Source organism: Thalassovita sp. (assembly GCF_034670005.1).
GTDB lineage: Bacteria > Pseudomonadota > Alphaproteobacteria > Rhodobacterales > Rhodobacteraceae > Thalassobius.
Genome location: NZ_JAXMOH010000001.1, coordinates 501,721 through 559,391, shown reverse-complemented (window position 1 = coordinate 559,391; position 57,671 = coordinate 501,721). Strand labels below are relative to the sequence as shown.

At 57.8% G+C, this 57,671-nt stretch carries 51 protein-coding genes and 1 tRNA gene (2 of these 52 only partly in view); 19 read left to right on the top strand and 33 right to left on the bottom strand.

The genetic code is table 11. The features are described 5' to 3' along the window. Positions 1-831: the 3' portion of a glycosyltransferase family 4 protein gene (locus VOI23_RS02870; protein WP_323781238.1), read on the top strand. The gene continues 360 nt to the left of window position 1, outside the view; the window shows 831 of its 1,191 coding nt (coding positions 361-1,191); the start codon falls outside the window, past its left edge; it ends in the stop codon at positions 829-831. A gap of 4 nt (positions 832-835) precedes the next feature. On the opposite strand, the gene VOI23_RS02865 is transcribed toward VOI23_RS02870, so the two are convergent. From VOI23_RS02865 to VOI23_RS02830, 8 genes are all read right to left on the bottom strand, one after another. Then, positions 836-1,513 carry a sugar transferase gene (locus VOI23_RS02865; RefSeq protein WP_416376497.1) on the bottom strand — a complete coding sequence of 226 codons (678 nt, stop codon included), beginning with the start codon at positions 1,511-1,513 and terminating at the stop codon, positions 836-838. Positions 1,514-2,488: 975 nt separating this feature from the next. Beyond that, positions 2,489-3,634, bottom strand: a complete 1,146-nt coding sequence (locus VOI23_RS02860) for an iron-containing alcohol dehydrogenase (protein WP_323781235.1) — start codon at positions 3,632-3,634, stop codon at positions 2,489-2,491. Then, positions 3,631-5,013, bottom strand: a complete 1,383-nt coding sequence (locus VOI23_RS02855; protein ID WP_323781233.1) for an aldehyde dehydrogenase family protein — start codon at positions 5,011-5,013, stop codon at positions 3,631-3,633. Before VOI23_RS02855 ends, VOI23_RS02860 begins: the two co-directional genes overlap by 4 nt. Positions 5,014-5,112: 99 nt before the next feature. After that, on the bottom strand, positions 5,113-6,477 hold the full coding sequence (locus tag VOI23_RS02850; protein ID WP_323781230.1) for a glutamine synthetase family protein: 1,365 nt from the start codon (positions 6,475-6,477) through the stop codon (positions 5,113-5,115). Between the two features lie 83 nt (positions 6,478-6,560). Next, entirely contained in the window at positions 6,561-7,592 is a 1,032-nt protein-coding gene (locus VOI23_RS02845; protein ID WP_323781228.1) for a TRAP transporter substrate-binding protein, read from the bottom strand. Positions 7,593-7,665: 73 nt separating this feature from the next. Then, positions 7,666-8,988, bottom strand: a complete 1,323-nt coding sequence (locus tag VOI23_RS02840; protein WP_323781226.1) for a TRAP transporter large permease — start codon at positions 8,986-8,988, stop codon at positions 7,666-7,668. A gap of 3 nt (positions 8,989-8,991) precedes the next feature. Further along, the gene (locus VOI23_RS02835) at positions 8,992-9,588 is read right to left on the bottom strand and encodes a TRAP transporter small permease subunit (RefSeq protein WP_323781224.1); all 597 of its coding nucleotides are present in this window, start codon (positions 9,586-9,588) and stop codon (positions 8,992-8,994) included. Further along, positions 9,576-10,364, bottom strand: a complete 789-nt coding sequence (locus VOI23_RS02830) for an N-formylglutamate amidohydrolase (RefSeq protein WP_323781221.1) — start codon at positions 10,362-10,364, stop codon at positions 9,576-9,578. The genes VOI23_RS02835 and VOI23_RS02830 overlap by 13 nt, the downstream gene beginning before the upstream one ends. A gap of 130 nt (positions 10,365-10,494) precedes the next feature. Between VOI23_RS02830 and VOI23_RS02825 the strand changes: the two genes are divergently transcribed. Further along, on the top strand, positions 10,495-11,367 hold the full coding sequence (locus tag VOI23_RS02825) for a MurR/RpiR family transcriptional regulator (protein WP_323781218.1): 873 nt from the start codon (positions 10,495-10,497) through the stop codon (positions 11,365-11,367). A 51-nt stretch (positions 11,368-11,418) separates the two neighbouring features. Here VOI23_RS02825 and VOI23_RS02820 read toward each other — a convergent pair whose 3' ends face one another. The 4 genes from VOI23_RS02820 to leuS form a co-directional block, all read right to left on the bottom strand. Further along, complete coding sequence (locus VOI23_RS02820; protein ID WP_323781215.1) at positions 11,419-12,006, bottom strand: glutathione S-transferase family protein; 588 nt, start codon at positions 12,004-12,006, stop codon at positions 11,419-11,421. A 71-nt stretch (positions 12,007-12,077) separates the two neighbouring features. After that, complete coding sequence (gene holA / locus VOI23_RS02815) at positions 12,078-13,103, bottom strand: DNA polymerase III subunit delta (RefSeq protein ID WP_323781213.1); 1,026 nt, start codon at positions 13,101-13,103, stop codon at positions 12,078-12,080. Continuing rightward, positions 13,100-13,558 (bottom strand): LPS assembly lipoprotein LptE, encoded by a 459-nt coding sequence (lptE, locus tag VOI23_RS02810; RefSeq protein ID WP_323781209.1) that lies wholly within the window; start codon positions 13,556-13,558, stop codon positions 13,100-13,102. The genes holA and lptE overlap by 4 nt, the downstream gene beginning before the upstream one ends. A 22-nt stretch (positions 13,559-13,580) precedes the next feature. Further along, entirely contained in the window at positions 13,581-16,241 is a 2,661-nt protein-coding gene (gene leuS, locus VOI23_RS02805) for a leucine--tRNA ligase (RefSeq protein WP_323781206.1), read from the bottom strand. 146 nt (positions 16,242-16,387) lie between these two features. Between leuS and VOI23_RS02800 the strand changes: the two genes are divergently transcribed. Next, positions 16,388-17,647 (top strand): glycosyltransferase family 4 protein, encoded by a 1,260-nt coding sequence (locus tag VOI23_RS02800; RefSeq protein WP_323781202.1) that lies wholly within the window; start codon positions 16,388-16,390, stop codon positions 17,645-17,647. Between the two features lie 91 nt (positions 17,648-17,738). On the opposite strand, the gene VOI23_RS02795 is transcribed toward VOI23_RS02800, so the two are convergent. Next, positions 17,739-18,257 (bottom strand): DUF3576 domain-containing protein, encoded by a 519-nt coding sequence (locus VOI23_RS02795; protein WP_323781198.1) that lies wholly within the window; start codon positions 18,255-18,257, stop codon positions 17,739-17,741. A 289-nt stretch (positions 18,258-18,546) separates the two neighbouring features. On the opposite strand from VOI23_RS02795, the gene VOI23_RS02790 reads away from it, so the two are divergent. Next, complete coding sequence (locus tag VOI23_RS02790; RefSeq protein ID WP_323781195.1) at positions 18,547-19,419, top strand: porin; 873 nt, start codon at positions 18,547-18,549, stop codon at positions 19,417-19,419. A gap of 156 nt (positions 19,420-19,575) precedes the next feature. Here the strand turns inward: VOI23_RS02790 and VOI23_RS02785 are convergent, their stop codons facing one another. After that, positions 19,576-21,336 (bottom strand): tetratricopeptide repeat-containing sulfotransferase family protein, encoded by a 1,761-nt coding sequence (locus VOI23_RS02785; protein ID WP_323781192.1) that lies wholly within the window; start codon positions 21,334-21,336, stop codon positions 19,576-19,578. Between the two features lie 141 nt (positions 21,337-21,477). On the opposite strand from VOI23_RS02785, the gene VOI23_RS02780 reads away from it, so the two are divergent. Next, a complete protein-coding gene (locus tag VOI23_RS02780; RefSeq protein WP_323781188.1) occupies positions 21,478-22,131 on the top strand; it encodes a YggS family pyridoxal phosphate-dependent enzyme in 654 nt (217 codons plus the stop codon). 95 nt (positions 22,132-22,226) lie between these two features. On the opposite strand, the gene VOI23_RS02775 is transcribed toward VOI23_RS02780, so the two are convergent. Genes VOI23_RS02775 through VOI23_RS02765 form a run of 3 tightly spaced genes read right to left on the bottom strand, consistent with a single transcriptional unit; the run spans position 22,227 to position 24,534 of the window. After that, positions 22,227-23,351, bottom strand: coding sequence for a CaiB/BaiF CoA-transferase family protein (locus tag VOI23_RS02775; protein ID WP_323781184.1), 1,125 nt, complete (start codon positions 23,349-23,351; stop codon positions 22,227-22,229). Then, the gene (locus tag VOI23_RS02770) at positions 23,351-24,007 is read right to left on the bottom strand and encodes a DsbA family protein (protein WP_323781181.1); all 657 of its coding nucleotides are present in this window, start codon (positions 24,005-24,007) and stop codon (positions 23,351-23,353) included. The genes VOI23_RS02775 and VOI23_RS02770 overlap by 1 nt, the downstream gene beginning before the upstream one ends. Before the next feature lie 14 nt (positions 24,008-24,021). Further along, complete coding sequence (locus VOI23_RS02765) at positions 24,022-24,534, bottom strand: DUF721 domain-containing protein (protein ID WP_323781178.1); 513 nt, start codon at positions 24,532-24,534, stop codon at positions 24,022-24,024. A gap of 123 nt (positions 24,535-24,657) precedes the next feature. On the opposite strand from VOI23_RS02765, the gene mutY reads away from it, so the two are divergent. Both mutY and VOI23_RS02755 read left to right on the top strand, forming a co-directional pair. Then, positions 24,658-25,692: an A/G-specific adenine glycosylase gene (gene mutY / locus VOI23_RS02760; protein WP_323781175.1), complete on the top strand. Its 1,035-nt coding sequence runs from the start codon at positions 24,658-24,660 to the stop codon at positions 25,690-25,692. Positions 25,693-25,733: 41 nt separating this feature from the next. Next, positions 25,734-26,870: an alkane 1-monooxygenase gene (locus VOI23_RS02755; RefSeq protein WP_323781172.1), complete on the top strand. Its 1,137-nt coding sequence runs from the start codon at positions 25,734-25,736 to the stop codon at positions 26,868-26,870. A 324-nt stretch (positions 26,871-27,194) separates the two neighbouring features. Here VOI23_RS02755 and VOI23_RS02750 read toward each other — a convergent pair whose 3' ends face one another. From VOI23_RS02750 to VOI23_RS02740, 3 genes are all read right to left on the bottom strand, one after another. Further along, positions 27,195-28,298 (bottom strand): site-specific DNA-methyltransferase, encoded by a 1,104-nt coding sequence (locus VOI23_RS02750; protein WP_416376496.1) that lies wholly within the window; start codon positions 28,296-28,298, stop codon positions 27,195-27,197. 105 nt (positions 28,299-28,403) lie between these two features. Continuing rightward, the gene (locus VOI23_RS02745) at positions 28,404-29,021 is read right to left on the bottom strand and encodes a ribonuclease HII (protein ID WP_323781169.1); all 618 of its coding nucleotides are present in this window, start codon (positions 29,019-29,021) and stop codon (positions 28,404-28,406) included. 67 nt (positions 29,022-29,088) lie between these two features. Further along, complete coding sequence (locus tag VOI23_RS02740; protein ID WP_323781166.1) at positions 29,089-29,583, bottom strand: hypothetical protein; 495 nt, start codon at positions 29,581-29,583, stop codon at positions 29,089-29,091. Positions 29,584-29,766: 183 nt separating this feature from the next. On the opposite strand from VOI23_RS02740, the gene VOI23_RS02735 reads away from it, so the two are divergent. Beyond that, a complete protein-coding gene (locus tag VOI23_RS02735; RefSeq protein WP_323781848.1) occupies positions 29,767-30,060 on the top strand; it encodes a hypothetical protein in 294 nt (97 codons plus the stop codon). Continuing rightward, the gene (locus tag VOI23_RS02730) at positions 30,008-30,736 is read left to right on the top strand and encodes a winged helix-turn-helix domain-containing protein (RefSeq protein WP_416376495.1); all 729 of its coding nucleotides are present in this window, start codon (positions 30,008-30,010) and stop codon (positions 30,734-30,736) included. The genes VOI23_RS02735 and VOI23_RS02730 overlap by 53 nt, the downstream gene beginning before the upstream one ends. Here the strand turns inward: VOI23_RS02730 and VOI23_RS02725 are convergent, their stop codons facing one another. Next, positions 30,737-31,762, bottom strand: coding sequence for a LacI family DNA-binding transcriptional regulator (locus VOI23_RS02725; RefSeq protein ID WP_323781161.1), 1,026 nt, complete (start codon positions 31,760-31,762; stop codon positions 30,737-30,739). Between the two features lie 94 nt (positions 31,763-31,856). On the opposite strand from VOI23_RS02725, the gene VOI23_RS02720 reads away from it, so the two are divergent. Then, positions 31,857-31,933 (top strand) — tRNA-Arg (locus tag VOI23_RS02720). A 91-nt stretch (positions 31,934-32,024) separates the two neighbouring features. Here the strand turns inward: VOI23_RS02720 and pncB are convergent. The 3 genes from pncB to pncA form a co-directional block, all read right to left on the bottom strand. After that, on the bottom strand, positions 32,025-33,317 hold the full coding sequence (pncB, locus tag VOI23_RS02715; RefSeq protein WP_323781158.1) for a nicotinate phosphoribosyltransferase: 1,293 nt from the start codon (positions 33,315-33,317) through the stop codon (positions 32,025-32,027). Positions 33,318-33,412: 95 nt separating this feature from the next. After that, entirely contained in the window at positions 33,413-33,745 is a 333-nt protein-coding gene (locus VOI23_RS02710) for a TfoX/Sxy family protein (RefSeq protein WP_323781155.1), read from the bottom strand. Further along, positions 33,745-34,341, bottom strand: coding sequence for a bifunctional nicotinamidase/pyrazinamidase (gene pncA / locus VOI23_RS02705; protein ID WP_323781153.1), 597 nt, complete (start codon positions 34,339-34,341; stop codon positions 33,745-33,747). Before pncA ends, VOI23_RS02710 begins: the two co-directional genes overlap by 1 nt. 131 nt (positions 34,342-34,472) lie before the next feature. Between pncA and VOI23_RS02700 the strand changes: the two genes are divergently transcribed. The 4 genes from VOI23_RS02700 (at position 34,473) to VOI23_RS02685 (ending at position 37,350) form a co-directional block, all read left to right on the top strand. Beyond that, complete coding sequence (locus tag VOI23_RS02700) at positions 34,473-35,708, top strand: Hsp70 family protein (RefSeq protein ID WP_323781150.1); 1,236 nt, start codon at positions 34,473-34,475, stop codon at positions 35,706-35,708. 69 nt (positions 35,709-35,777) lie between these two features. Beyond that, positions 35,778-36,026, top strand: a complete 249-nt coding sequence (locus tag VOI23_RS02695; protein ID WP_323781147.1) for a hypothetical protein — start codon at positions 35,778-35,780, stop codon at positions 36,024-36,026. Beyond that, complete coding sequence (locus tag VOI23_RS02690; RefSeq protein WP_323781143.1) at positions 36,023-36,415, top strand: hypothetical protein; 393 nt, start codon at positions 36,023-36,025, stop codon at positions 36,413-36,415. The genes VOI23_RS02695 and VOI23_RS02690 overlap by 4 nt, the downstream gene beginning before the upstream one ends. A gap of 20 nt (positions 36,416-36,435) precedes the next feature. After that, entirely contained in the window at positions 36,436-37,350 is a 915-nt protein-coding gene (locus VOI23_RS02685; protein ID WP_323781141.1) for a rhodanese-related sulfurtransferase, read from the top strand. 83 nt (positions 37,351-37,433) lie between these two features. Here the strand turns inward: VOI23_RS02685 and VOI23_RS02680 are convergent, their stop codons facing one another. The 7 genes from VOI23_RS02680 to VOI23_RS02650 form a co-directional block, all read right to left on the bottom strand. Further along, positions 37,434-38,645, bottom strand: a complete 1,212-nt coding sequence (locus VOI23_RS02680) for an MFS transporter (protein WP_323781845.1) — start codon at positions 38,643-38,645, stop codon at positions 37,434-37,436. Between the two features lie 101 nt (positions 38,646-38,746). Continuing rightward, positions 38,747-39,166 (bottom strand): alternative ribosome rescue aminoacyl-tRNA hydrolase ArfB, encoded by a 420-nt coding sequence (arfB, locus tag VOI23_RS02675; RefSeq protein WP_323781138.1) that lies wholly within the window; start codon positions 39,164-39,166, stop codon positions 38,747-38,749. Between the two features lie 251 nt (positions 39,167-39,417). After that, on the bottom strand, positions 39,418-40,041 hold the full coding sequence (locus VOI23_RS02670) for a queuosine precursor transporter (RefSeq protein ID WP_323781135.1): 624 nt from the start codon (positions 40,039-40,041) through the stop codon (positions 39,418-39,420). A 65-nt stretch (positions 40,042-40,106) separates the two neighbouring features. Further along, positions 40,107-41,021: an esterase-like activity of phytase family protein gene (locus tag VOI23_RS02665; RefSeq protein WP_323781132.1), complete on the bottom strand. Its 915-nt coding sequence runs from the start codon at positions 41,019-41,021 to the stop codon at positions 40,107-40,109. Next, on the bottom strand, positions 40,994-41,800 hold the full coding sequence (gene mepA, locus VOI23_RS02660) for a penicillin-insensitive murein endopeptidase (RefSeq protein ID WP_323781842.1): 807 nt from the start codon (positions 41,798-41,800) through the stop codon (positions 40,994-40,996). The genes VOI23_RS02665 and mepA overlap by 28 nt, the downstream gene beginning before the upstream one ends. A 107-nt stretch (positions 41,801-41,907) precedes the next feature. Next, positions 41,908-43,251: an MFS transporter gene (locus VOI23_RS02655; protein WP_323781129.1), complete on the bottom strand. Its 1,344-nt coding sequence runs from the start codon at positions 43,249-43,251 to the stop codon at positions 41,908-41,910. Between the two features lie 66 nt (positions 43,252-43,317). Further along, positions 43,318-43,854 carry an acyl-CoA thioesterase gene (locus VOI23_RS02650; protein WP_323781126.1) on the bottom strand — a complete coding sequence of 179 codons (537 nt, stop codon included), beginning with the start codon at positions 43,852-43,854 and terminating at the stop codon, positions 43,318-43,320. A 130-nt stretch (positions 43,855-43,984) separates the two neighbouring features. Between VOI23_RS02650 and VOI23_RS02645 the strand changes: the two genes are divergently transcribed. The 3 genes from VOI23_RS02645 to yaaA all read left to right on the top strand — a co-directional run bounded on the left by VOI23_RS02645 (position 43,985) and on the right by yaaA (position 47,198). Continuing rightward, positions 43,985-44,266: a YggT family protein gene (locus VOI23_RS02645; protein ID WP_323781123.1), complete on the top strand. Its 282-nt coding sequence runs from the start codon at positions 43,985-43,987 to the stop codon at positions 44,264-44,266. An 83-nt stretch (positions 44,267-44,349) separates the two neighbouring features. After that, positions 44,350-46,389 carry a DNA helicase RecQ gene (recQ, locus tag VOI23_RS02640; RefSeq protein ID WP_323781121.1) on the top strand — a complete coding sequence of 680 codons (2,040 nt, stop codon included), beginning with the start codon at positions 44,350-44,352 and terminating at the stop codon, positions 46,387-46,389. 32 nt (positions 46,390-46,421) lie between these two features. Further along, positions 46,422-47,198, top strand: a complete 777-nt coding sequence (yaaA, locus tag VOI23_RS02635; protein WP_323781118.1) for a peroxide stress protein YaaA — start codon at positions 46,422-46,424, stop codon at positions 47,196-47,198. Here the strand turns inward: yaaA and VOI23_RS02630 are convergent. Continuing rightward, positions 47,180-49,387: a response regulator gene (locus tag VOI23_RS02630; protein WP_323781114.1), complete on the bottom strand. Its 2,208-nt coding sequence runs from the start codon at positions 49,385-49,387 to the stop codon at positions 47,180-47,182. The genes yaaA and VOI23_RS02630 overlap by 19 nt on opposite strands. A 157-nt stretch (positions 49,388-49,544) precedes the next feature. Here VOI23_RS02630 and VOI23_RS02625 point away from each other — a divergent pair, with 157 nt between their 5' ends. Both VOI23_RS02625 and pbpC read left to right on the top strand, forming a co-directional pair. Further along, positions 49,545-54,980 carry an alpha-2-macroglobulin family protein gene (locus VOI23_RS02625; protein WP_323781111.1) on the top strand — a complete coding sequence of 1,812 codons (5,436 nt, stop codon included), beginning with the start codon at positions 49,545-49,547 and terminating at the stop codon, positions 54,978-54,980. Beyond that, entirely contained in the window at positions 54,977-57,013 is a 2,037-nt protein-coding gene (gene pbpC, locus VOI23_RS02620; protein WP_323781108.1) for a penicillin-binding protein 1C, read from the top strand. Before VOI23_RS02625 ends, pbpC begins: the two co-directional genes overlap by 4 nt. Positions 57,014-57,094: 81 nt before the next feature. On the opposite strand, the gene VOI23_RS02615 is transcribed toward pbpC, so the two are convergent. Beyond that, on the bottom strand, positions 57,095-57,671 hold the final stretch of the coding sequence (locus tag VOI23_RS02615) for an acetyl-CoA C-acyltransferase family protein (RefSeq protein ID WP_323781106.1). 599 nt of this gene lie beyond the right edge of the window; 577 of the gene's 1,176 nt are visible here — the last part of the coding sequence; the start codon falls outside the window, past its right edge; its stop codon occupies positions 57,095-57,097.

Below are 57,671 nucleotides of genomic sequence, written 5' to 3'. Positions count from 1 at the left end.
ACGGTGTTCACCTCTGACGCGACCCCGTCGGTTTATAAACACTCTGAAATCGGTCAGGCATTCGACAGCTTTTTCAGTCTGTCGCGCAAATTCGACCATTTGATTGTGAAGGCGGAAACACAGGTGTTTCAATCAACGGATCTGCTGCTTTGGCCGTCGAACTGGATAAAGAACGATGCCGAAAAATGGTTCGAGCTGACACCCGGCCACAGTCAGGTCGTGCCTTGGGGCGCTAATTTTCCCGATCCGGGTATCCTGTCTGATGCACCGCAGCTGGTGGCGGGCAATCCGGTCAGAATTCTACTGGTGGGACGGGATTGGTTCGCCAAGGGCGGTCCGATAACTGCCGAAACGGTTCAGTTGTTGCGGGATCAGGGCGTCGATGCCCGGCTGACCGTGGTGGGGTGTACGCCGCCCGAAACCGGATTGGGGGACGCGCTAAGGGTTTATCCGTCCCTGGACAAGTCCAAGCCGGACGAGATGAAGCTGTTTCAGGATCTATATCGGCGGGCGCATTTCATGATGATGCCGTCCTTTGAATCCTATGGATTTGCGTTCTGCGAAGCTTCTGCCTATGGCTTGCCGTCGCTCTGCGCCGATGTAGGGGGCGTTCCTGTGTATGATGGGATTAATGGTTTTGCTTTGCCAACCGATACCGGGCCGGGGGCTTATGCCGAAATTGTGCAAGAATTTTTAGCGGCGCCTGAACGCTATGACGCGCTTAGACAATCGACCCGGCGCGAATATGAAGAACGTCTGAATTGGGACGCATGGGCGGATCGCACCGCCGCGCTGATCGAAGCGGCGGTTGCAGCGCGTAATGCGTCATAGCCGATCAATGACCGGTGGCTGACATTACCACCGAAACGGTTGCCAAAAGGACTTTGATATCGGTCCCGACCGACAGATCGCGGTGATAGGCAGCGTCGAATTGGGCGCGGTCGCGGAAGCTGCTTTCGTTGCGCACTGAGGTCTGCCAATAACCGGTGATACCGGGCAGCATGTCGTAATATTCGGTCCCGGGATAAAGGATGCGCTGTTCGCACATCATCGGACGCGGGCCGACCAGTGACATTTCACCTTTCACCACGTTCCACAGCTGCGGCAGTTCATCCAGAGAAGTCTGGCGGATCAGTTTGCCGAAACGGGTAATCCGGGGATCGTGGCGTAGTTTCTGGTTTGCATCCCATTCGCGGCGGGCATCGGGGTTGTCCGCCAGGTATTGTTTCAGGGCCGCGTCAGCATTGGGGGTCATGCTGCGCAGTTTCCACATCCTGTACACCCGGCCGTTACGGCCTACGCGATTCTGACAGTAAAAAGGTGATTTGCCATCCAGCGCGATGACCGCGGCCAGCAGCACAATCACCACTAGGACCGTGGGAGCCATCAGCAAAACCAAAGTCAGATCAAGAGCGCGCTTTCCCGCAATGCGGTACATACCGGTCGGCTGATGATGAAGCGTCGCCTTGTTCGGAGGCATATTGGTTTTGGCAGCTTGCAGAGCCGTAGTCATATGCATGTTCATATTAACCCCCCCAGGGTTTTCAGCGCAGCAGATGCAAACCAACGCGCATTCGCGCGGCACGCAAATCTTGTGTCCGGTGACGCAAATGCATCTCCGGTCGGTGTTTCCAGTTTGTCTGTCTTGACTGCAGGCAGTTAGGCAGTTCCTGCCCGGCAGCTGTATTCTACTGGTTCAAATACTCTTCTCGCCATTCCAGTGTATCGGTACTCCACCATTCGATTTTGAGCAGAGTTTGGCGAAAATTTTCCCCGTATTTGAACCAATCAATAGGTATGTTTATGCAGATTAAACCGAATTCAGTCAATGAGATCAGGCGGTTTGCAACCTACACGGAGCTCTAGTCGGAATGTACTGGTTGTAGGGATTTCGGACTGTTTTGAAGATTTTTTTGGTTAACAATATCGGTCGAAACGGTCGAAGTTATTGCCTTCCAGAGCCGTAAGATCACGTATCGCGAAATTCGCTCTGACCAAATTTTGACAGTATTGCCAGGCGGACTGTGGATAAAACGAAAACAATCGAGGCTGAGAATTCCCGTTGACTGAATAGGGTAGACAATACCTTGCTCTTTTATCGTGTTTTGGTGTTTTCGAAGTTTCCCACTTCGGGCATGAAATTGACAGGAGATGTCAAAATCCCAAGCTCTCTTTCGACCTCGATCTAGGCGGTTCGATCTATGGACCAGTCGGTTAGGCCAGAAAGGCACATGCCGGATTCGAGCCACATTTTAAAAGATTACAACTTAAAGAGGATGCTTTGCGGGAAACAGTTCCATGAGTTTGGGTGGATTGTCCGAATTAGAGGGTCAAAATGATCATAAGGTGATTCGAAAAACACCCAAAAGAGAGGAATTTGAGGTGGAATCTGGGCGGGTCCCGCCCAGATTCGCTTCTTCCGCCTTGACGGTGGCGGGAACGGGCAGATCAGACGTCGAAAAGGCGGGGCGTACCCCGCCTTTCGATATCAGAGGCATGCCTCGAACAACGCTTGGGTATTTTCGGCGGTCATCTCTACTGGATTACCGCCGGTGGAAGGATCGGCGAGGGCACCTTGGACCAGTGCCGCGATATCCGGATCGGTCACCCCCAGTTCCGTCAGGTTCGCCGGAATGCCAAGAGAGGCGTTCAGTTCGCCAACAAGCGCATAGAAGCCATCAAAGCCACCTTCGATCCCCAGATAGGCTGCGGCCCGCTCGATCCGCTCTTCGATAGCGGCCCGGTTGAAGCGCAGCACTGGCTGCATGACGACCGCATTGGTGGTGCCATGATGGGTGTTGTACATCGCCCCGATTGGGTGGCTTAGCGCATGGATCGCGCCAAGTCCCTTTTGAAACGCCACCGCGCCCATTGCAGCCGCCGCCATCATCTGACCGCGGGCCTCGATGTCAGTGCCGTCCTTATAGGCGCGAGGCAGGTATTCCTTGACCAACCGCAGACCTTCCAGCGCGATACCTTGCGACATCGGATGGAAGTGCGGGCTGCAATAGGCTTCCAGGCAATGGGCGAATGCATCCATCCCAGTGCCCGCGGTAATCGCGGGTGGCATACCTACTGTCAGTTCCGGATCGGATATTACCACCGTTGGCAGAACCTTGGGGTGGAAGATGATTTTTTTGGCATGCGTTTTGGAATTGGTCAAAACGCTGGCGCGTCCGACTTCCGATCCGGTTCCGGCGGTCGTGGGCACTGCGATAATCGGCGCGATGGCATCGGCATCGGCACGGGTCCACCAATCACCTACATCTTCGAAGTCCCAAACGGGTCGGGTCTGACCGGCCATGAAGGCCACCATCTTGCCCAGATCCAAACCCGAGCCGCCGCCAAAAGCGATCACCCCGTCATGACCGCCGTCTCGATAGACTTTCAGGCCCGCCTCAAGGTTGACCTCGGTTGGGTTTGGGTCGACTTCGGAAAAAATCCCCCGTCCCAGACTTGCGGCCTCCATGATATCCAGCGTTGCCGCGCAGATAGGTAGCGGCGCCAGCCCCTTATCGGTCACCAGAAGCGGTTTCGTGATCCCGGCAGCCGCACAGGCTTCGGGCAGTTCCTTGATACGCCCCGCCCCGAAGCGGATGGCGTTGGGATAAGACCAATTTGCAGTCAGCGTCATTGCTGTTTCCTCAGATGATAGGATTTCGGGCGGGTCAGGTTGTGATAGCCAATCACTGACAGGCCTCCGCCACGGCCTGTGTCCTTGCACCCGGTCCAACACAGGCCCGGATCCAGGTAATCGGCACGGTTCATGAAAATGGTGCCGGTTTCGATCTGCTGCCCGATGGCTTCGGCGCGGTTGATATCCGCTGTCCAAAGCGACGCTGTCAGGCCATAATCGCTGTCATTCATCAGCCGGATGGCTTCGGCGTCGTCCTTGACCTTCATGATGCCTACCACCGGGCCAAAGCTTTCTTCGCGCATCACCCGCATGTCGTGGGTCACGTCGATCAGTATCTGCGGCATCAGGTAGGCACCGCCATCCTGGGGAAACAGTTCTGGAGCGATAAGCGGCTTCGCCCCCGCTTCGATCGCTTCGGCGGTCTGGGAGCGCACTTCGTTGGCAAACCGCGTCTGTGCCATCGGGCCCAAAGTAGTTTCCGGGTCCATCGGGTCGCCCAGCTTGTACCCCTCGACGATCTTCACCGCTTTTTCTACGAACGCGTCGAACAGGCTTTCCACCACGTAGATGCGTTCGATCCCGCAACAGCACTGGCCGGAATTGAACATCGCCGCATCAATCAAGGTTTCGACCGCAGCGTCCAGATCGGCGTCTTCCATGACATAGCCCGGATCCTTGCCGCCAAGTTCCAAGCCGACTCCGGTGAATGTCCCAGCTGCGGCCAGTTCAATCGCCCGACCACCGCCGACCGACCCGGTGAAATTGACAAACCCAAAGCTTTTCGCCGCGATCAGGTCGCTGGTTACGTCATGGTTCAGGAACACGTTCTGGAACACGTCCTCGGGGATGCCCGCCGCGTGAAACGCCTGCGCCATCCGTTCCCCCACCAACAACGTCTGGGTAGCGTGTTTCAGCAGCACGGCATTGCCAGCGATCAACGCCGGCGCGACGGTGTTGATCGCGGTCATGAACGGATAATTCCATGGCGCGATAACCAGAACCACCCCATGAGCTTCGCGCGCGATGTAGCGTTTGAACGTGTCGCTGTCTTCCAGCGCAATCGGGGCCAGTGCGTCGCGGGCAATTTGGGCCATGTAATCGGCGCGTTCCTTGAAACCGCCGAATTCGCCACCATAGCGGATCGGCCTGCCCATCTGTCGCGCCAGTTCCGGCACGATGTCGTCATTCAGAGCGCCGACATTCTCGACGCCTTTCATGACCAGCGCGATCCGTTCATCCAAAGGGCGCGCTGCCCAGGCTTTTTGCGCGGTTGTCGCTTTCGCGACTCCCTGTTTGGCCGCCTCGAAGCTCAATACCTCTCGCTCGGCCACCACCGATCCGTCAATCGGCGATATGCAAGTCAGTTTCTGGCTCATGCCAAATACTCCAGGTTCGAAGGGAAATTACTTCCCGTTTCATCTTGGTCAAAAAAAATCCCGCCGGGGACGCGCTGCGACAGCCACGGGGTGTTCCGGTCAGGCGCGTTCGAACCCCCGACGCAATTCATAATCGGTCACTGCGGAATCGAAATCTTCCTGCTCGACCTCTGCCGCACGGGTATAATGGTCGACTACCCAATCCCCCATCGCGGCGCGCAGCAATTTGGAATTCCGCAGGGTCTCGGTGGCATCGCGCAAAGAATGCGGTATTTCGACCACCTCGGCGGTTTCATAGACGTCGCCGGTGATCGGTGGCGCAAGTTCCAGCCCCTCTTCGATCCCGGCCAATCCAGCGGCCAGCAGCGCGGCCATCGCCAGATAGGGGTTCAGATCCGAGCCACCTATGCGGCATTCGATCCGCACCGCTTTACTGCCTTCGCCGCAAAGACGGAACCCGGCGGTGCGGTTGTCTACCGACCAAACGGTTTTTGTGGGGGCAAAACTACCTTTCTGGAACCGTTTGTAGCTGTTCACGTAAGGTGCCAGAAAACAGGTAATGTCGGGCGCGTACTTGATCTGACCGGCGACATAGCTGCGCATCAGATCAGACATGCCGTGCTCGGCCTCGGGATCGAAGAACGCATTCTTTCCATCTTTCCACAGCGATTGATGCACATGGCTGGACGATCCAACCCGGTCGGCTTGCCATTTCGGCAGAAAGCTGGCGGCATGACCCTGCTGCCATGCGATTTCCTTGGTCGCATGTTTGGCAATCGCATGGTGATCGGCGGTGGCCATCGCAGGGCCGTACTTGATATTCAGTTCTTCCTGACCGGCTTCGGCTTCGCCCTTGGTGTTTTCCACGGGAATTCCGGCGGCATAAAGGTGATTGCGCAAGGGGCGCATGATCGCCTCTTCCTTGGTGGTTTGGAAAATATTGTAGTCTTCATTGTAGTCCGAAATCGGCGTCAGATCGCGGAAACCCGATTTGGCGATCTCTTTGAAACTCTTCTCAAACAGGAAAAATTCCAGCTCGGTTGCGGTATAGGGGGTCAACCCCATCGCTTCGGCTCGCGCGATCTGCTTTTTCAGAATGGTGCGCGGTGCGTGTTCGACTTCTGCATGGGAATGGTGATCCAGCAGATCGCACAGCACCATTGCGGTGCCTTCAAGCCACGGCATTGGCCGAATCGTACTCAGATCGGGCTTCATGATGTAATCACCATATCCGGCCTTCCAACTGGTTGCGGCAAAGCCTTCTGGGGTCGCCATTTCCAGATCGGTCGCTAGCAGGTAGTTGCAGCAATGGGTTTCTTCCCAGGCGTCGTTGACGAAATGATGGCCGACGAAGCGCTTGCCCATCAGGCGGCCCTGCATATCAATGGTGCAGGCCAGAACGGTGTCGATGGTGCCGCTTTCCACCGCGTTTTTCAGGTCCTCGAAAGTCATCAGTCCTGGCATGTCATGGCTCCTCTGCCTTGTCTCAGTCGAGCCGCAGCCCCGGCAGAACCGGGGCTACGTGTCTTGTCGGGAAATGGATACCCTTAGCCGTAGCGGTAAGGACGGCCCGCTTTTTCCATATCCGCGTTATACTTCTTGAAGATTTCGACAACCTTCGCCTTGGTTTCGGATTCAGCCGCGATTTCATCCCAGAAGGTGTGTGCCGCAGACTCGACTTGGGCCCATTCTGCATCGGGGATCGAAGTGAGCTGCATCTTGGTGCCATCGACACGCAGATTGGCTTCGCCGCCCCAGTACCACCACTGACGATAATAATGCGACTGTTCCATGCAAGTGGCCAGCAGCAGTTTCAGATCTTCCGGCAGTTCTTCATACCGGCCCATATTGGCAAAGAAATGGCCAATCCAGGCGCCCGAGATGTTGTTGGTCAGGAAGTAGTTGGTCACGTCGGCCCAACCCACGGTGTAGTCTTCGGTGATGCCCGACCATGCGATCCCATCCAGTTCGCCGGTCTGCACGGCAACCTCGATATCTTCCCACGGCAGGGTGACCGGGACGACGCCGAACTGCGACAGGAAGCGGCCAGCGGTGGGGAAGGTAAAGACGCGCTTGCCTTTCAGATCGGCCAGGCTGTTGATCGGGTCCTTGGTGGCGAAATGGCAGGGGTCCCAGGATCCGGCGCTGATATGCTTGACGCCGACCTTGGCGTATTCTTCGCCCCAGATTTCATTCAGCCCGTATTTGTTGAACAACACCGGCACATCGAGGCTGTAGCGCGACGCAAACGGGAAGTATCCACCAAAAACGGTTACTTCGGTGGGTGATGCCATCGAATCGTCATCCGATTGCACTGCGTCAATCGTGCCGCGCTGCATCGCTTGGAACAATTCGCCTGTGGGGACCAGCTGATCGGCGAAGAACAGTTCGATCTGCATCCGGTCGCCGGCGATTTTGTTGAAGGTATCAATGGCAGGTTTCACCACATGTTCGGCCAATGCCGGACCGGCATAGGTCTGCATCCGCCATTTGATGGTCGATTGCGCCAGGGCGGGGGTTGCCAGGGCGGCGGGGGCGGCGGCTGCGGCCCCGGCTAGGAACTTACGTCTGGTGGTCATGTTCTCTCTCCTATTGGTTCAAGTTCGACAGGCTTTGCCTTTGTTATTGGACGCTCCATTTGTCGGAGTTCTGTCAGTTTCCGTAAACATATTCGGGCAGCCACAGCGCGATCTGCGGGAAGACCATGATCAGGATCAGCGCCGCGATCATCACCAGCACAAAGGGTAGGATGGACCCGTAAATATCTCTCAGTGTGATTTCCGGTGGGGCCATTGCCCGCATCAGGAACAGGTTATAGCCGAAGGGCGGTGTCATATAGGCGATCTGGGTGGTGATCGTGTAAAGCACACCATACCAGATCAGATCGAACCCCAGCGCGTTGACCAGTGGCACATAAAGCGGTGCGACGATCACCAGCATCGCGGTATCGTCCAGAAATGTACCCATGACGATGAAGCTTAGCTGCATCAGGATCAGGATCATCCAGGGGCTCAGCCCCAGCCGTTCGGTGAACAGATCCTTGATCGCGTTCACCGCACCCAGACCGTCGAAGACCGCGCCAAATCCCAACGCGGCCAGGATGATCCACATGAACATGCACGAAATTGCAAGTGTCTGGCGCACCGAGACCTCGAACACGTCCTTGGTCATCCGGCGTTTCAGTACAGCGGCCATGAAGGCGGTCATCGCACCGATTGCAGAACTTTCCACCAGGCTGGTCCAGCCGTTTACGAAGGGCACCATCATCGCCGCAAAAATCACCAAAGGCAGAATTCCAGCGCGCAGAAGGCGCATCTTTTCGGAAAACGATACATTGCGTTCTTCAGGCGGCAGGACCGGGCCCAGAGCGGGGTCAATTTTGCAGCGGACATAGATATAGATAATGAACATGGTCGCCATCAGCAGTCCGGGCATGACCCCGGCCAGCCACAGCTGGCCCACCGGTTGCCGTGCGATCATGGCATACAGCACCAGAACAACCGAAGGCGGCACCAGAATGCCCAGACTCGATCCGGCCTGAATCACGCCGGTCACCATTTTCTTGTCATATCCGCGCCGCAGCAGTTCGGGCAACGCAATGGTCGCCCCGATAGCCATGCCAGCAACGCTAAGCCCGTTCATCGCAGAAATCAGCACCATCAACCCGATGGTCCCGATCGCCAGCCCGCCCGAAACCGGTCCCATCCAGACATGGAACATTTTGTACAGATCGTCGGCGATTTTGCTTTCTGACAACACATATCCCATGAAGATGAACATCGGCAGCGTCAGCAGCGGATACCATTTCATCAGTTTCATCGCCGAGGAAAACGGAATATCGGCCCCGCCCGGTCCCCAAAGCAGGATCGCGGCCAAAGCGGCCACGCCGCCGATGGCCCCGAATACGCGCTGGCCGGTAAACAGCATCAGCATCATGGTGGCGAACATGAAGATGGCGATCATCTCATATGACATGCGTCAAATCTCCTGTCCGCGAATGCGGGCGATGTCTTTGAAAAATTCGGAAAGCGCTTGCAGCAGGATCAGGAATATTCCCAGAACCATGATCAGTTTGATCGGCCACAGCACGGGCCGCCATGCGGTGGGGCTGCGTTCGATATAGCCCATCACCTCTTCTGCCCCGGCCGGTCCGCCGGTGAAAAAGGCGGTGATCAGGTCGATGGCGAATTGAAACGGATGGCCGGTGAAATGGCCCAAGGAATAGGTCAGCGAATTGAACGCACCGTAAAGCAGGATGCTGAGGTAAAACACCAATACCATCACGGTGAAGGCATCGAACCAGGCTTTTTTGCGATGCGACCAACCATGATAGAACAGGTCCATTCGCACATTCGATCCCAGCTGGATCGAATAGGGGCCGCCCAGAATGTAGTAGGAAACCATCGCGAATTGCGCCATTTCCAAGGTCCAGAGCGAAGGCAACAGAAAAGTCTTGGAAATCGATGACCACAGCAGGATGCCGACCATGATGAAAATTCCATACATCACGATCCGGCCCAGACGGTAGTTGATCGCATCTACCCAGCGGATATATCCGAGGATCAATCTTGGCATGGTGCCTCGCTTTGTGGGGTGGTGATACCGTAATCGGCCATGGCGTCGGTAATCCAATGCGCCAGCATTCCCGCCATGGCCTGCTGGCTTTCGGAATCGGGGATCAGATCGTTGCGGATTTCCAGCATCACGTTCAGCATGCCGCGTGGGATTGCGTGAGCTTTCAGTGTATGGGTCACACCGTGTTCGGGCCCATAGGGATCATTTCGCCGAACATCCAGTTGCGTATGGTCCGCCACTTTGTTCAGCATGGCATCGGCGAAACGGCTGTCCGCGTCGTTCAAAACGCCGATTTCGACATCGCGCATCCGGTCGAAATATATCGGTGTGAAGCTGTGGATGGTGATCAGAACTTTCGGCACTTGCTGATCAAGCAGAACCCTCATCGCATCGCGAAACGGATCGTGAAACCGAGACACGCGCTCTGCGCGCTGGGCATCGGTTAGGGTCTGGTTTCCGGGGATGTCGTAAATTTCGCTTTTCTCGGGAACCGCATCAGTGGCGTCCGGCGGGCGGTTGCAATCAAACAGCAGCCGGGATGCCGCGCCATGGATCAGCACCGCGTTAAGCGTGGTCGCAAGTGTCTGCGCCACCGGCAAAGCGCCCGGGTCCCAGGCGACGTGGCTTTGACGCACCGTTTCATTCAGGCCCAGCCCGGCGAAGCCGTCGGGAATAGTATTGCAGGCATGTTCACACACGACAACCACTGGCGAGGCCCCTTTCGGGGTCTGAACCTTGACTGCTTCGTTTTCGAAGGTCAGCGCAGCACCGTGCATGAATTTTTCCGTCCCAGTTATTTTGAAAACAATTCTTCATGTTACATCGACCTGTCAATTGGGTTTCTGAAAAAATTTCTTCACGGACTGTCGCTCTGTCGATATAATAAGCAAAAACCGGGGATAGATTTTGAACGATGTGCCCAAAACGATTGCGGAACGCCTGCAATCAGCTTTTGACGACCTGACCCGTGCCGAACGGCAATTGGCGGATTCGTTGCTGACAGGTTACCCGGTTTCCGGTCTTGGGTCGATAACGCAAGTCGCAAAGGCGGCGGGCGTTTCCACTCCGACGGTCGTCCGCATGGTGCAAAAGCTGGGCTTTACCGGCTTTCCGGCTTTCCAGTCTGCCCTGCGGCGCGAACTGGAGGCACGGATTTCTGATCCGATTACCAAGCATGACACTTGGGTGGAAAAGGCGCCCGATGCCCATATTCTGAACCGCTTTACCGATGCGGTGATGGGAAATATCCGGCAAACTCTGACCCAGATCGATCCCGACATGTTCGATCGGGCCTGCGAGATGCTGACGGAACTGGACCATTCGGTGCTGGTTGTGGGGGGAAGGATCACCCGATCACTGGCCGACTACTTTTTCATGCATATGCAGGTGCTGCGGCCCAATGTGACGCATATTCAGTCGATGTCGAATGCCTGGGTGCATTACCTGTTGGATATCAAACCCGGCGATGTCGTGGTGATTTTCGACGTGCGGCGCTATGAAAACGCCACGCTGCGTCTGGCTGAAATGGCACGGGAAAAGGGCGCGCGGATCATTTTGTTCACCGATCAATGGCGGTCGCCGGTACATGAGTTTTCCGACTGCACCTTTTGCGTCAGGATTGCGGTGCCCTCCGCCTGGGACAGCACGGTTACATTGATGCTGATTCTGGAAGCAATGATCGCCGAAGTTCAGGAACATACCTGGGACAGTTCGCGCCAGAGAATGGAGGAACTGGAAGACATGTTCGACCGTACACGGTTTTTCAGGAAGTTCACCTAAGCGTCAGGCCGGAGTCCGAATTTGACCACGAACCCCGGATTGAGAGCCGGATCACGCTTTTCCAGACGCTCGCTGATAAGCGTCGCGTGACCGCATCGCCTTGGCATAAGAGGACAATTTTTCCGGTGCGGCGGGGAATTTTGCCCCGAATGCCCAGTTCAGGCAATTGGTCAGGATGATATCTGCGATGGTCATGGTTTCACCCATCACAAATGGTCCTTCGAACCGGTCAGCCATGTGACCGATATTGCGCTCGTATTCCCATTTCAGGCTATCGATCACCGCGGGGACCCTGCGGTTTTCGGGATGAATGAACTTGTGTCGGGTCGCCATCCATAAAACGCCGTCGATTTCGTCGATGATCTGATGGGTCACCGCATCCTGCCGGGCCCTTTCAAGAGTTCCGGCGGGGAAGGTCATCTGCCCATGTTTATCCGCAAGATAGGTCATGATCGCAGTCGAATCCGTTATCACCTGACCCCCAACGCGCAGCGCGGGGACCTTGCCCGAAGGGTTGCAATCCAAGGCTTCTGGCGAATGCGGTTTGGCGGGGATGTTGGTATAGGGCTGGCCCAGTTCTTCCAGCAGCCACAGTACCCGAAAGGCGCGGCTGGTCGGATGGCCTATCACTTCGTACATTTCATTTCCTCCCTGTTTGGTTCAGCAGACTGCAAAACGGGGCGGCATTCCAGCAGAACGCTTCGTAACACTTATCTTCCAGCCAGCATCGCCAGCCGGATCAACATTCGTTCAACCAGCGCCATGGCCGGTGCGCGTTGCCCGGCCGAACGCAGTTTCAGATCGGTGTCGGTCAGGATCGTAAGCGCGGTTTCCAGCTTGGCCGGACCCCAGCCCTGGGCCTGACGAATCATCCTGTCGCGTCTGGGACCATAGATCGGTGGACGCATCCGGGCGACGCCCTGCGCCGCGCCACCCGGGTCGGCTGCGGCTGCGTAAAGTGTGCGGAAATGGCGGGTGGCGCTGATACAGAGGCTGACAGCGTTGATCCCCTGAGCCTTCAGTTTGTTCAGGATCGGACCAATTTCGCCCGACCGTGCTTCGGCCACGATGTTGAGAATATCGTCGAGCGCGGCATCGGTGGTGGCAGGCGCACATGCGGTGACATCTTCGGAATTGGCCGGGCTGGGATCGTTCAGTTTGTAAAGCGACAGCTTTTCCAGTGTTTGACGGAAATCGCCCGGCGACAATTCGCGCGACAGTGTGGTCAAATCGGTCATTGCCTGCGGGTCGATCTGGGTCAGGCCAGACCGGGCCAGTTCCGCCTCGATCTCTTCGCGCGAGGGCGGGTCGTCATAAAGCCCTACCGCATAGGCGTTGGAATGATTTTCAAACAGCTTACGCAGCTTGGATGTGGCCTTGAGTTGCCCGGCGGTGATGATGACCTGTGCGTCGCCCGCAGTCCAATCCTGCAACGCATTGACCACCGCAGGGGCGATCGCATCGGTTGCGTCTTCGACAAAGGCCACGCGCGGTCCGGGGAAGAAGCTGATCGCCTTGATCGCATCCAGCAACATCGCCGGATCCTTGCGCAGTTCGGCCCCGGGAATACGGCTCAGCCGCATTTCCTCTTCGCCATTCGGACCCAGCAGCGCCTCGATCACCTCTTGTCGTTTCAGCGCCACCCGCATCGCATCGGCGCTGTAAATCAGCAGCCCGGTCCGCGCCGGATCGGGCTTGGTGAAATAGCGATTGGCGTCTCGGCCGGTCAGTTTCATTGGGTCAGGCCTGGCGACGCAGCGATCAATCGGGTGACGATCTGGTCAGCGAGGATTTTTGCCAGCCGTTCATGCGCATCGCGTTCCGCGGCCAGTGTCGCTACGGTGGTGCCGGTCGTGGAATAGCCGGTGAACTGATTGACGCTGCCTTGGGTCATGATCATCTCTGACGCCGTGTCGGTCAGGGCGTAATCGGCATGGCCGACAAGATTGAATCGCGTGGTAATATTGGTCGCTGAAATCGCCATCCGCTCTTCTTGTACATTGAGCGTGTAGCTGAGCGTATAGCGCGTGTCATTCGGGCGCCCCAGCCGGGTTTCAATTTCCCGCACAAGGATTTGTTCGTCGCGGGTCTGCGGGGCCGCAACGGCGATGCTGTTCAGCAGCACATTGCCCGGCCCGCCAGTGCCGTAAACTGGCGCAAAGCCGCAGCCCGTCAGGACCGCGACCGCCATAATCGAAAGGAAGTTTCTTCGGTCAGACAACCACATTCACGATCCGTCCCGGCACCACGATCAGCTTTTTCGGCTGGCCCCCTTCTAGGGCCTTGAGCACAGCTTCGTGTTCCAGAACCAGTTTTTCAACCTCTTCCTTCGGCATATCCTTGGCAACGCTGATTTCCGCCCGCCGTTTGCCGTTGATTTGAATCGGCATGGTGACGGATTCATCGACCATCATTGCCTCATCCGCCACAGGCCAGGGCGCGCTGGCGATCAGTCCCTGGCCGCCGAGGATTTGCCAACATTCTTCGGCCAGATGCGGCGTCATTGGCGACATAAGCTGCGCCAAGGTCTTGGCCGCTTCTTTCTTCGCTGCCGCGCCCGCCTTGGATTTCGCCAGCGTGTTGGTGAAGCCATAGAGTTTTGCGATCGAGGTGTTGAAGCCGAAACTGTCGACGCCGCCGGTCACTTCGTGGATCGCCTTGTGCATCGCCCGCAGCAGCACTTCGTCTTCCTTGGCGTTATCCGCGGCATCGCTGGCCGCGATTTCGGCGCAGATGCGGTACACGCGGGCCAGATGTTTGCTGGCCGCTTCGGCGCCGCTCGCGGTCCATTCCACATCGCGTTCCGGCGGGCTGTCGGACAGCACGAACCAACGCGCGGTATCGGCGCCGTATTGTTCGATGATCTGCACCGGGTCGACCACGTTGTTCTTGGACTTCGACATCTTGGCCGAGGGGATGATTTCGACAACCTCGCTTTCTAGTTTTCGCAGACTATGCACCTGCGCCAAGTCGAAGGGGTCGTTTGCATTCATACCCTGTTCGGAAACCCAAGATTTCAAAACAGCGGCTTTTCGGCCGTCCGGGTCGTTAAACTCAAGAACGTCTTCGGGGTAGTGATAGACCGGACGGCCATCGGCGCCCTTGGTCTGGTAAATCGCGTGGGTCACCATGCCTTGGGTGAACAGCGCGTTGAACGGTTCCTTCGATTTCTCCGGCAAATGCCCGCAGATATTCATCGCCCGCGCGAAGAAACGCGAATAGAGCAGGTGCAGGATCGCGTGTTCGATGCCGCCAATATACTGGTCGACGTTCATCCAGTAGTCGGCCTCGGCCGGATCGGTGGGGGTTTCCGCGCGCGGCGCGGTGAAGCGCGCGTAATACCACGAGCTGTCCACGAACGTGTCCATCGTGTCGGTTTCACGCTGCGCCGCTTGCCCACATTTCGGGCAGGTGCAGTCGCGCCAGGTCGGGTGCCGGTCCAGCGGGTTGCCGGGGATCGAGAAATCGATCGGCTGACCGCCCTCGTCATAGGGCAGTTGGATCGGCAGGTTTTCCTTCTTCTCGGGCACCACGCCGCAGGCATCGCAATGCACCACCGGGATCGGGCAGCCCCAGTAGCGCTGCCGCGACAGGCCCCAGTCGCGCAGGCGGAACTTGGTCACGCCCTGGCCGACGCCCTTGGATTCGCAGAAATCGATGGCGGCGATCACCGCGTCTTCACCGGTCTGGATTGCCTCGCCCGCGAAGCCTTTCACGTAACGCACCTTTTCGCTTTTCAGCGGTACGAAGGCGGCGTTTTCTGGGTAACCGCCTTCGACCGGCTCAAACGTCGGGACGATTGGCAGGTCATATTTAGTGGCGAAGTCGAAATCGCGTTCGTCATGCGCGGGGCAGCCGAAGATCGCGCCGGTGCCGTAATCCATCAGGATGAAGTTGGCGATATAGACCGGCAATTCCCAGCTTTCATCGAACGGATGACGCACGCGCAACCCGGTGTCGAAGCCCAGTTTTTCCGCTTTTTCGATAGCCTCGGCGGTGGTGCCGCCCTTACGCGCTTCGGCGCAGAAGGCCGCGACATCGTCGCGTTCCCGCTCCAGCGTCTTGGCCAACGGGTGATCAGGGGAAATGCCGACGAAAGACGCTCCCATCAGCGTGTCGGGACGGGTGGTGTAAACCTCGACACGGTCGGCGCCATGCGGCCCGTCGATCAGCGAGAACGCGAATTGCAGCCCGCGCGATTTACCGATCCAGTTGGCCTGCATCAGTTTCACCTTGGCGGGCCAATCGTCCAGTCCATCAAGTGCGTCCAGCAGTTCCTCGGAGAAATCGGAGATCTTGAAGAACCACTGGGTCAGTTCGCGCCGCTCGACCTCGGCACCGGATCGCCAGCCTTTGCCGTCGATCACCTGTTCATTGGCCAGAACGGTCATGTCGACCGGGTCCCAGTTGACCACCGCGTTCTTGCGGTAAACCAGGCCCTTTTCGATGAAGTCGATGAACATCGATTGCTGCTGACCGTAATATTCCGGGTCGCAGGTGGCGAACATGCGCGACCAGTCGAGCCCGAAGCCCAGCGGCTTCATCTGCTCGACCATCGTGTCGATGTTGGAATAGGTCCAGTCCTTGGGGTGACCGCCCGACGCCATCGCGGCGTTTTCCGCCGGCATGCCGAAGGCATCGAACCCCATCGGGTGCAGCACGTTATGGCCGGTGGAAATCTTGTAGCGCGCGATCACGTCGCCCATCGTGTAATTGCGCACATGCCCAATATGGATGCGGCCCGACGGATAGGGGAACATCTCCAGCACGTAATATTTCGGCTTATCCGCGCTGCGCACGGCTTTGAAGATTTCAGCCTTTTCCCAGGCCTCTTGCCACTTACCTTCGATGTCGGCGGCAGAATAGCGGGTCATATCGGATTCCTTGGCTTTGAGCATCGCGTCGTCGCAAGTGGTGATATGCGGGCTTTTTCTTGCGGTCCAGTGGGTAAAGGTAAAAATGCCGGTCTTTGCAGCGCGGACAGGCGCGCTATAAAGGAGAAAAGCAAGCAGGCATCCACATGAAAATCCTTTTCATTCACCAAAACTTTCCCGGCCAATACAAACATCTTGCTCCGGCTCTGGCTGCTGCAGGGCATCAATGTGTCGCCCTGACCCTGCGGGTGAAAGAGCCGCAGACATGGCGAGGGGTGCGGCTGCTGCCATATGGGATCAAGCGTAAACAGGGTGCCGGCATTCATCCTTGGGTGCTGGACTTCGACACCAAGGTGATCCGGGCAGAAGCCTGTTTCCACGCCGCCTGTTCCCTGCGGGATCAGGGATTCAGCCCCGATATTATTGTGGGCCATCCCGGTTGGGGCGAAACGATGTTCCTGCGGGATGTCTGGCCCGACGCGCGAATTGGGCTTTATTACGAACTTTATCATCTGTCCGGACCCGAACATGTTGGGTTCGATGCCGAATTCCAGACCAAGGCGTCAGAAACCGAAAAGCTGCGTATTCGGCTGAAAAACCTGAACAATCAGATGCATTACAAGATCGGTGATCTTGGCATCAGCCCGACCGAATTTCAGGCAGGAACCTTCCCGCCCGAATTTAGAGACAAGATCAGTGTGATCCATGACGGAATCGATACGGGCCATGTCGTGCCGAATTCGGAGGCATCGTTGCAGTTGCCAGACGGGTCCACCGTAACGCGAGATGACGAGGTGATCACCTTCGTCAACCGCAACCTGGAACCCTATCGCGGCTATCACGTTTTCATGCGGGCGCTGCCGCGGTTGTTAAAGGAACGACCAAACGCGAAGGTTCTGATCGTGGGTGGGGACGAGGTCAGTTATGGCTCGCGCCCCCCGAAGGGACAGAGCTGGAAACAGATTTTCATCGACGAAGTGCGCGGTCGTATTCCAACACCGAATTGGGACCGGGTGCATTTCCTGGGCCGCATTCCTTATGACAAATTCGTTTCGCTGCTACAGGTCAGTCGGGTGCATGTCTATCTGACCTATCCTTTTGTCCTGAGTTGGTCGCTGTTCGAGGCTATGAGCGCCGAGGCCGCGATCGTGGCCAGCGATACCGCCCCGTTGAAAGAAGCGATCCGGCACGGGGAAAATGGCCGTCTGGTCGATTTTTTCGATGGCGATGCATTGGTCAATGAGGTCTGTCTGCTGATGGAGAATGCCGGGATGCGCGAGGCACTGGGACAGGCGGCGCGTCAGCATGTGGTGGAAAACTACGATCTGCAGTCGGTCTGTCTGCCACGTCAGATGCAATGGATCGACCGGTTGGCACAAATGTCTGCCGGCGTGGTCGGCGATTAGGGTTTGGGATCAAGCAGCACTCGGATACCACCCATCCAATGAAAAAGGCACCGTGCCCGGTGCCTTTGAGATCATTTGAGATCGATTAGAATCACAGATTGCCGTCTTTAATGCGCAGCTGGCGCGCACGAGCCAGAATCGCATCTTCTACGGCGCGCTGGGTATCTGGGCTGACCGGGCGACCACCGCGTGTTTGCAGCGCCACGATAAGCGATCGTGCCTCAAGCGCAGGGTCTTTGACATATACGGTCGCGCGATAGGCCCGGCCACCGCCCGGCGGGGTGCCATATCCCATTACGATCACGCCGGTGAACGGATCGACTGTTTCCACCGGAAGGAAGTTCAGGACTTCCAGCGACGCGTTCCAGATATACCTGTTTACCGAAACCTGAAGATCGGTGTTCTTCTTTCTGAAAATATCCCAGACTGAATTCTTCTTATCGCTTCGTTCGATCGGGTTTCCGACGTCTTCGCGATTCATGTAGCCTTCGACATCGCCAGCAATCAAAGGCTGGCCGGGCGCACGGGGTTGGCCGCGTCCGCCACATGCAGCAACAGCGGTTAGTGCCAGCAAGACAATACACACCTTTGAAATACGCGTAATCGACATGACGTTGCCCCGTCCATTTCTTCGCAACTGTCCTAACGAAGGGGGGGGAAGGGGGCAAGGCTTTAGTGGTCATTGCCGCGCGCCGGACGGGGACTGAATCCCGGAGCGGAACCTCTCCGTTTCATAGGGCATTGGCAAGACTGTGGCAAAGCTGCACCATCTTTGGCCGGTTTGAGGCGGAGCCGCCCGCATCGCTTGCAAACAGACCCCGAAAAGAGCGAGAGAAACTGCATACCCAAACGGATTCCCCGTTTTGGGGCGCTTGATTAAAAAAACCGAGGGAAAAACTATGAAAAAAGTTCTCTTCGCTTCGACTGCTCTGATCGCAACCGCTGGTGTTGCTGCAGCAGACGTTTCGTTTGGCGGCTACGGCCGTTTTGGCGTTCTGTACATCGACGGTGCCACTCCGGAAACCCGTCTGGAATCGCGCTTCCGCATGAACATCGACGCATCGACCGAATCGGACGGTGGCGTTAAGTTCGGCGCTCGCGTTCGTATGCAGGCTGACGATGCAGGCACCGCAGCTGGCGTTGCTGGTCTGAACGCACCGCGTTTCTACCTGACCACCGGTGGTCTGACCGTTGCTGCTGGCAACATCCTGGGTGCACTCGACTCGATGCCCGGCCTGTACGCAGGCTCGATCGGCCTGTCCGGTCTGGGTTACTCGAACGTTGTAACCAACTTCGGTTCGGTTACCTACTCGTCGACCGGCGCAGGTAACAACGGCGTTGAAGTCATCTATTCGTCGGGCGCATTCGGTGCACACCTGTCGTATGGTGACTCGGTCATCGACCGTACTGAAGTCGCAGTGTCCTACAGCATGAACGGCTGGACCGTTGCAGCTGGTTTCCAGGATTCCAACGCAGCATCCTACGCTGAGTGGGTTCTGACCGCCGGCGGTAAAGTTGGCAACGTTGGTCTGGGTCTGGCAGTTGCACAAGACAACAACAGCAACACTTCGGCAACTCTGTCGGCTTCGTTCGCAGTTGGCGCAGCAACCACTGTTTCCGCTTACGTCGCATCTGACGAAGCTCAGGCAACCAAAGAAGCCTACGGCATTGGCGTAAGCCACAGCCTCGGCGGCGGTGTTTCGATTGTTGGCGGTGTTGTCGACACTCACGGCACCACCCGCGCCGATCTGGGCGTTAAGTTCAACTTCTAATCCTAGAAGTCGAACGACCCTATAGAGAGGCAGGCCCTAGCGGTCTGCCTCTTTTCTTTTGTCTGGCTGCAGCTTGAATGCGGGCAGTTACACCGCTTGATGCGGCTGCAACCGCACCGCAATGTCCGAGTGCCTGCAAATGTAAAAAGGTGCGGCTCAGCCTTCGCCGAGTTCGGGCCACAGGGTGGGGTCAAGATTGGCGATCAGCTCTGCAAGGGCCTGTTCGTGTTGCTTCCACTTGGCGAGAGAGTCGCGGTGAACCGGTTGCCGCACCTGATTGGCGCTTGCGGTTCGCACCGCGCCGGCGTTGCGTTCCGGGTGGGCCATGTCCGACACCCAATCAAGCCCACAATGATCCGCAAGGATTTTGCTGGCTTGTTCGATATCGGACACCAGATCAGAATAGCGAAGATCCAGAATGCGATCGGGGAAGACCGACGCCCAGTGGTTCATGTAGCGGCGATAGTCGTTCAGTTCCTGCGCCATCACCTTTTGATTGAAAGTGTAAGCCTGACCGGGATTGGAAAACACCGTATGCCACATCGATAGGGCGACTTCTCGTGGATCGCGGATGAGATGGACGATCCTGGCATTGGGGAGCGCGGAAAGGATAAAGCCGATCCGTTTGTAATTTCCTGGCATCTTATCCACGAAGGCCGTGGTCTCTTCTGGCATTTCAGGAAGGAATGATTGGTAAAACTGCGCCAATTCCTGTGCCGTGGTCAGATCCCATGGCACACCCTTTTCAAGAAATATCCGGCTGCCTCTTTCGATGCCAGGCAGTTCACCGGCGCCGTAAACGGATGGATGGGAAGAAATCACCTGTTCGGTCAGTGTCGTGCCCGAGCGTGGCAGCCCCAATACGAAAATTGGGGTTGGTGAAAAGGGTTCGTTTACCACATGAACAGGCTGGCCTGCCGGGAAATGCCCGCAAATGGCTTCAAATTCGGCGCGGGTTCGTTCCCGATCAAATGGTACTTGAGCGGCAAACGCTTCGTTCCCGATCGCGAACCACTTATCCGTTTCGGCACGATCACCGATTTTTAGTGCCGATTTCGCTTTGGCAAGGCAGATAAAGGCATGTTGAAGCGTGTTCTTCGGGACCTTGCGCAGGGCCGCGTCGATTTTGGGCTGCAACGCCGGTTGCTCGGCAGCCGGGCTTAACGTTGCCAGTTCCAGCAGCGCATCATGCGAATGCGGTTCTATTTCCAGCAGTTTATGGAAGGTCTCAATCGCCTTTTCTGTCTGCCCGCTTTCGTTCAGAAGATTCCCGTAGCGTTGCAGCGACAGGTAATGATTGGGATTGAGCGCAAGCGCCTTTTCCACATAGTCCAGCGCCTTTTCCATTTCATTGGCGCGGGCTTGGATCAGCGCCATATTGGTCAGAGTGTCGGGCGAATTGGGGTCGATATCCAGCGCCTTTTGATACGCGGCCAACGCTTCGTCTTCTCGTCCCAGCGAAAACAGGACCGCACCCAGCAAATTGTGCGCCCGAGCCAGCCTTGGATAATCAGCAAGAAGGTTGTTCAACGTCGATTCCGCAGCCGGATGATCGCCCGAATGCGATTCCGCCACAGCCTTGAAATAGAGAAGGTTATCGCGATCTTTCCGAGAGGTTAGATATTTTTCGATCAGCGTCAGAGCCGCGTCAGACTGACCGACTGATGTCAGGGCCTGAACCAGATTGTTCTGGGCATCGATATTGCCTGGAAACAACTGCAACGCTTTTCGGAAATACGAGATCGCTTCGCGTTGGTTGTTCTGCTGAGTCAAAGCGATACCGCAGACATTGGGGAAGAAGGATTCCTTTGGGAACTTCTTCATTGCCGTCTTGGCGGTTTTGAAGGCTGATTTCGCCCGGCCGGAATCCAGATGGGCCTTGGCTTTATCCGCCAACTGCTTTGCCGCCATGGTCATCGCTGAACCCTCTCTGTCTGCAATTGTCCTTACCATATAAATGGGTGCCAGGGCGCGTTCAATCCGGTACCCGAAAAGGCCAAAGGCGCTTTTCTTTTCTATCGGAGTGGTGTTCTTATCGGCCTGAAAAAGGGGGCCGATATGTCGCTGACTGAAATCCGGGAAAGAGTCGCAAAAGCAGAGAAAGACGCAGGCCGCGAAGCTGGCAGTGTCAAACTGATTGCCGTGTCCAAGGTGCAGCCCAATGAACGCGTAGAGGCGGTGCTGGAGCAGGGCCAGCGGTTGTTCGGCGAAAACAAGGTGCAGGAAGCGGCCGGGAAATGGCCGGATTTCAGGGCGCGGTTCGACGGTGTCGAAGTACATCTGATCGGGCCGCTGCAGACCAATAAGGCGCGTCAGGCGATGGGATTGTTCGAGGCGATCCATTCGCTTGACCGGCCGAAACTGGCCAATGCCCTAGCCCGGTTGACGCAGGAACTGGGGCAGTGCCCGGATCTTTTCATTCAGGTTAATACCGGGGAGGAACCGCAAAAAGCTGGCATCCTGCCAGCCGAGGCTGACGGTTTTATCGCGGATTGCCGTGATCTGGATCTGCCGGTTCACGGATTAATGTGCATTCCGCCGGCGGATGAAGAACCTTCGCTGCATTTTGCGCTACTGGGTAAAATTGCCGAACGTAACGGGCTGGCCGGTTTGTCGATGGGGATGAGCAGCGATTTCGAACGCGCTATCGCATTTGGCGCAACACATGTGCGGGTTGGTTCCGCCATTTTCGGTGAACGCGATTATGGCTAAGCGGCGGTTTCTGTCGGGGAGCCGCGCCTGAAAACGCTGCGACCCCCGACTTGTTGGGTCTGAATTCCATATCGAAATTCAAGCCGGAAAGTAGATCATTCTCCGGTTCCGTCATCTTCTCCCAGTTTCGGCGAAGGCCGGTCGAGCTTCAGTTCGGCATTGGAAAACCGAAACGGGGACCGGATGCCAGGGATACCGTCGAGTTCGATCTGCATCTCGCGGGCCTGCACCTGCGGATCGGCAAAAACGTCCGTCATGTCATTGATCGGACCGGCAGGGATGCCATTATCTTCGCAGCCCGACAAAAGCTCATGCTTGCTGCGTTTGCGGGTTTCGGTCATCAGCAGATCAATCATCCGGGGACGATTGGCCACCCGATCGGCGTTCTTCAGGAATTCTGGCGCTTGCGCCATCCAATCCAATCCCAACAGTTTGCACAGGCGTTGGTACTGAGCGTCGTTTCCCGTGGCGATGATGATATAGCCATCAGAGCAATCGAAAACCTGGTAGGGCGTCAAATTCGGATGGTAGTTTCCGGTCCGGCCCGGAGGCGTGCCGGTGCTGAGATAATTCATTCCCTGATTGGCTGTGACCGCGACCGCGACGTCGAAAAGGGCCATATCGATATGTTGACCTTCGCCGGTGCGTTCGCGCTGATAAAGCGCGGCCAGAATGCCCGCGACGGAATAAACACCGGTAAAGATATCGGTGATTGCTACGCCCGCGCGCTGCGGCTGACCGTCCGGGTCGCCGGTAATCGACATTAGTCCGGACATGCCTTGAATTATGTAGTCGTAGCCAGCCCGATGGGCGTAAGGGCCATCCTGTCCAAATCCGGTGATTGAGCAATAGATCAACCGCGGATTGACCTGTTTCAGGCTATCGTAATCAAGCCCGTATTTCGCCAGTCCACCGAGTTTGAAATTTTCGATCAGGATATCGGCATCTTTGATCAGGTCGCGCACATGCTCCTGACCTTCTAGGGTGCGGAAATCTGCCGTGACCGATTGCTTGCCTCGGTTGCAGGAATGGAAATAGGAGGCGGTCTTGTCTTCATCCCGTTCAATGAACGGCGGCCCCCATTGCCTTGTGTCGTCGCCGTCAGGGCTTTCGACCTTAATAACCTCGGCACCAAGGTCAGACAGGGTTTGACCGGCCCAAGGGCCGGCCAGAATTCGGGCGAGCTCGACAACTTTGAGCCCGGCAAGTGGTGCGGACATTACATCTCCAATTTCTGATCAAGGATCTCTTTCAAATCCTCGTATGTCATATTGGAATATTTTTCGCCATTGATGAACAGGGTCGGTGTTCCGGAAACGTCATCGGCTTCGGCGTTTTGCTGGAACCAGGTGTAAAGCGCTTGTGCCTTGTCACCATCGCTCAGGCAGCTGTTCAACTGATCCTGGGTCAATCCTGCCACCAGTCCGATCTTGCGCAAATTCTGCTCAATGGTTTTCAGGTTGCCGTCGCCGATCCAGTCGTGCTGATCGGCATAGAGCAGATCGGAGATGCCGAAGAACCGGTTCGGATCGCAGCGCGCGATCATCGCGGCCCAAAGGCCGGGGCGGTCGAAATAGACATCGCGGTAGATCAGCTTCACCTTGCCGGTTTCGATATATTCGGCCTTCACTTTCTTCAGCGGGCCATTGTTGAAATTGGCGCAATGCGGGCAGGTGAAGGATGCGTATTCCATCAGGGTCACCGGGGCGTCTTCTGCTCCCATCACCATTTCTCTGATGGCCGAGGTGTCCACATCATCCCCGGCGGCATAAGCGGCCCCGAAATCGGCCAGACCGGACGAACGGGGGGCAAGAGAGAACGCACCGGCGGTGACGGCGGCGGCCCCAATCAGGCCCAGAGCGTATCTGCGGTTCATATCGAACACCTTTCTTAACGTTTTGTCTTGGATAGAACGTTCTGCGCCAGCGCTTCAAGTGCTGTACGCAAAGCTGCGTCTTCTGCCCCGCGGGCAATTTCACTGGCCTGTTGCCGAATGGCAGGGTCAGGTCTGGCCGGGGACGGCTTAGCGGATTGAGCATAACGGAAATCGGCCTGACCTTCGGCAAAACCGACCGGGGCGGTCTGGGTGATGCGGATGCGGGAAATGGCGTTGTAGCCATAAACCCCGTTCACGCGTTCGCGCAGCTGTTCCTTTTGCATCTCAACCATCGGTGCCTGCGCCCCCGTGGTCAGGATCGTCAGTGTCGCGCCAAACCCTTGGCGGCCATATTTTACCTCGACCGGGCGGGCAATCGCGGCAAGATCATCCCCGGCGATTTCGGGCCAATGGGTCAGTAGCCGGGTTACGGCAAAGCCGCGCGTCGCCCCCGCATGCCTGATCTGCTGTTGCAGAAGCGAAGCGGTGCGTTCAAACCCTTTTGTTGTACTGCGTCTAACGGCCATCACTTGAATCCCTGATCCTGACACTATTCTAGTAGGGCCGGTGCAGGACGCCAGCGAATAGAACATGACAGGGCATAAAGTTTGCGTGACGGAGAATTAAGTGCGGCAGATCCAGAGGATCTGTTGACCTGGTATGACGCCAATGCGCGGACCATGCCCTGGCGCGTTGGTCCGCAGGCGCGCCGCGCGGGCCATACACCCGATCCATACCGGGTCTGGCTGTCCGAGGTCATGTTGCAGCAAACCACGGTTGCCGCGGTAAAGGACTATTTCAATCATTTCACGACGCGTTGGCCCACGGTAACAGCCTTGGCGGCGGCAGCGGACGAAGACGTGATGGGGGCTTGGGCGGGGTTGGGATATTATGCCCGCGCCCGCAATCTGTTGAAATGTGCCCGCGTGGTGGTGGCCGACCATGACGGGCAATTTCCCGCCACGCGCGATGGCCTGCTGAATCTGCCGGGGATCGGGCCCTATACCGCTGCGGCGATCGCGGCGATTGCATATGACCAGCCCGAAACCGTGGTCGACGGCAATGTCGAACGTGTCATGGCGCGACTGCATGATCTGCATCTGCCATTGCCCACCGCCAAGCCCGAACTGACTGAATTGGCGCGTCATCTGACACCGCCCCAGCGGCCCGGAGATTACGCCCAGGCGGTGATGGATCTGGGGGCCACGATCTGCACACCGAAATCGCCCAGTTGCGGTATCTGCCCGTGGTGCGACTCCTGTGCCGCCCGCGCGGCTGGAACCGCATCGGAATTACCCAAGAAGCTGCCGAAGAAGCCCAAGCCCACACGGGTGGGGATCGCCTATGTCGGACGGCGCACCGATGGGGCGCTGTTATTACAACGTCGTCCCGACAAGGGATTGTTGGGCGGCATGTTGGGATGGCCCGGATCGGACTGGGTAGAAACCCCGCCGGAAGAAACCCCGCCGATCGCTGCCGATTGGCGTGATCTGGGTGCTGAGGCGCGTCACACTTTTACCCATTTCCATCTGCGGCTTGCGGTTCGGGTGGCAGAAATTCCGTCTGAGGCGCAGCCGGATCAGGGCGAATTCGTGCCTCTGGATCGGTTTCGCCCGTCGGATTTGCCGACGGTGATGCGAAAGGTGTTTGACCTCGCTCGTGCTTCGTTCGAAGATGATTCCTGACGCGAGAAACCTGCCTTTGACCGGGAATGGAGTGTCCGTACATGACCCCCGCCAACAATTTGCGTGCTTTCCGTAATGCCATGCCGTTCTGGCTGTCGTTGAGCCTCATACCGGTCGCTCTGTTCAGTGCGGGAATGGGTGGGATCTGGACCGTCCTGCTGCCGCTCTGGGCGTGGTGGTTGTTCACATTGCTTGACGCGATCTTTGGGCTCAATCTGGAGAATGCCGATCCGGGCACACCGGATGCCGATTTGTTCTGGTATCGTTTGATCACGATGATCTGGTTTCCGATCCAGTTTGTTGTCATCTACGGGATGATTTTCTATGTCACCCGGGCGGATCATCTGGGGGTGGTCGAAAAGCTGGTACTGTTTTTTGGGGTCGGGGTGATTTCGGGGACTGTCGGGATCGTCTACAGCCACGAATTGATGCATCAGAAAAATAGACTGGAACGCTGGCTGGGGGACTTTTTGCTGGCAACCGTTTTGTATTCGCACTTCCGGTCGGAACACTTGCTGGTGCATCACCGTCATGTGGGAACGCCCCGAGATGCGGTGACAGCGCGCTATAACGAAGGGTTTCACCGCTATTTTTTCCGGGTGCTACGGGACTGTCCAAAATCGGCCTGGGCGGCGGAACGGGCGATGCTGGATCGGCGTAAACTGCCGGTACTGCATGGCTCGAACCCGTTCTGGCGCTATGGCGCGTTGCAACTGGCGGCTCTTGTTCTGGCCGTTGTCTTTGGCGGCTGGGAAGGGGTGTTCCTGTTCGTGGTTCAGGCTTTCAGTGCGATTTGGCAACTGGAGCTGACAAATTATGTGGAGCATTACGGGCTGACTCGGAAACATCTGGGCGAAGGCAAATACGAACATGTCAAACCGCATCACAGTTGGAATGCGGCGCATAAGGCGACGAACTGGCTGTTGATCAACCTGCAGCGCCATTCCGATCACCATTACAAACCCGACCGCCGGTTTCCCCTGCTGCAGAATTACGATGCAGCGGAGGCCCCGCAGTTGCCCTATGGCTATCCGCTGATGGCGTTGGTGGCGATGATCCCGCCGCTGTGGCGGCGGCGAATGAATCCGCGGGTACGCGAATGGCGGTGCAAATTCTATCCTGAGATCGAGGATTGGACGCCATACAAAACTGGCACTTTACCTCTGCCGCGGCTTTGACTTCAGGGGTGTCGAACTGTCTGCGCTGACGCGCAGGCAGGATTTGTCACGAATTCGCCTTTGGCAAATTCGCTCCGATTTTTTTGCCTCCGGCGGGAGTATTTGTATCAAGAAGAAGGCTTCTTCCTTTTGCAAAATATCCTTGGGGAACGAGACAGTCCCGGAAACTAATTCAGTCAGTCAATTATTGCGACGAGCGTGGGTTGCGACGACGGGAACAGCCAGCCAATCATCATGAAAAAAGCCCCGCCGAAAGGGCGGGGCAGGAAGGCACTCCGTGTCAGGCCACGGGTGCCGGCGGTAACTGATTGTTTGGGAGTTGGTTCAGTGATCCATTTCCGAGCGGATCTGCTGGCGTAGCAGATCAATGGGCACGTCTTTGCCTTCGCGCTTGATGCTCCAGTACGTCCACCCATTGCAGCTGGGTGCGCCTTCCAGCGCGGCGCCGACTTGATGGATCGAGCCCCGGGTTTCGCCCGCGATCAACGTGCCGTCGGCGCGAACCTTGGCGGTTTTGCCGCGCGGATTGACCAGCGTTTCACCCGGACGCAGCATGCCGCGTTCGACCAATTGTCCGAAGGGAATGCGCGGCTGTGCGCGTTTGCTGACCGAAACCTGCAACGCGTCACGGTCGAACCGTCGTGTCGCCGCGAGCCGCTTTTCTGCGACTTTGCGATAAGCCTCTTCCCGCTCGATACCGATGAAATCGCGGCCCAGCATTTTGGCGACGGCACCGGTTGTGCCGGTGCCGAAAAAGGGGTCCAAAACGACATCGCCGGGATTGGTGGTGCCGACCAGAATCCGATGCAACAGCGATTCCGGTTTCTGGGTCGGATGGGCCTTCTCGCCATTGTCATCCTTCAGCCGTTCCCCGCCATTGCAGATTGGCAGAACCCAGTCTGAACGCATCTGGATGCCTTCGTTCAGCGCTTTCAGCGCCTCGTAGTTGAATGTGTATTTCCCACCTTCGGATTTGCTGGCCCAGATCAGCGTTTCATGCGCGTTGGTGAACCGCTTGCCGCGGAAATTCGGCATCGGGTTAGATTTGCGCCAGACCACATCGTTGAGAATCCAGAAACCCTGATTCTGTAGCTCGGTGCCCATACGGAACACGTTGTGATAGGATCCGATCACCCAGAGCGCCCCATGGGGTTTCAGCACCCGCCGCGCGGCAGCAAGCCAGTCGCGCGTGAACCGGTCATAAGCGGCGAAGGAGGAAAACTGATCCCAATGATCGTCGACCGCGTCGACCTTGGAATTGTCCGGGCGGTGCAAATCGCCCTTCAATTGTAGGTTATATGGCGGATCCGCGAAAATCAGATCGATCGAATTCTCGGGAAGACTGTTCATCATCTCGATACAGTCGCCCGCAAGAATCGCGTTCAGAGGGAGCGCTGTCGCGCCCTTTTTCTTGTTCATCGTTGTCATTCTCTGCCTCAATACCCGGCGCATTTTTGCGCTCTGTGGTTGGGGACAAAGATGAGTCAAACTGGATTCTGGGTCAATTTCTTTTTTGAATCAGAGGGTTACGATTTACTCTTGATACAATATATTGTGTACCGGTTTGAAGGAACGCCTATGATGTGGGGTCACACCCAGATTTTGCAACGCTTCGGTATGCGCTTTGGTCGGATATCCGGCATTTGTTTCCCATCCATATCCGGGGAACTGTTGCGCCAAATCCCACATCACCTGATCGCGCCTTATTTTTGCCGCAATTGAGGCCGCCGCAATCGACAGCGAAAGCGCGTCGCCCTTGACCACGGCGCGCGACGGCAGGGTCAGACCCCTAGGGATCATGTTGCCGTCGATCAGGGTGAAATCTGGCGATGATTCCAGACCCTCAAGCGCGCGGATCATGGCGATATGGCTGGCGCGCAGGATATTGTGCTGGTCGATTTCTTCGACGCTGACATGGGCGACCGAGACATCGGCGTGTTCCAGCAGTTGTTCCAGCAGTGCCTGTCGCCTTTTTGCTGTCAACTTCTTGGAATCATTCAACCCCTCGGGGATGTGGTCAGGGTCCAGCACCACGGCTGCGGCGGTTACCGGTCCAGCGAGAGGGCCGCGCCCGACCTCGTCAACGCCGGCGACGCGCAAGTATCCTTGCGCGTGCGCCGATTGTTCGAATGTGTAATCTGGTTTGTTCATAACCAAGGCAGAAACCCTGATCCTTGGGATATTGCAAGTTGGATTGCCCGGGCGCGGATCATGACTGTCAGTTCCGCCGTGCGCGAAAGCCGCGCTGCTTCAGGCAGCTGGCCAGATAGCCGGGTCGGCGACCATCGCGATCCCAAATCCGTGTGCGGCAGGCATCGGGCAGCCGGTTGGCCTGACTGTAATGCACTTCTAAACAGCGGGCACCAAAGACGCGTTGATGGCCATAGCGGGTATTCGCCCGGATCATGCAGCCACCGGGTAGGGGTGCAATGCTGCGGCCGCGATCCGGCGACCGCCAATCGTCGTGATGACGGCGATCTGTTTCATAGCGTCGATCGGCCTGATGGCGGTACTGATCCCGATTTCGAGGCTGTGGCTGATTCACCGTGGTTTGCTGCCTCGAGTCGTTCAGCGCCGAGCCGATGATGATAAGCGCGGTGGCGCCGGCCAGAAATTGAACCAAATCGCGATCGCTGGCCCGTGCCGGTGCGGCGGTGAACGAAGCGAGCGCCAATGAAGCGGCCAGGATGGAGGCGATGAATTTACGGGACATGGGATTTCCTTTGCGGTTGTGGTTTCGATCCGATCCGGGGCCAGCGCAGCCACGAACCTTGCAAAACTACGATCCGGCTGATCCCGGATGACAGGCAATAACGCAGGCCTGTTATCGGATATCACCGGGCGCAAACCCCTTTGGTTATTGAATAACAGCAGACAAATGCGCATTGTGACAGGCATGAAACAGATCCTCATCACATCACTTATTGCACTGTCCGTCGTGCTGGCATCGCCGGTTTCGGCGCGCGCCGAATGCTATGCCGATTACAAGGCCAAACAGGATGCGCCGCTTAGACTGCACTATGGTGTGGCACAGATATCCGGTAGCTGCAGCAAAGCCAGTGCGCAGTCCGAGTTGAAACCCCGTCTGGCAGGGGAGGGCTGGATTTTGCTGAATGTTCTCTCGGTGTTTGGACCCGATGGTTTGGAAGAAAGGAAGGACAGTGCCGGAGTCTATTTCCTCCGCTTCTGAATTGCGCCGATCCGGATCGCGATTCGTTGTCATGGGTATTTCAGCCATCGTTGGAGTCCTGATGACGGCAGCCATGGTGTTGTATTTCACCCTGCCGGATGCGAATGCGTTCAACGCGCGGGTAGAACGGTTGTTTGTCGAAAACGACGATCTGACCACTGCGGCAGAAATCAAATTGCTGGAAATTCTGGCGCAATCCGGAACCGCCTTTGCAGACACGCTGACCAGTTACCGGATGGTGATTTTCGTGTTGTTGATTTTCGCAACGGCGATGGTGATTGCGGCGCTGGTGTTTCTGGTCATGCTGGTGGCGCTGAACCGGCGCATGATGCAAATTGAACAGGCCGGGATACAGGTGTCTTCGCTGCTGATCAGCCGGGATGAAAATACCGTCTATTTGAATAACATGGGATTCAAGCTGACCAAAGCGGCGATGGAAACCCTGTCGGTTCTGGCCGAGGCCCGGATGGACGAAGACGTTTTGTCGGGTGCCGAGATCGAAGCGGTGGTGTCAGGCCGCGACAGTGCCGATTGCGAAGAAGCCGCAGGTGCCACCCGAATCAAGCGGTTGCGCGACACGCTGGGCAATCAGATGGTCAGTGAGCTTCTGGTCAAGAACATCGCTCGAAAGGGCTATATGCTGGCGGTCGACAAGGATGTAATCCGGATGATCTGATCATCCCTTGATGAGCGTATCGCCATAGCTGATCTTGGGTGTCAGTTCGATCCGGTCGTCGATGTCCAGATCGGGGTTTTCCGTGCGCGCCACAATGATTTCAGCGGCGCGGCGACCGATTTCCAACCGGCAGGCATCCATCGTGGCCAACTTCATCGGCAGGCCCTGCAACAGCTCGACGCCGTTGAACCCGGCCAGCCCGATCTGTGTCGGGATTTCATACCCTTTTTCGATCAGATAAAGTAATCCACCGGCACCGATCATGTCGTTCGAATAATACAGGAAATCCAAGTTCGGAGTGCGTTCCAGCATGGCGGCCGTCATTTCCCGCCCCTTGGCCAGCGCCGAGCCGCCAGAATAGAATTCCTGATCCGCCACTTCGACCCCGCCCTTTGCCAAAGCCTGGGTCAGGCCTTCGAACCGTTTGCGGGCGCGATGGTCCAGCGGCATCTTGGTGCCCATGAAACCGATGCGTTTATAGCCGGCTTTCAGGATTGCCTGACCCATTTCTTTGCCGGCGCGGCGATGGGAAATCCCCACCATAGCATCGATCGGATCGCCATCGGCATCCATGATCTCGACCACGGGAATTCCAGCCGCCCGGAGCATGGCGCGCGATGCGTCTGAATGTTCCAGACCGGCGATGATCACCCCGGACGGGCGCCAAGACAGCATTTCGTAGAGCACCTTTTCTTCCTTTTCAGGAAGGTAGTCGGTGACACCGACAACTGGCTGCAAGTCGGTATCTTCCAGAATCTTACTGATCCCGGTCATCACCTCGGGGAATACCATGTTGGACAGGGAGGGGATGATCACAGCGACCAGATTGACCCGCTGACTGGCCAACGCACCGGCGATCTTGTTGGGCACATATCCCAATTGTTTGGTCGCTTTGAGCACCTTTTCCCGTGTCGCTTCGGACACATCGCTACGATTGCGCAATACCCGGCTGACGGTCATTTCCGAAACGCCCGATACTTCGGATACATCGCGCAGAGTTAATGGGCGGGTGTTCTTGCGGCTCAAATCCGGTGTCCTGAAATTATCGAGGGTATGTGAATGTTAGCGCGATCTGCGGGGCTTGTTCAAGCCATCCCGCCGGGCTAAGACATCCGGGCGTGGCCCCGTGGCTCAACTGGATAGAGCAGCCCCCTCCTAAGGGGCAGGTTGCAGGTTCGAATCCTGCCGGGGTCGCCAGTCAGCCAAGATAGGGCGGAACCCTGAACTGCAGCTGGTGCAGCTACAGCAAAGCGGCATGGCCTGCGAAGAATGCCAGCCGGTCCTGGCTTTACACTTCTATCTTCATGGCTTTTTGCGCTCCGACCTCGAACACCCGTTTGTAGCGCGCGATTTCGTTCGCCGGGCCCATGGCCTTGTTCGGATTATCTGACAGCTTGACCGTGGGACGCCCGTTGGCCGACACCGCTTTGCATACCAGAGAAAACGGTGCCAATGCATCGTCTTGGGTCAGTCCACGGAAATCATTGGTCAGCAACGTGCCCCAGCCGAAAGACGGCCGCACCCGCCCGGCAAATTGGCTGTGCAATTCCGAAATCTTGTCTACATCCAGCCCATCAGAAAAGATCACCATTTTCTGCTTGGGGTCTTCGCCGCGCGATGTCCACCAGTCGATGGCGGTTTCCGCCCCTTTGGCCGGATCACCGCTATCGATGCGAATGCCGGTCCAGCCCGCCAGCCAGTCCGGAGCATGTTGCAGAAACCCTTCGGTGCCGTATGTGTCAGGCAGAATGATGCGCAGATTGCCGTCGTGTTCTTCTTGCCAGTCGGCCAGAACCTGATACGGGGATTGCGCCAGTTCCGCATCGTTGTCGGCCAGCGCGGCATAGACCATCGGCAATTCGTGTGCATTGGTGCCGATTGCTTCCAGATCACGGTTCTTGGCGATCAGACAATTCGAGGTGCCGACGAATTTTTCGCCCAATCCTTCGGTCATCGCCTGTACGCACCAGTCCTGCCACAGGAAGGAATGCCGTCGCCGGGTGCCGAAATCGGCGATGCGAAGCCCGTCTATTTTGCGCAACTTCTTGACCTTTTCCCAAAGCTTGGTCATGGCGCGGGCATAAAGCACCTGCAATTCGAATTTCTTCATTTCATCCAGAACGGCGCGCCCACGCAGTTCCATCAGCACCGCCAGCGCCGGGATTTCCCACAGCATCACCTCGGGCCAATTGCCTTCGAAGGTCAGTTCGTATTGGCCATCGCGTTTTTCCAGATGGTAATCGGGCAGGCGCATGTTTTCGAACCATTCCATGAAATCGGATCGGAACATCTGACGCTTGCCATAAAAAGTGTTGCCGCGCAGCCAAGTGCTTTCACCGCGGGTCAGTGACAGTGATCGGATATGATCGAGTTGCTCACGCAATTCGCCTTCGTCGATCAACTCGGCCAGGCGGATATCCTTGGTTCGGTTAATCAGGCTGAACGTCACCTGGGTGTCGCGCTTGTTGCGGAACACCGACTGGCACATCAGCAGCTTGTAAAAATCCGTATCGATCAGAGACCGGACAATCGGGTCGATCTTCCATTTATGGTTCCAGACACGGGTGGCGATATCTACCATTCCGGGGGCTCCTCACTCGACCGGGTTCGGTTTACGGGACTGACGCGGGTCTTAGCAATCATCTGTCAGCAATACGACGACTATGAAGGCAAAGCCTACACCCCTTGAAGCCGCTTTGGAATTTTCTTTGGATCAGGCAGCGCGTCATAGGTTGCCATGACCAGCGGCAACAGGATGTCGGGATCTTCCAGAAGCTCTTCGTCGATCAGAAAATGCGGTTTCGCGCCAGGATAGGGCGGGGATTGTTCCAGTCCGGCATCCCGGGTGCCCTTGGTGATCTTGAGATAAAGCCGGTCATCGCAGACCAGCCCGATTAACCGGACGCCACAATAAAGTCCGTACTCGCCGAACATTGGCAGGGCGTGTATTGGCCCGGCCTCTGACAGCAGATCGAAAAGGTGGTCGATGGTGGATTGCGCAGTTGCCATCAGACGATCTCCACGCCGGCTGCACCCATGCGTTTGATTGCAGTTTGCAGCGACCCATCAAGATCAATGGCGCGGCAAAGATCCATCCGAACGGTGACTTCGAATCCCAACCTTGCAGCATCCAAGGCTGAAAAACTCACACAGAAATCGGTGGCCAGCCCGACGAGCGTCAGGTTCGAGATCTCACGGTTGCGCAGGTACCCGTCCAGTCCGGTCGGTGTTTCATGATCGTTTTCGAAGAACGCCGAATAGCTGTCTACGGTGCGGTTGTGTCCCTTGCGAATGATAAGGTCGGCCCGGTCGGTATCGAGACCGATATGAAACGCCGCACCATCGCTGCCCTGAATGCAATGGTCGGGCCACAGAACCTGCGGGCCATAGGGCATGTCGATCATACCGAACGGGTCCTGCCCCCGATGCTGCGAGGCAAAGGAAGAGTGATCGGCCGGATGCCAATCCTGGGTCAGGAGAACCGTATCGAAATCGGCCATCAGAGCGTTGATACCGGGCACGATTTCATCGCCGCCCGTAACCGCCAAGGTGCCGCCGGGGCAGAAATCTTTTTGCACATCGATCACGATCAGGGCGTGGGTCATGGCCGGTCTCCTTTGATCAAGGGGTAGGCAGGCGGCCTCCCGCCGTCAAGCAAAGCGGCCATGGTGATTGTAAGCGCCCGCAATTTTCCCTATTCAGGCGCTCTTTTCCGCAACAAACCGCGAGTGGTGGCATGGCTGTTCTGGCGATCGATTTTGGAACCTCGAATACGGCGGCTGGGGTTTGCGTCAACGGCGCACCCTATCTGATCCCCCTGGAGCCGGGCGAAACCACTTTGCCAACGGCAGTTTTTCTGGATTTCGCTGCCCGCAATACGCTTTATGGGCGTCAAGCCGCGCGGGCGATGATGGAAGGGTACGAGGGCCGGTTCATGCGGTCGCTGAAATCCGTTCTGGGCACACCGCTGGCGCGGGAAAAGCGGCAGTTCATGAATGAAAAACTGACGCTGATCGAAGTGATCGCGCGATTTTTACGGGAAATCCGCTGCCGTGCCGAAGCAGCGACATATCAGAGCTATGATCAGGCGCTTTCCGGCCGTCCGGTGCGGTTCCATTCCAGTTCGGAAACACGCGATGCGCAGGCGTTGCTGGATCTGACCGATGCCTATCATCTGGCCGGTTTTAAAGATGTGGCGTTCCTGCCCGAACCCGAAGCGGCGGCGCTGGCTGTCGGGGGCGAAGGCCGAAACCTGATAGTCGATATTGGCGGCGGGACATCGGATTTCACGCTTTGCGACCGGCGGGGTGGCGATACCAAGATCATCGCCAGTCAAGGTGTTCGCATCGGCGGTACAGATTTCGACAAGGCGATCAGTCTGGCACATGCCATGCCTCTGTTGGGCTACGGTGCGCAGATTGGCAATGAAATGGGATCCGGACATCACACCGCGCCCCGGGCGCTGTATCAGGATCTGGCAAGCTGGGAAAAGATCACCTTTGTCTACGGTGCCGCGCTGTTGCGGGATGTGCGCAAATGGGAACGGTTGGCCCATCAGCCCGATTTGTTCGCCCGGCTGGGTGAGGTGTTGGAAATGCATCTGGGCCATGATGTGGCCTATGCGGTCGAGGCCGGCAAGATTGCTGCGAATGGTCCAGATGATGGCTTGATCCGGTTGGATACGGTCGAGCGCGGTTTAGCCGTGCCATTGCCCCGGGATGCAATGCAGGCGGAACTGGCGGTCTATGCCGATGAGATCGCCGAATTTGCGGTGCAAACCGTGGCTGAGGCGGGGTGCGACCTGAGTTCAGTAGACCGGATCGTGTACGTTGGCGGGTCCAGCCTGATGGCGGTGATCCGGGACCGGGTTGAGGGGCAATTCCCCAATGCCGCCCCCGAAACGTCCGAAGTGTTCACCGCTGTTGTCGATGGGTTGGCGCTGGCTTCGGAAACGGCGTTCGAAGCTTTGTAAGTACCGGTCGTTGGATTTAGACTAAGCAATGAGTTGTTTACCTAGGTACCAAGGTGTACAATTTACTTTATGAAGAAAATCGAACGTACACAAACTGGGCTGCGGCTGGAAAAGCGGTTGCTGAAGGTGATGAAGGGGCTGGCCGAACATCTGGATATGAGTGTGGCCGAACTTATTGAGGGCATGACGCTGCATGCATTCGAAGGCAAAGCTCCTTTCAGCGAGGCGACATTGAGCAAAATCGAGAAGCTCAAGCAGGTCTATGACCTTGATCTGACCTCGTCGGACAGCCACACGTTGCGAGAGGATGCGCGATGAGTGATCATTACGACCGGATGCTTGCCGACTTGGATGAGGGCACTTTGACGCCGGATGGATTTACCCATCGTGATCATGTCGGGATCACTGTAGCGGCGTTGCTTCAGGGGGACTTTTACGACGCTCTGGCACGCATATCACGGGGGCTTGCGCGGTTAACCAGTGCGGCGGGTGCACCTGAAAAATTCAACGCCACCTTGACCTTTGCCTTTGTCAGTCTGATCGCAGAGCGCATGACAAAGGAATGCAACAGCCCCGACGCGTTTTTTCTGGACCATCCCGATATTCTCAGCATTGAACCGCTGGCGGGCATCTATCCGTACGAACGACTCAATTCTGCCATCGCGCGGCGTATCCCGTTGTTGCCTGAACCTTGCCAGCAGGCCTAGTTATTCGTAGATCGAGCTTCATGTACATCGTTTGCGCTCTCTATCACTTCACCCGATTCCCCGATCCGGCGGCATTGAAACCCGCCTTGCTGGAGCTTGCCCTCGCGCAGGGCGTAACAGGATCTCTTCTGTTGGCGCAGGAAGGAATCAACGGCACTATCGCCGGATCGCGGCAGGGGATTGATGCGGTTTTAGCCCATATCCGCGCCTTGCCGGGTTGTTCCGATCTGGACAGCAAGGAAAGCATGGCCTCAGAACCGCCTTTCCCGCGCATGAAGGTCAAGCTGAAGCGCGAAATCGTCACGATGGGCCAGCCAGATGTCGACCCTTTGGCGCGGGTGGGCCATTATGTCGAACCGCAGGATTGGAACGATTTGATCCGCAGCCCCGACGTGGCGGTGATCGACACCCGCAACGATTACGAGGTGGCGATTGGCACATTCGAAGGCGCGGTCGATCCGCAAACCGAAAGCTTCCGTGATTTTCCTGCCTGGTGGGAGGAAAACAAACATCGCTTTCACAACAAGCGGATCGCGATGTTCTGCACCGGTGGGATTCGCTGTGAGAAATCGACCAATTTCCTGCTTGGGCAAGGGGTGGAAGATGTTTACCACCTCAAGGGCGGTATTCTGAAATACCTCGAAGAAGTTCCCAAGGCGGAGAGCAGCTGGGAAGGCGAATGTTTCGTCTTTGATAGCCGGGTTTCGGTCGGGCATGGGTTAAAAGAGGGGCCGCATCTGTTGTGTCATGCGTGCCGACAGCCGATCCTGCCAGAGGACCAGCAGCGCCCGGATTACGAACATGGCGTGTCCTGCTATCACTGCGTCGACAAGACGTCAGAGGCGGATAAGGCGCGGTTCCGCGAGCGGGAGAAACAGATCGAATTGGCGCGGCAGCGGGGAAAATCCCATATGGGCGGGTCGCGTGGCGCCTGAGCAGGTTTGGGGCCGTTGCCCCAGCCATTGAAAATCATTGATTTTCATGCCTCCCCCGGGATCTTTTCAAAAAGAAGAAGCGGTTAGGCCGGCAGGCCGGAGGGGGTTCGGGTGCGCATCAGGATCGTCAAGATGATGGCGAGGTTGAGCAGGTTCCAGCCGATACCGTTCCAGAATGCCATCTGGTAGCTGCCAGTGATGTCGTAGATCCATCCCGACATCCAGCCCCCCATTGCCATGCCGATGATGGTGGTCATCAAAACAAAACCGACGCGGCTACCGGCTTCTTTTGCGGGCATGTATTCGCGTACGATGACTGCATAGGACGGCACAATGCCGCCTTGCGACAATCCGAAGATGGTGGACACGACATAAAGCGAAACCAGCCCGTCAAACGGCAGGTACAGGAACAGTGCCAGCATTTGCAGGGTCGATCCGATGATCAGGGTTTTCAGCCCACCCAGTCGGTCGCTGACAAGACCGGACAGCAGCCGCGACGCGACGCCGCCCAGCAGCATCAGAGACAGCATTTCGGCGCCCACCGCAGGGCCATAGCCAAGATCGACGCAGAAGGACACGATATGAACCTGCGGCATCGACATGGCGACGCAACAGCCGATCCCGGCCAACCCCAGCATCGCCACCAGCATTGTATGGCTGAAACCGCTGGAATGCGCCCTTGCGCGCGAGGCCGCGTCCGAACGGGCCGTGGCCTCAATCGGGACGCGGCGGCGCAGCAATTGAGCCAGCCCGATAATCGAAACCAAACAGACCGCCGCCAGCAGAAGATAGACACCGCGCCAGCCATGCGCGGTCTGAAAATCCGACAGCATGACCGGCCAGAACGCGCCAGAAAGGTAATTCGCGCTGGCCGCGATAGCCACCGCGATGCCGCGGCGTTTCAGGAACCACAGCGACACATCGGCAATCAGTGGGCCGAAGCTGCAGGCGGTGCCCAGACCGATCAAGAGGTGTAGCATCGACAGCATCAGGATCGTCGGGCTGAACGCTGCCAGCGTAAACCCTGCGCCGATCAGAACTGCGGCCCCTGACAACGCCCAGGTAATTCCGATGCGGTCCACGACAGTGCCGATCAGAAAGTTCCCAAGGGCGAAGCCGACCATGGTCAGGATATAAGGGTAAGATGCTTCGGCCCGGTCAAGACCGAATTCGGATTGGATCGCTGGCATGACAACGATCACCACCCACATGCCGACATTGCCGATCAGTCCGATCAGCAGCGAGATGGCCAATCGGATCCAGGAATATCGGCTGTCTAGACTGTCGGCTCCCATCAGTGGACTATTGCCCGGAACAGCATCGGTCGGGAAGACCGTAGAAATGCCGTATGCGACGCGGATAGTGTCGTCGCAAAACCTGTCGGCTTTCCGGGTTTTCAATCGTCTGTCACCCGGCCGCGCCGCGCCTTGATTTCGCCGCGTTGCTTCTTGGCTTCAATCCTGCGGCGCTGACTGCCCTTGGTGGGCTTGGTGGGAATCCGTCGTTTTGGCCGTTCCAGCGCTACGCGGATCAGATCGGCAAGCCGGGCACGGGCCAATTCGCGATTGCGGACCTGGCTGCGGGTTTCATCGCATTGGATCACGATGGCGCCCTCTTTGGTCCAGCGTCGCCCGGCCAACCGCTTCAGCCGCGCCTTCACGGGATTTGGTAAATTTGGACTGCGATCTGCCTCGAACCGCAATTCGACCGCGCTGCTGACCTTGTTCACATTTTGACCGCCCGGGCCGGAGGCGCGGACAAACTGTTCTGTCAGTTCCCAGTCTTCAATGGCGATCGTGTCGTTGATCTTCAGCATGTTGGGGCTCTAACGCGCCGGGGGAAAAGAGTAAGGGCCGCCCTGCTCGGAGCGACCCTAGAGAGAAAAGGAGGTGGGCCGGTTAGGCGCTCACCAATTTGGGAAATCTACAACCAAGGGCTGCCTCAGGCGCTTGCCTCCCAAACTGTTCCGACACCTCTCTCCGCTATCCCATTAGACACTAGAGCACCTCCTTTCTAAGTTTTCGATAGGAGAATCGTGCCACAGAATTTCGTAATGTCAAAACAAAATCATGTGGCAGGTGCTGTAAGTTTCCCCACGATGATGCGGAACGGCACAAGTGCTAAAAGTGCGAGCATCATTTTGACCATCCAGTCGGCAACGCCCAAGGACACCCAAAGCGGCACCATTGGACCTATTCCCAGAAGCGGCAATGTTTCCCCAGCCCAAGACACGTCGTTGCCCGGCTCGAGGAAACTGAGGCTGGCGGAAAAGGCCACGCTGAAGAAGATCGCGGTATCGAGCGATGATCCGATCAGGGTCGATGCCAGCGGCGCGCGCCACCAGCGGCCCTGTCGCAGCTGGTTGAACACGGCGACGTCGCTGAGCTGTGCTATCAGGAAGGCCAGTCCGGAACCGATTGCGATGCGCAATGTGACGAGCGGGCCGAATTCGCCCACAATCTGGGTGCCGATCAGCGAACACAGAACGCCGACGATGAACCCTGCCACCACGACCTTACGGGCCGGGCCGGGACCATAGACGCGGTTCATCACGTCGGTCACCAGAAAGGCAAATGGATAGGTAAACGCCCCCCAGGTCAGCCATTGACCGAAGAGGAATTGAACAAGGATATTAGACGCCACAACGATGGCGGCCATGGCAATGATGCCAGGAAGATGTGTGCGATTCATGCTTTTATTCCGTTTTTACATGGTGGCGGCGACATGGTTCCGCTTCGCGCGGGAACAGGCAGCGTTTAATGGGTTGCGGGGGCTTTGGCAAGCGGTTCCATCAGGACATATTCGACAATCTCGGTGCGCTGAAAGAACTTGAAATTGTCGTCCGACACCATGGTCAGACGGATCTGGCCGGATGTGTCACGCCAGACAGACAGCCCTTCGAGATTGTCATGCTGCCCTAGCGATGAGGTAAACAAAACATCGCCGTCGGGATCGAAATGGTCGAGATCGAAACGTCTTACCTGGCTTCGGAACCCGATGCCGCCAAAATCGCGTTCCAACAGGTAAAATTGCCCGTCCGGGCCGAAATCGGCCCCCACAGGGTTAAATCCGCCCGATGGGGCGATATGATCAATGATCTTCCACTGACCGCCAGCGTAGCGGTAGACCGGAAAACCGGTTTGTGCGTCCAACGGGGTTTCGGGCACCACATAGAGCCGGTTTTGGGCATCAATCGCCAAAGCTTCCAATGACTCATTGCCGGGCATCCTCTTGAAATCTGGATGTCGCGGTAGTCGGGTAGCGGGGCCTGCCATGTCCGGATAGGACCAAACCTTCGCCGTTGCCTCGAAGCTGACGAAAAGCTCGCCATCTGATCGCAAAGCGAGCCCTTCGGAATCGCGCCGCCAACCTTTTAACCGGGTGCCGTCGGGTTTAAGAAGATCGTTCGACCCTGTCAGGGTGATGCCGATCAGTGTGCCATCTTTGCGCTGCAAACGACCGCGCAATAATCGGGTTCGGTCGGTCATAGCGACAAACTCAACCCCCTCGGGATCGAGTTCAAGCGCTGAAATGCCGCCAAACCCGTCGATCGGTTCGGACCATGTCAGAGACGTCAGATAGCGCGCTTTGCCGGTCGGTCGGGCGCTGCCCGCAACGGTCAAACAGATGGCGGCAAGCGCGGCTACTGCGATTGCAAGACGGAAATGCATTGGTTCGGCATATCGGCCATGGTCAGTTCACGGCGCGGTTTCGGTTTTGGTGCATTGGGATCTGGCGGTTTCGGATGCAAGATGTCATTGACCCAATCCTCTGCGTCTGCGCAGCCGTCGCCAGACGGTGGCGATGCCTGATTTACGCAATTGCGCGCGCCCTTGGGGCAGTTCAGCCGGACATGGAAATGGTAATGGTGGCCCCACCACGGGCGGATTTTCCGCAACCATCTGCGGTCACCCTTTTCATCCTTGCACATCTGCACCTTGGCACCGGGAAATACGAAAATACGGGCAACGCGGGGATCTTGCGCGGCGGCTTTCAGAATCTCGTGATGCTGGCGGGTCCAGTTTTCGTTTACATAGGCCCCGTTGGCGCGGCGCATCGAAATCGAGGAGATGTTTTCGCGTTCCGCCGCCGTCAGGTTCAGACGTTGCGGCGGTCGCATCCAGATATCAATATCCATGCCGATTTGATGGCTGCGATGTCCTGTCAGCATCGGGCCGCCGCGGGGCTGGCTCATATCGCCGATATAAAGCCCGCTCCATCCTGGTTGCCGCGCTGCCTTGGCCGACAGGTCTTTGATGAAGGAAACCGTTTCCGGATAGCCCCAATTGCGATTACGGCTGAGCCGCATGGCCTGCCATGTGGGTCCAGTTTCGGGCAATTGTACGCCGCCAGCCAAACACCCTTTGGCATAGCTGCCAATTGGCTGCACGGCTTGTGCCGATCCGTGGGCGTGGCCGCCGAAAAGCTGCTTGGCAGGAATTCCGACCATCGCCTTGGGGATTGCCTGCTGGGTTGATACCGCCGGGTGCGTTCCACTGGTTTCGGTGCCGCCGGTGCGCCCGGGACCACAGCCTGTCACGATCAGCGACAGCGCGATCAGTAAGAGGAGTCGTCTTGCCATGCTTGCGGGTCTCCTTCTGGTTTGACCCAGCGTAGCAAAATCAGCCCGATAAGGAAAAGTCCGATCAGCGGAGAAACGCCCAACTGCTGGCTCTGTGTGATCGTGGTTGTCACCCCGATCATCATCGGCGCCAGGAATGACGTCGCCTTGCCAGCAAGCGCATAAAGCCCGAAGCTTTCGGCCATTTTGCGCGGGTTGGCCTGACGCACCATCATGGTTCGGCTGGCGGACTGGATCACCCCGCCCGCAGCACCGATCAACGCGCCCAATACATAGAAGACGATATCGGGCAGGTTCGAGTCTGCTCCGACCGGGATGCCGTAAACGCTGTCGCGGGATACAAAGACGATTGAAATTGCGACGAAGGTCAGGACGAGGATGCAGATCGTGATCACCGGCTTGGGCCCGAACCGTTCATCCGCATGCCCCCCGAGCCAGGCAAAGACCGCACCGGCGATAATGGCGATGATGCCAAAGATACCGGTATCGACCACACTCCAGCCCAGAACACCCGCCGCATATATGCCGCCAAAGACATACATACCGTTGAGTGCATCGCGGTAGAACATAGACGACACCAGATAAGCGAACAAAGAGGGCGTTCCGGGCAGACGGGAAATCGTGCCCTTTACCTCTTTCAAAGCTGTGGCAATGGCACCTTTTGGGGCACCCACGGGTTTCGGGTCGCGGACCCACAGGAAGAACGGGATCATGAAGACCGCGTACCAAATTGCGGTCAGCGGCCCAACGAAACGGGTGCCCTCGCGCAATTCGGGGTCAAGTCCCAAGGCCGGGGACATACCGATCAGGGTTTTGCCTGTCTCGGCACCTTCGGCAAAGAAGGCCAGCATGATTACCAAAGCGACCAACCCGCCAACATAGCCAAAAGCCCAGCCATTGCCGGAAATACGACCAATTTCTTCTTTTGTGCCCAGATCGGGCAGCATCGAATTGGTGAAAATCGTGGCGAATTCCATTCCGATCATGCCAATCGCAAACAGGATCAGGGTCAGGGTCAGGTTGAAACTGTCAGGTGCCGCAGTCCAAAGCCCCGCCGCTCCGATCACGTACATGCCGGAAAATAGCCAGATCCAGCGCAACCTGTTGCCCGATGTATCGGCCATCGCGCCCAGGATCGGGGCCAGCAATGCAATCACGATCCCGGCCGATCCGATGCCAAAACCCCATGCGGCCTGCGCCGCAGTGCCGTCGGCCATCAATTCCTTTACATAAGGCGCGAAAATGAATGTGATCAGCAGTGTGTTATACGGCTGGCTGGCCCAATCAAAAAAGAACCACCCCCAGATGCGCTTGCGCATGTCCGTCCCCAATCGTTTTCAGCCCCTATCCATCTCTTATGACAGGCGAATTGTAACGCTGGCAAGTCAATCCTGAAGTGGTGGCCAGGGCCGCGCGTTTTCCGCATCGATCCATTTCAGAACCCAGTCGGGCAGCATCGGGCTGAGGGCGTCGGTGCCAAATGCCTGACGCACGCGATCGGTGCTCACGATGCCGTTGGCGTCGGTGATGGCGGCGCGATACACCACCTGGTTGGCACAGTCGCCGTTTTTCTTCCACATTGATTGTTCGAGATAGAGAAACCTGTCATCCCAACCCAGGGCGCGGGAGCGCATTTCAAACCTTTCGAACATGCGGATGCGGCGGCGATAGCGGACGCAGGCCCCGGCCATGGTCATGCCCCAGCCTTCGCGTTTGAGCGTATTTATCAAGCCTGTGCGCTTGGCCAGGATCAGCCGTCCCAAGTCGAACAGGGTCAGGGTGCGCCCGTTATTGAGTTCCATGAACGGGTCGAGATCCCACGGCAGGCACATGTGATGTGACACATGGATGCCGTTGAGCGGCAATGCCGGGGCGTTGCGGAAAATTACGAATTCTTTGGCCAGTCGGATCAGCGGAAACATTTTGGGCTCCTTGACAACCGTTCATGTCTGTTGCTGCGCCGCGGCGAGGTCAATAGAAACCGCGCGTCAAAGCTTGCGCTTTTGCAGTGGGCTGCTTACCTGTTAGCGGCAAATAAAGGACTGAATACGAATGATGGCTATCTACGGACCGCTTCAGCTTATTTTGAATGTCGCCTTCTTCATAATGATCGCTCACATCATTATGAGCTGGTTGATCAATTTTCAGGTTCTGAACCTGCATCAGCCGCTGGTTTCGCAGTTGTGGTATGGGCTGAACCGGCTGCTCGAGCCGATCTATGCCCCCATTCGCCGCATTTTGCCTGACACGCGACCACTGGATTTGGCCCCTCTGGCAGCGTTTATCATCATCATCAGCCTGCGAGACTACATTTTGCCGGCGATACTGCTGTAACAGCGACGCAGAAGGCTTGTTCACCGATTCTTAGTGTGTGAAACTGTCTGATAAGAGCAGATGAGATAATCTTACAGGGTTCCATGCCAAGCGCTGCCACGCTTCTGAGCGATGTATTCGGCTATGACGCCTTCCGCCCCGGTCAGGAAGAGGTGGTCGAAGCTGTGGTGCAGGGCCGCAACGTGTTGGCGATCATGCCCACGGGCGGGGGCAAATCCCTGTGTTTTCAATTGCCTGCACTGATGCGCGACGGGGTGACGGTGGTCATTTCGCCGCTGATCGCGCTGATGCGCGATCAGGTGCGGGGTCTGCGCGAAGCCGGGGTCGAAGCCGGCGCGCTGACCAGCGGCAACACTCCCGAAGAAACCGACGCGGTGTGGCAGGCGCTGGAGGAAAAGCGCCTCAAGCTGCTTTATATTGCGCCGGAACGACTGGGCACGGGATCGGCCCTGAACATGCTACGGCGGATTGGGGTCAGCCTGATCGCGGTCGATGAGGCGCATTGCGTCAGCCAGTGGGGCCATGATTTTCGCCCTGATTACCTGCGCATAGGTGAATTGCGCAAGGCGCTGAATGTACCTTTGGCGGCTTTCACCGCCACGGCGGATGCCGAAACCCAGGTCGAAATCGTCGAGCGGCTGTTCGACGGACAGGCGCCGGACACTTTCCTTCGCGGCTTTGATCGGCCCAATATTCATCTTTCCTTTGCTGCCAAAAACAACCCCCGCAGTCAGATCCTCAGTTTTGCCGCGGCACGCAAGGGGCAGTCGGGCATCGTATATTGCGGCACCCGCGCCAAGACCGAAACCATTGCCAAGGCGCTGCGCGACGCCGGGCATTCCGCCTGTCATTATCATGGCGGGATGCAGGCCGATGACCGCCGCATCACCGAACAGAGGTTTCAGCAAGAGGACGGGTTGATCGTGGTGGCCACCGTTGCGTTTGGCATGGGGGTGGATAAACCTGATATCCGGTGGGTTGCACATGCCGATTTACCGAAATCGATCGAAGCCTATTATCAGGAAATCGGTCGTGCCGGACGCGATGGCGCCCCGGCCGAAACGCTGACCCTGTATGGTGCCGACGACATTCGCCTGCGCCGGTCGCAAATCGACGAAGGGCTGGCGCCACCGGAACGACGGATGGCCGATCATGCGCGTTTGAACGCGCTGCTGGGACTGGCCGAAGCGCTGAGTTGCCGCCGTCAGAACCTTCTGGGCTATTTCGGCGAAACCGAGGTAACATGCGGCAAATGCGATCTCTGCGATACCCCGCCCGAGGTGTTCGATGGCACCCAGCCGGTGCGCATGGCGCTGTCGGCGATCTTGCGTACCGGGGAATGGTTCGGGGCGGGCCATCTGATCGAAATCCTTTTGGGCACTGAAAACGACCGCATCCGGTCCAAGGGGCATGATGCCTTGCCGACCTTCGGGGTGGGCAAGGAATATAGCCGACAACAATGGCAGGCCGTTTTCAGGCAGATGATGGGGCATGACCTGATCCGGCCTGATCCCGAACGCCACGGCGCTTTGCGGATGACCGAAGCCGCAAGGCCAATTCTGCGTGGTGAAGATCAGATCACGTTGCGCAAGGATAGTATCGCCAAGGCGCAGCGCCGCCCGGCGGTCAAAGCATTGGTCAGCGACGAAGACGCGCCGCTATTGTCGGCGCTCAAGGCCAAACGCCGGGCGCTGGCCGAAGCCGCGCGAGTACCAGCTTATATCATCTTCAACGATCGTACCTTGATCGAGATGGCAGAAACCCGACCGGGGACATTGGACGAAATGGCGCGGATCGGCGGTGTTGGAGCAAAGAAACTTGAACATTACGGTACGGATTTTCTGACTGTTATCACCGGCGCGGTAGAGGATATGCACCCAACCCGCCGCAAACTGGCCGGGCGCGATTCCGGTGCACTTTATGACCGATTGTTGCAGGTTCAGGCCGATCTTGCGCGCGGTGACGACGGGTCGGAAAAGCCGCTCAGTTGTTCGGCCTCGGTTCTGGCCAAGGTGGCGCAGATGCGACCTGATAGCGAGGGCGCGCTGGCGCGACTGCTGGGTGAAAAGCGGGCTGATCGTTTCGCTGCCGCCTTTCTGGACGTTTTGCGAGAAGCGGGTTAGAAACGTTCTAAACAAACGTTTGAGGAGCCGCCATGCTGATCGTCGTTTCCCCGGCCAAGAAAATCGACACCACCCCGGTTGACGGCGTCATTGCGACCGAACCGCAATTCGCGGACCGCGCCAAGGAACTTGCGGGCGTAGCGCGCGATCTGAGCGTTGATGATCTGATGAAGCTGATGAGCATCAGCGAAAAGTTGGGCAAGCTGAATGCCGACCGGTTCCGAGATTTCGGCGAGATGGAGGCGAAACCCGCCGCCCTGGCTTTTGCCGGGGATACCTATGTCGGGCTGGAAGCCGCCACGCTGGACGCGGATGAAATGGCTTGGGCACAGGATCATTTTCGTATCTTGTCAGGCCTTTACGGATTGTTGCGACCACTGGATCGGATTGAACCTTACCGGTTGGAAATGGGCAGCCGTCTGAAGAATCCGCGCGGCAAGAATCTCTATGAATACTGGGGCAGCGATATTGCCAAGGCGCTGAATGAGCAGGCCGAAGAGATCGACACCGATGTCCTGATCAATTGCGCCAGCCAGGAATATTTCGGCGCGGTGGACCTGTCGGCGCTGAAGTTGCGGGTGATCACTCCGGTTTTCATGGAAGAAAAGGCAGGCGAGCCCAAAATCGTCAGCTTCTATGCGAAACGTGCCCGTGGCGCGATGGCCCGTTTCATCATTCAGCGCCGTTTGACCGATCCCGAAGCGATCCGCGAATTCGATACCGGCGGCTATCGTTTCGACCCCGATCTGAGCGACGGCGACCGTTGGGTGTTCCTGCGCAGGGCGGTGGCTCAGGCTGACGCGGCCTGATCATCGTTTTCCGCCACCAGTGGACGCGCGGAGTCGGGTCTGTAACGCGCCAGCTTGTCCAGGATGTCGGCCTTGCGAAGTGGTTTGAAAAGATAGCCATCCAGATCGGCGTCCCAGATGCCCTTGTCGTTTTCTTCGTTCGCATAGGCCGTCATGGCAATGATCGGGACACGGCGACCGGTGGATTTTTCGATCTGGCGGATTTTCCTGACTGCTTCGGTCCCGTCCATTTCCGGCATTGAGATATCCGTGAATACCAAATCGGGTTGGAATTCCTCATAGCTGCGAATGGCATCGATTCCATTGTCGGCAAAGCAAAGATCAATATTCTGATCGTTTATCATCTTCTCGAACACCAATCGGTTTGTTTTGTTGTCCTCTGCCGCCAATACCTTCATCCGGCGCAGGTCGGATTGTGATTGCCGGGGGCGGCATGTGACGGGATTTGCAGGCTTGTGGTCGACCTCTGCGCCCAGAAATTGCAACTGTAAGAACAGATCCTTCCGCGTGGCTGGTTTTTGCAGGACGGATTGCACGGTATGGTGCATTTCCTCCATCTGCGCAAAGCTGGAACTGGAACTGAACAGCAAAATCGGCGTGCCAAACCCGGCTTTGCGGATTTCGTGCGCCAATTCGAGCCCATCGATTTCGGGCATGTTGTGATCGGTCAGAACGGCGTCAAAGCTGTTATTGAGCAGTTTTAGTGCTTCGAACCCACCGGCGCAGCTGACTGTCTCGATGCCCAGTGCCTCCAGCTGCTTTTCCAGGATTGACCGGTTCACCTCCAGATCGTCCACAATCAACGCCCGTTTGATCACCCCGGTCAGGACCGGGATAACGATCTGTTCAGTTTCGGTGACGGGCAGGGTAATGCGAAAACCGAAACTAGCACCATGTCCAAGTTCGGAATCGACCCAGATGCTACCCCCCATCAATTCGATCAGTCGTTTGGAAATCGACAGACCTAACCCGGTGCCTTCGAAACGCCGGTTGCGGTTGTCTTCGACCTGATTGAATTCACCGAAAACGTAGTCGAGTTTCTCGGACGCGATACCGATCCCGGTGTCTTCGACGGTGACATGGACATTGGTGTTGGGGCTGCCATCCTGCTGAACCCCGACAACCCGCACCAGAACATGCCCTTTCGAGGTGAATTTTATCGCGTTCCCCAGCAAATTGGTCAGCACCTGCCGGATGCGCCCCTGATCGCCGACAAACATGGTGGGCAGAAACAGGTCGTAATCGACCAGCAGGTCGATCGCCTTTCCCCGCGCAGTTGGCTGCAATAACATGATCACTTCGTGAATGGTGCGTTCCAGATCGAAAGGAGCCGGGTAAAGGGTCAGCTTTTCCGCGTCGATCTTGGAATAATCGAGCAGATCGTTGATGATGGTCAGCAACGCTTCGCCTGAATTCTTGATGGTATCGACGTAAAGCCGCTGATCGGTTGTCAGGTCGGTATCGGTCAGCAGGTCGGCCATTCCAACCACCCCATTCATTGGGGTACGGATTTCGTGGCTCATATTGGCCAGAAAAGCCGATTTGGCGCGGTTCGCGGCTTCGGCCTTTGCGCGCGCGTCTTTCAGATCTTTTTCCCGTTGCATCGTTTCGGTGATATTCAGGACCAATCTGACAACATCCCCTTCGGGTCCGCGTTTATCGAGTATCTTGATATATTGGCCGTTGGTGAACCGCAGCACCGTGTCACTGGAATTTGGCGAACGCCAACGTTTCGTCATTTTGGCGCGCCAGTCTTCGGGGCTGAGCCCTTCGGTATCGATGCGCCCTTCATCCGTCAGAATTTGTAAATGCTGTTCATGGGCGATGCCCGTTGGGATATCGCGGTTCTTGCCAAAAGCCTCCCGATAGGCCCGGTTCGCCATCAGCAGCTTTTCATTACGGTCGAAAAAGGCAAAGCCGTTCGGGATCGTTTCGATCGTTTGCCAGAGTCGGCGTTCGGCGATCGCAGCTTTCTCATGAGCTTCGCCCAGTTCGGACTTCATCCTCTGATGCTCGGCCATTGTGTTTTCCGCTTCGGCGAGTATCCGGATGATCTTTTCGGAATAGCTACGCTGATCCTGCTGTATTTTCAGCTTGGTGGCATCGAGGTCTGCTTGTGTTTCTGTTAGCTTCTTTTCAGCAGCCAGCCGTGCGCGGCGCTCTTCGGCCAGTTTGTTGGCAAGGCTCATTCGGAATCCCCGATTCTTGGCTTTCTGCCGGTCCAGCATCGCGTGTGATGGTGAATAATCGTTTAAAACGAAATTATCCTGTTGCGGTCGATATCCTTGCCGAATCCGTGGTTCACATGTCACCATCGCCGCATTTGATTTGATAAGGAGCTGTTTGATGCAACGCGGATTTTTTGCATTTCTTGCTGTTGTCTGTCTGGCCTCCACCGCATTTGCTGCTGACGAGGTGCCAGAGCGGCGCTTTGTTTTGACCCGGGATGTCGATTTCTACGGATCTGACCTGCAGGCCCTTTTCGATACCAATTACGATGCCTGCGAACGGCTGTGCCTGTCTGATCCAAATTGTAAGGCATTCACCTTCAACCAACGCTCGAACGCCTGTTTTCCGAAATCTGATATTTCAGACCGGCAACCCTATGAAGGTGCATGGTCGGGGGAAATTTTCGAAAACCCCACTCGATTGATCGAAGCCGCGGCCACCCGTGCCGCCGCCGCGCCGTTTCTGGGCCCGAATGACATCGAAGCAGCGCGGAATCAGGCGCAGAAAATCGGTTGGACACATCCGGCCGGGCAATATGCGCTCGACGCGCTTTTGAGCGCGGCGCAGCAGCGGCGTGAGCAGAAGGATTGGCTGAGCGCGATGCGCTGGATGGGCGCCGCGGTGTCGCACAGCGATCAGGCCGATCAATGGCTGGAATATGCCCGTCTTTCGCTGCTGGCCGCCACAGACAATAAGAAAAACAGGTCTAAATATCAGCGCCGCGCCCTGTCTGCAGCGATCAACGCTTATCTCAGGGCCGATAATCCCGCGCTGGCCGCAAACAGCCTGCAGATGCTGTCCGAGGCGTTTGAAGCCAACAATCGCGGCCGCGACATGATCCCGGCGCTGCGTCTGGCGCTGGACAAGCAACCGAATTGGGACGAATTGAACATCGCGCTGGACGATGCCGTTGGCAAGTATGGCTTCCGCATCACCGAACACGCGGTCGAAAGCGACAGCGCCGCGCCACGCATCTGCGCAGAATTTTCCGAAGCACTGGTCAAGACCGGGCTGGACTATACACCGTTCGTAAAGCTGCCTGCTGGCGACATGGCGGTCACGGTCAGCGGCAACCGGCTGTGCGTCGATGGTGTGGATCACGGTCAACGCTACAGCGTGACTTTCCGCGAAGGTCTGCCAGCGGCCAGCGGCGAAAAGATGGCAAAGGATGTGGCCATCACCCAATATGTGCGTGACCGTAATCCCAGCGTTCGCTTTTCCGGCCGCTCTTACGTTTTGCCGAAATCGCCCGATGCGGCGCTGCCGGTGGAAACGGTGAACATCGACAGTCTGGATCTGGTGCTGCGCCAGGTTAGCGACCGCAACATGCTGCGCGCCTTTCAAGGCAGCTACTTCGGGCGTCCGTTGAATTACTGGGAAGTGCAAGATTTCAGCGACAATATCGCGGAAACGGTTTGGCAAGGTAAAGGCGAGGTTCAGAATGAACTGAACCGCGACATGACCACCCGCCTGCCGATGGGCGACATCATCGCCGACCTGCCCGCAGGCATCTATGCGCTGTCGGCGCAGGTGCCGGGGGCCGATCCCTATGAGGACCCCTTGGCGACGCAATGGTTCGTACTGTCCGATCTGGGCGTTACCACGCTCAGCGGCGTGGACGGGTTGCATGTCTTTGTGCGCGGTCTGGGCGATGCCGAACCCATTGTCGGGGCAACAGCAACGCTGATATCGCAATCGAACCGGGTGCTGGGCGAAGTGGAAACCGACGCCCAGGGGCATGCCCTGTTTGCGCCGGGATTGACCCGGGGGTTGGGGGCGGCTGCCCCGGCCTTGGTGACGGTGGCGCAGGGGGACACCGACTTGACCTTCTTGTCGCTGAAGGACCCGGGTTTTGACCTGTCTGATCGCGGCGTGGAAGGGCGCGAACCCAGCCCGCCGATCGACGTTTTCCTGACCACCGATCGCGGTGCCTATCGCGCCGGTGAAACCATCCATGCGACTGCTCTTGCCCGCGATGGTGTGGCCGCCGCAATCTCGGGCCTGCCGGTTACCGCGATTTTGACCCGCCCTGACGGGGTGGAATATGCCCGCCATCTCTCTGCTGACGATAGTGCGGGCGGCCATGTCTTTGCCTTCGACTTGGGTCAAACCGTTCCACGCGGGTCATGGCGTCTGGATATCAAGGCCGATCCGGATCAACCGGCATTGGCCAGCCAGACTGTTCTGGTCGAAGACTTCCTGCCCGAACGGATCGACTTCACCCTGTCCCTGCCTGATTACGATCTGCGTCCCGGCGATGCGCCGCCTCTTACGATCCACGCAAAATACCTGTTTGGTGCTCCTGCTGGCGGTCTGCCCATCGACGGATCAGTGACCCTCACGGAAGCGAAAGAACTGAAGGGATATCCCGGCTACCGTTTTGGCCGCCAGGACGAAGGCGTTGGCCGCCAGACCGAATTTTTCAGTGGTGGTGACACCGATGCAAAAGGCATCGCGATAGTGCCAGTGCCGCTGCCCGCAATGGAAACTGCTGACCGCCCGCTGGAAGCGCAGATTCAAGTCAGCCTGGCCGAAGGTTCCGGTCGTCCGGTCGAACGTCGCCTGACACGCGCGTTGGCCCCGGCAAAACCGATCCTCGGTATCAAGCAGATGTTCGACGGTGTGGTGCCCGAAGGCAGCGAGGCGCGGCTGCAGGTGATCGCGCTGGGCCCCGACCTGAAGCAGATCGATATGCCTGTGCGCTGGACCCTGAACCGGGTCACCCATCGCTATCAGTGGTATCGGCAATGGGGCAGCTGGAACTGGGAACCGATCACCAGCCGTAAACCCATCAGCAGCGGCGAGTCGATGCTGGGCGACGATCCCTTGACGATCAGCGTCCCGGTCTATTGGGGTAACTACGAATTGGTGGTGGAACGGGTGGGGGGAGATTACGTATCGGCCTCCAGTTCGTTCTATGCCGGGTGGTACGCGCCCGCCGATGCCAGCACCACGCCCGATATGCTGGAACTGTCGCTGGATAAGCCGAGCTATCGCAGCGGAGACATCGCGCAGTTGCGGCTGGTGCCGCGGTATTCGGGTCAGGCGCTTGTTACGGTAATGTCGAACCGGGTGATTGCGATGAAAGCGGTTGATGTGATTGAGGGGGAAAACCTGATTCCGCTTGATGTCACTGACGAATGGGGTGCGGGGGCCTATGTCACCGCCACCGTGATCCGCCCGATGGATGTTGCGGCCGGGCACAATCCGGCGCGGTCTTTGGGATTGAGCTATGCCAAACTTGATCCGGGCGTAAAGCAACTGGATGTGCAACTGATTGCCCCGGCCGAAGCCGATCCGCGTGGCACATTGACCGCTGCAATCGACGTTGTGGGGGGCGCACCCGGTGAAACCGCCTATGTCACGGTGGCGGCGGTCGATGTGGGGATCCTGAACCTGACCGGATTTCGAAGCCCCGATCCGTCTAATCACTATTTTGGTCAACGCCGTCTGGGTGTCGAAATCCGCGATCTTTACGGTCGGTTGATCGACGGGATGAACGGGGCGATGGGGCAGGTGCGCTCGGGCGGCGATGCGGCCAGCAGCGCCCGGTTCCAGTCGCCACCGCCAACTGAGGAACTGGTCGCCTATTTCACCGGTCCGATTTCGGTCGGACCCGATGGCAGGGCCGAAGTCAGTTTCGATCTGCCCGCGTTCAATGGCACGGTGCGGCTCATGGCGGTGGCGTGGTCGAAGACCGGGGTCGGGCAGGCCAAAGCGGATGTGCTGGTGCGCGATCCGGTGGTGGTCACTGCCAGCTTGCCACGCTTCCTGGCGCCGGGTGATCAGAGTCGGATGCTGTTGGAAATCGTCCATGCTACCGGCCCGGCAGGTCGAATGGGGCTGGATGTCACGGCGGAAGGCGTGTCGCTGAATACCAGTGAAGTGCCATCAGGGGTGACGCTGACCGAAAAGGGCAAAGCAGTGCTGAGCCTGCCGGTGACGGCGGGCGAAGTGGGGGATCACAACATCCGCGTGGCGTTGACCACGCCGGATGGTAAACAATTGGTCAAGGATCTGACGCTGGGTGTGCGCAACAACGACCCGGCGGTGTCGAAAACACAGCGTTTCACGCTCGACGCCGGCAAGACATTTACGCTGGACGCCAACGTTTTTGCCGGGCTGCACCCGGGGACAGGATCGGCGGTGGTTTCGGCCGGACCATTGGCCAAATTCGATGCGCCAGCGCTTCTCTCCGCGCTTGACCGGTATCCTTATGGCTGCACCGAACAGGTGACCAGTCAGGCGATGCCTCTTCTGTATCTTGGTCAGCTCAATGAAGCGTTGGGGCTCGGCGGGCGCGAACGGATACAGCGCCGGGTCGATCAGGCGGTCGAAAAAGTGCTGACCAGACAGGCGAATAATGGCGGCTTTGGGCTTTGGCGGGCGGAATCGGGGGATTTCTGGCTTGATGCCTATGTGTCCGATTTCCTCAGCCGGGCGCGGGCCGAAGGGTATGAGTTGCCCGATCTGGCCTTCCGTATGGCGATGGACAATCTGCGCAACCGGGTCAACTACGCCCCCGATTTCGACACGGGTGGCAGTGATCTCGCCTATGCGCTGCTGGTGCTCGCGCGCGAAGGGGCGGCCTCAATGGGAGATTTACGTTACTATTCGGATGTAAAGGGGGATGCCTTCTCGACCCCGCTGGCTGCGGCACAACTGGGGGCGGCCTTGGCCTCTTACGGTGATCAGACCCGGGCCGATGCGATGTTTGCTCGGGCGGCCCGCATGATCACCAAACGCAGCGGCGAAGACGCGGCGGTCTGGCGGGTCGATTACGGCAGCAATCTACGCGACGCCGCAGGGGTTCTGTCACTGGCAATAGAAGCGGGCAGCGCCGCGGTGGACCGCGATGCGTTGATAAACCGGATCGGGGCGGCGGGCCGGAGGGTGTCCACGCAAGAGGCAGCATGGTCTCTGTTGGCGGCCAAGGCCTTGGTGCAGGACCCGTCGATTTCCGGGTTGGAGCTGAACGGTCAGCCGGTCAAGGGCCCGTTCGCGCGGCTGATCGAGGATCAGGTTGACGCGCAACCGATGGCGATCCGCAATGTATCCGGCGCGGCAACGCCAATCACTCTGACCACTACCGGCGTACCTGAAGGCGAGACCGAGGCTGCGGGCTATGGCTATACAATCGAACGCCTTTATTACAGCCTGGACGGTCAACAAGTGTCGCCCGAAAAGGTCGCAACCGGCACCCGGTTGGTAACGGTTCTCAAAGTGACGGCTTTTGAGGCTGGCGGTGCACGGCTGATGGTGAACGATCCGTTACCTGCGGGGTTCGAGATCGACAATCCCAACCTGCTGCGTCAGGGTGATATCCGGGCGCTCAATTGGCTCGATCCAGCCTGGGCCGAGTATAGCGAATTCCGGGCTGATCGGTTCCTCGCGGCGGTCAATCAGCGCAAGGGCGGAAGTTTTGAGCTGGCCTATATCGTTCGGGCGATTTCGCCGGGTGAATTCCATCATCCGGCAGCCACGGTCGAAGACATGTACCGGCCGCAATACCGCGCCAACACTGCGTCGGGACGGCTGCGGATCACAGAATGAAACGGCTTTGGCCCCTTTTTCTGGTGGTGACCCTGCTGGCCGGGGCTGCCGCGCGCGATGGGGTCGATGACTGGGTGGCGCGGACCGAATTGCCAGCGCTGATCGTGGACAGCTCGGTTGAACTGCGTGACCGCAATGGCGAGTTGTTACGAGTCTATACGGTTGCGGATGGTTTGTGGCGCCTGCCGGTGTCGCGTGCTGATGTGGATACGCGATATGTCGACATGTTGCTGGCATATGAGGATAAACGGTTCTGGCATCATGGCGGCGTGGATGCTGTCGCGCTGATACGGGCGGTGATGCAAGCGGCGTGGTATGGTCGGATCGTGTCGGGAGGGTCGACGCTTTCGATGCAGGTGGCGCGTTTGCTGGAAGACGGCGGCACCGGGGCTTGGACGGGTAAGCTACGACAAATGCGGGTGGCGCTGGCGCTGGAACGAAGGATCGGCAAGGACGCGATCCTGAATCTTTATCTGCAACTGGCCCCGTTTGGTGGCAATATCGAAGGGGTGCGCGCCGCGTCCTTAAGCTATTTCGGCAAGGAACCCGCGCGGCTGAGCCCGGCGCAAGCGGCCTTGTTGGTGTCCCTGCCGCAATCGCCCGAAACCCGACGCCCGGATCGCCACCCGCAAACGGCCTTGGCAGCTCGGCAGCGCGTCATGCAGCGGGCTTTGCGGGACGGAGTGTTGCAAGCCGAAGACATCGCCGCAGCGATCTATGATCCGGTGCCGAAACAGCGCTTTGGCTTTCCAGCTCTGGCGCCGCATGCTGCGGATCGCGGCCGGGCCCGGATGCCCGACCGCCAAAGGTTGACCCTGACGCTCGATGCCGGGCTACAGGCTCGGCTTGAGGACTTGGCCGAGCTGTCGCTGCGCGGTAAATCCGAACGTCTGTCGATTGCGATTTTGGTCGCCGATCATCGTAATGGTGAGATTCTGGCTTCGGTAGGATCGCGCCGCTATGCGCTCGGGCGAGCGCAGGGGTTTGTCGACATGACCCGGGCGCTGAGATCACCGGGATCGACGCTGAAACCACTGGTCTATGCGTTGGGTATTGATCAAGGGTTGATCCATCCCGAGACGTTGATCAATGATCGACCGGTCGCGTTCGGTCGTTATGCGCCGCAGAATTTTGACGGTCATTTCCGTGGTGAAATTACGGTGTCTCAGGCGTTGCAATTGTCGTTGAATATCCCTGTTGTGCTGTTGACCGAGGAAATCGGCCCGGGTCGGTTGATGGCGGCGTTGCGCCGGTCCGGGGCCGCGCCGGTGATCCCGGGCGGCAAACCCGGACTGGCCGTGGCTTTGGGCGGTGTCGGGGTCACGCTGCGGGATCTCGTGCAGCTGTATGCCGGGCTGGCCCAGGGCGGGCAGGCCGTACGATTGCATATGGTTCCTGGGGGTGGCGCGCCGGGGCCGCGGATCGTCAGCCGCTCCGCCGCATGGCAGGTTGGCCATATTCTGTCGGGGCTTGTCCCGCCTGACGGCGAGCCGCGCAACCATCTGGCCTATAAAACCGGCACCTCTTATGGCCATAGGGATGCGTGGGCGGTCGGATTTGATGGTGCGCATGTGATTGGGGTCTGGATCGGACGCCCGGATGGGACGCCGGTGCCCGGGGTCTTTGGTGGCGATTTGGCCGCGCCGGTTTTGTTCAAAGCGTTTCAGAGGCTGAAGCCCGCTCTTGATCCGCTACCGCCGCCGCCACCTGAGACGCTGATCCTCGGAACCGCCGATTTACCGCAACCTTTGCAGAGGTTCCGTGGCCGACATGCGGTTTTTGAGGCCGCCCCGGATGCACCGAAACTGGCTTTTCCACCCGATGGTGCACGATTGGCGTTGGAAGGCGGAGGGTTGACAATCAAGCTGCGCGACGGTGCACCTCCCTTTACCGTGATGGCCGATGGGGCTGCGGTTTTGACCGGGCAATATAGCCGCCAGATCAATTTGGGTCCTGTTGGGAATGGGTTTATCAATCTTGCTGTGATTGATGCCAAAGGCCGATCGGACCGGGTGCAGTTACAGATCGAGTAATCCCGGTGCGGTGAAGGGGCGCCGGCCCTCAACCACACCGTTATATTTATCGAAAAGAAGAAGCCGTACCCGGTCTTGATATCACAGCTTTTCGATGGCCAGCGCGATGCCCTGACCGCCACCGATGCACATGGTGATCAGCGCTTTGGTGCCACCGATACGGTCCAGTTCATAAAGCGCTTTCACTGTGATGAGGGCACCGGTGGCGCCGACCGGGTGGCCAAGCGCGATTGCGCCGCCATTGGGGTTCACTTTGGCCGGGTCGAGACCCAGGGCGTTGCTTACCGCAATGGCCTGAGCAGCAAACGCTTCGTTCGATTCGATCACGTCGAAATCGCCGACCGACAACCCGGTTTTCGCCAGCAGCTTTTCCACTGCCGGGATCGGGCCGATGCCCATCACTTCGGGGCGCACACCGGCATGGGCGTATCCGATGATCCGCGCCTTGGGCTTCAGTCCTGCCTTCTCCGCCGCCTCGGCCCGGGCCAGGACCAGCGCCGCAGCGCCATCATTGATGCCCGACGCGTTGCCCGCGGTGACCCTGCCGTCCTTTTTGAAGGCAGGGCGCAGGCCCGCCAGTCCTTCCAGCGTCGATTGCTTGGGGTGCTCATCGGTGTCGAACATCACCGTTTCGCGCCGTTGCTTCACCTCGACCGGA

Bases quoted from the DNA above. Each gene is read 5' to 3' on its own strand.
- VOI23_RS02865 (WP_416376497.1), bottom strand. From the start codon at position 1,513: ATGACTACGGCTCTGCAAGCTGCCAAAACCAATATGCCTCCGAACAAG.
- VOI23_RS02860 (WP_323781235.1), bottom strand. From the start codon at position 3,634: ATGACGCTGACTGCAAATTGGTCTTATCCCAACGCCATCCGCTTCGGG.
- VOI23_RS02855 (WP_323781233.1), bottom strand. From the start codon at position 5,013: ATGAGCCAGAAACTGACTTGCATATCGCCGATTGACGGATCGGTGGTG.
- VOI23_RS02850 (WP_323781230.1), bottom strand. From the start codon at position 6,477: ATGCCAGGACTGATGACTTTCGAGGACCTGAAAAACGCGGTGGAAAGC.
- VOI23_RS02845 (WP_323781228.1), bottom strand. From the start codon at position 7,592: ATGACCACCAGACGTAAGTTCCTAGCCGGGGCCGCAGCCGCCGCCCCC.
- VOI23_RS02840 (WP_323781226.1), bottom strand. From the start codon at position 8,988: ATGTCATATGAGATGATCGCCATCTTCATGTTCGCCACCATGATGCTG.
- VOI23_RS02835 (WP_323781224.1), bottom strand. From the start codon at position 9,588: ATGCCAAGATTGATCCTCGGATATATCCGCTGGGTAGATGCGATCAAC.
- VOI23_RS02830 (WP_323781221.1), bottom strand. From the start codon at position 10,364: ATGCACGGTGCTGCGCTGACCTTCGAAAACGAAGCAGTCAAGGTTCAG.
- VOI23_RS02820 (WP_323781215.1), bottom strand. From the start codon at position 12,006: ATGTACGAAGTGATAGGCCATCCGACCAGCCGCGCCTTTCGGGTACTG.
- holA (WP_323781213.1), bottom strand. From the start codon at position 13,103: ATGAAACTGACCGGCCGAGACGCCAATCGCTATTTCACCAAGCCCGAT.
- lptE (WP_323781209.1), bottom strand. From the start codon at position 13,558: ATGGCGGTCGCGGTCCTGACGGGCTGCGGCTTTGCGCCAGTTTACGGC.
- leuS (WP_323781206.1), bottom strand. From the start codon at position 16,241: ATGACCCGCTATTCTGCCGCCGACATCGAAGGTAAGTGGCAAGAGGCC.
- VOI23_RS02800 (WP_323781202.1), top strand. From the start codon at position 16,388: ATGAAAATCCTTTTCATTCACCAAAACTTTCCCGGCCAATACAAACAT.
- VOI23_RS02795 (WP_323781198.1), bottom strand. From the start codon at position 18,257: ATGTCGATTACGCGTATTTCAAAGGTGTGTATTGTCTTGCTGGCACTA.
- VOI23_RS02790 (WP_323781195.1), top strand. From the start codon at position 18,547: ATGAAAAAAGTTCTCTTCGCTTCGACTGCTCTGATCGCAACCGCTGGT.
- VOI23_RS02785 (WP_323781192.1), bottom strand. From the start codon at position 21,336: ATGACCATGGCGGCAAAGCAGTTGGCGGATAAAGCCAAGGCCCATCTG.
- VOI23_RS02780 (WP_323781188.1), top strand. From the start codon at position 21,478: ATGTCGCTGACTGAAATCCGGGAAAGAGTCGCAAAAGCAGAGAAAGAC.
- VOI23_RS02775 (WP_323781184.1), bottom strand. From the start codon at position 23,351: ATGTCCGCACCACTTGCCGGGCTCAAAGTTGTCGAGCTCGCCCGAATT.
- VOI23_RS02770 (WP_323781181.1), bottom strand. From the start codon at position 24,007: ATGAACCGCAGATACGCTCTGGGCCTGATTGGGGCCGCCGCCGTCACC.
- VOI23_RS02765 (WP_323781178.1), bottom strand. From the start codon at position 24,534: ATGGCCGTTAGACGCAGTACAACAAAAGGGTTTGAACGCACCGCTTCG.
- VOI23_RS02755 (WP_323781172.1), top strand. From the start codon at position 25,734: ATGACCCCCGCCAACAATTTGCGTGCTTTCCGTAATGCCATGCCGTTC.
- VOI23_RS02750 (WP_416376496.1), bottom strand. From the start codon at position 28,298: ATGACAACGATGAACAAGAAAAAGGGCGCGACAGCGCTCCCTCTGAAC.
- VOI23_RS02745 (WP_323781169.1), bottom strand. From the start codon at position 29,021: ATGAACAAACCAGATTACACATTCGAACAATCGGCGCACGCGCAAGGA.
- VOI23_RS02740 (WP_323781166.1), bottom strand. From the start codon at position 29,583: ATGTCCCGTAAATTCATCGCCTCCATCCTGGCCGCTTCATTGGCGCTC.
- VOI23_RS02735 (WP_323781848.1), top strand. From the start codon at position 29,767: ATGAAACAGATCCTCATCACATCACTTATTGCACTGTCCGTCGTGCTG.
- VOI23_RS02730 (WP_416376495.1), top strand. From the start codon at position 30,008: ATGGTTTGGAAGAAAGGAAGGACAGTGCCGGAGTCTATTTCCTCCGCT.
- pncB (WP_323781158.1), bottom strand. From the start codon at position 33,317: ATGGTAGATATCGCCACCCGTGTCTGGAACCATAAATGGAAGATCGAC.
- VOI23_RS02710 (WP_323781155.1), bottom strand. From the start codon at position 33,745: ATGGCAACTGCGCAATCCACCATCGACCACCTTTTCGATCTGCTGTCA.
- pncA (WP_323781153.1), bottom strand. From the start codon at position 34,341: ATGACCCACGCCCTGATCGTGATCGATGTGCAAAAAGATTTCTGCCCC.
- VOI23_RS02700 (WP_323781150.1), top strand. From the start codon at position 34,473: ATGGCTGTTCTGGCGATCGATTTTGGAACCTCGAATACGGCGGCTGGG.
- VOI23_RS02695 (WP_323781147.1), top strand. From the start codon at position 35,778: ATGAAGAAAATCGAACGTACACAAACTGGGCTGCGGCTGGAAAAGCGG.
- VOI23_RS02690 (WP_323781143.1), top strand. From the start codon at position 36,023: ATGAGTGATCATTACGACCGGATGCTTGCCGACTTGGATGAGGGCACT.
- VOI23_RS02685 (WP_323781141.1), top strand. From the start codon at position 36,436: ATGTACATCGTTTGCGCTCTCTATCACTTCACCCGATTCCCCGATCCG.
- VOI23_RS02680 (WP_323781845.1), bottom strand. From the start codon at position 38,645: ATGGGAGCCGACAGTCTAGACAGCCGATATTCCTGGATCCGATTGGCC.
- arfB (WP_323781138.1), bottom strand. From the start codon at position 39,166: ATGCTGAAGATCAACGACACGATCGCCATTGAAGACTGGGAACTGACA.
- VOI23_RS02670 (WP_323781135.1), bottom strand. From the start codon at position 40,041: ATGAATCGCACACATCTTCCTGGCATCATTGCCATGGCCGCCATCGTT.
- VOI23_RS02665 (WP_323781132.1), bottom strand. From the start codon at position 41,021: ATGCATTTCCGTCTTGCAATCGCAGTAGCCGCGCTTGCCGCCATCTGT.
- mepA (WP_323781842.1), bottom strand. From the start codon at position 41,800: ATGGTCGGAATTCCTGCCAAGCAGCTTTTCGGCGGCCACGCCCACGGA.
- VOI23_RS02655 (WP_323781129.1), bottom strand. From the start codon at position 43,251: ATGCGCAAGCGCATCTGGGGGTGGTTCTTTTTTGATTGGGCCAGCCAG.
- VOI23_RS02650 (WP_323781126.1), bottom strand. From the start codon at position 43,854: ATGTTTCCGCTGATCCGACTGGCCAAAGAATTCGTAATTTTCCGCAAC.
- VOI23_RS02645 (WP_323781123.1), top strand. From the start codon at position 43,985: ATGATGGCTATCTACGGACCGCTTCAGCTTATTTTGAATGTCGCCTTC.
- recQ (WP_323781121.1), top strand. From the start codon at position 44,350: ATGCCAAGCGCTGCCACGCTTCTGAGCGATGTATTCGGCTATGACGCC.
- yaaA (WP_323781118.1), top strand. From the start codon at position 46,422: ATGCTGATCGTCGTTTCCCCGGCCAAGAAAATCGACACCACCCCGGTT.
- VOI23_RS02630 (WP_323781114.1), bottom strand. From the start codon at position 49,387: ATGAGCCTTGCCAACAAACTGGCCGAAGAGCGCCGCGCACGGCTGGCT.
- VOI23_RS02625 (WP_323781111.1), top strand. From the start codon at position 49,545: ATGCAACGCGGATTTTTTGCATTTCTTGCTGTTGTCTGTCTGGCCTCC.
- pbpC (WP_323781108.1), top strand. From the start codon at position 54,977: ATGAAACGGCTTTGGCCCCTTTTTCTGGTGGTGACCCTGCTGGCCGGG.